A 57,671-nucleotide genomic window follows, 5' to 3' on the forward strand; every position below is an offset into this window, starting at 1 on the left:
GGGGGGGGGGGGGGGGGGGGGGGGGGGGGGGGGTGGGGGGGGGGGGGGGTGTGGGGGGGGGGGGGGGGGGCTGTCGGAGGCGCCGCCATCGGCCCCGTCCCCGGGACCGTCCGGTTCCTCCGGCTCGTACAGCCGCAGTCGCGCCCGCGCCCGCGCCGTCGTGCGCCCCGGCAGGTCCACGATCTCGATCGCGTCCTCCCCGTCCGCGTCCGTCACGAACGCGATCCGCCCGGTCCCGCCCAGCATCACCGGCAGCCGTACCCGCGCCCCCGGCTGGTCGGCGATGGTCCGCGCGGGCCCGTCCCGGTGCGTCAGCCAGTACAGGCTTCCGCGCACGCACACCGCGCTGGCCCGCCCGGTCGTGTCGCACGCCAGCCCCGTCACGTTCGACGCTGCGGGCACCTGGTACGGCCGCCTGCCGTTGCGCGGCCCGCCCAGCCGCACGTCCAGCCGCCTGGGCACCGCCGCCGGGTCCGCCAGGTCCTGCGCGAGCCACAGCTCGCCCGCGCACTGGTAGACCACCCTGCGCCCGTCCGTGGCGGCCGCCCGCGCGTAGAACGCGTCGTGATCCGTGTGCCGCCGCAGGTCGGAGCCGTCCGGCAGGCACGAGTACAGGTTGCCGATGCCCTCGTGGTCGGACAGGAACGCGATCCGGCCCGCCACGAACATCGGGCACTCCAGATGCCCGCGCACCTCCGCCAGCAGCCGCTTCCCGTGCAGCCACAGCCGCCCGGTCGCGCCGCCCCGGTACCGCTTCCAGCTCGCCGGCTCGTGCGGCGGCGTCCCGTTGAGGATCAGCGTGCGGTGCTCGCCGTCCTCGTCGGCGACCGCGATGTCGGAGACCCGCCCCCACGGCAGCATGCTCCCCGGCGAACCGTCCGGCGTGACCGCGTACGCCATCGAGTAGTGCGCGAACGGCTGCCCGTGCGAGGAGACCGCCAGGATCCGCCCGTCCGGCGTCCACGAGCACACCCGCGCGTCCGGGCTGCCCCAGTACGTCAGCCGCCGCGCCGGACCGCCCTCCACCGGCACGACGTGCACCTCCGGGTCGAGGCTGCGCCAGTTCGTGAACGCGATGACCGTGCCGTCCGGCGAGAAGCGCGGCGGCCCCAGCCGCGTGCGGTCGGCGGTCACCCGCCAGGCCCGGCCCGGCTCGGCCCCGGGGACGGGCAGCGGCGCGAGCCACAGGTCGTCCTCGGCGACGAAGCACAGCAGGTCTCCGTGCAGGTGCGGGAACCTCAGATACGCGCCCTCTGTCACGGTTCCCATGGTTTAGTCCGGGATGGCGCCGGGCAACTTTTCCGCCCCCGCCGCCGGGTCCGCACCGGCCGCCGTGCACCATGGACAGGACTTTTCGGCAGTGGTGGCATCGGGCGGGAGCGAGCGGAAACAGTGGTGGACGTCCAGGACGCGGCGCCGGTGAGCGTCCACGGAACCGTGGCGGACGGCTTCGAGCCGGTGCGCGACGCCTTCGCGGCCAACCTCGCCCAGCGCGGCGAACGCGGCGCGGCGGTCGCCGTCCACCGCCACGGGCGCCTCGTCGTCGACCTGTGGGCGGGCGAGGCCCACGCCGACCGCCCCGGCACCCCGTGGCGTTCCGACACCGCCCAGGTCATCCGCTCCGCGGGTAAGGGCCCGGCCGCCGCCGTCCTGCTCCTGCTGCACCAGCGCGGCCTGCTCGACCTGGACGCCCCGGTCTCCGCGTACTGGCCGCGGTTCAAGGCGGCGGGCAAGGAGGCCGCCCGGGTGCGCCAGCTGCTCACCCACCGCGTCGGCGTGCCCGCGCTGGAGGTGCCGCTGACCGTCGCCCAGGCCCTGGACGGCGTCAGCGGCCCGCGCGCGGTCGCCGCGCAGGCGCCCGCCTGGGAGCCCGGCACCGACCACGGCTACCACGCGCAGACCTACAGCTGGCTGCTGGGCGAACTCGTGCTGCGCGTCACCGGACGCACCCTCGGCCAGTGGTTCGCGCGAGAGATCGCCCGTCCGCTCGGCCTCGACCTGTGGTTCGGCGTCCCCGAGGCCGAGGCGCACCGGGTCGGCCGGGTCGCCCTCGCGCAGGAGCCCCCCGTCGTCGCCTCCGCGGGCCTGCGCACCCGCCCCAAGCAGTCCGTGGTCGACGCCTATGCCGACCCCGCCTCGCTCACCAACCGGGCTTTCGGCGCCATCGAGTTGCCGTACGACGAGAACGACGCGGCGTACCTGCGCGGCGAGTTGCCCGCCTCCAACGCGGTCGCCACCGCGCGTTCCCTCTCGCGCTGCTACGCCGCCCTGACCACCGGCGTGGACGACCGCGCGCCGCTGTTCGCCCCCGCGACGCTGGCGGTGGCCCGCAGCGCGGAGTCCGAGGGCCCGGACCGCGTGCTGGTCGTCAACACCCGCTTCGGGCACGGCTTCATGCTGCACGGCCCGTCCTGCCCGCTGCTCGCCCCCGGCTCCTTCGGCCACCCGGGCCGCGGCGGATCGCTGGGCTTCGCCGACCCCGAATCGGGTGTCGCCTTCGGCTACGTCACCAACACCCTCTACAAGTCCGTCACCGCGGACGCGCGCGCCCAGGCTCTTCTGCGCGCGGTACGGACCTGCCTACGCTGACCCGCATGAGGCGATTCGAGGGCCACGCGGTCCTGATCACGGGGGCGGGCCGGGGCATCGGCGCGGCGACGGCGGCCCGCTTCGCGTCGGAGGGCGCGAAGGTCCTGGTCACGGACGCCGTACGGGAACGCGCCGAGCGGGTCGCCCAGGAGATCGGCGCGCACGCCCACGCGTGCGACGTCACGGACACCGCGTCCGTGGAGGCGGCCGTGGCACACGCCGTGGCGTCCTTCGGCCACCTCACCGTCCTGGTCAACAACGCCTACGCCTGCCACCCCGACCCGCCCCGCTTCGAGGACCACGCCGACGAGCCGTGGTACGCGGACTTCGAGGCCACGCTGCACGGCGTCTACCGCTGCTGCCGGGCGGCGCTGCCGCACCTGGCGCGGGCGGACGGCGCCGGCGCGATCGTCACGGTCGGCTCGGTCAACGCGGAGTCCGCCTTCGGCAACCACGCCTACAGCGCGGCGAAGGCGGCCCTGGTCGGCCTGACCAGAACGCTGGCGGCCGAATCGGCCCCCCGAGGCGTCCGCGTCAACCTCGTGGAACCCGGCACGATCCGCACCCCCGCCTGGTCCGACCGCCCGGAGACTCTGGCCCGGTTGGCGTCCTGCTACCCCTTGGGCCGCGTGGGCGAGCCGGACGACATCGCCGCGGCGATCGCGTTCCTGGCCTCCCGGGACGCCGCGTGGATCACGGGGGTGACCTTGCCGGTGGACGGAGGCATCTTGACGACGAACGCGGCGACGGCGGTCCTGCCTTCGCGGGCGGGGGAGTGGGCCTGAGGCCTCAGACGGGCAGCGGCCACGAGGCGGGGCCGTCGGGGTTCCCGAGCCACACCCGCTGCACGTTGTCGGCGCTGATGCTCACCCCGAACGCGTCCAACCCGGGCGCCCCCGCCGCTCGCCACCTCCGGATCGCGTCCTCCACCTGATCCCACAGCCGCAGCGGCCCGTGCTGGTGAACGACCCAGCCTTCGTCGGCCCGTTCGGTCCACGCCTGCGACCCGGTACCGAAGTCGCGCAGAAGTGGTGCGCCGTCCGCATACGCCAACTCCGCCGACGGAGCCGCTAGTTGGGCCACGAGCGCCGCACCCGGGTGGTCCAGCTCATCCGGCGGTACGCGGCACTCCCGCACGTCGCCCGCGTACCGGAAGAAGTCGGGCCTCGGCCCGGGCGCGTGCGGGCGGGCCGGCATGAAAGCCCCGGGCTCGCCGCTGAACCGCCCCTGCGCGCCCCCGTCCGCGTTCACCGTCGCCCTTACGATCCCCGAGGCGCCCATCCAGCCCCCGAGGCAGGCGACGACGGTCCCGCCCTCGCGAATTTGCGCCAACCAGGAGTACGGGAGGGAACGCACCGCGCAGGTGGCCACCAGGGCGTCATAGGGGGCCCGCTCTGCGTGGCCGCGCAGCCCGTCGCCGACCACGAGGTGGGGAGCGGGTCCGAAGGCTCGCAGCGCGTCGGCGGCCCGGCGGGCGATCGCCGGGTCGCATTCGACGGAGGTCACGCGGTCGGCGCCGAGCCGATGACGCAGGAGCGCGGTGGAGTACCCGGTCCCGGTGCCGACTTCGAGCACCTGGTCGCCTTCCGCGATCCCGGCGAGGTCCAGCATCCGCACGACGAGCGAGGGCCGCGTGGACGAGCAGGTGGGCCCACCGGCAAGGTCTTCGGGCGCGTCGTCGTCGGCATGGACGCCGTCGACCTGGGTGACCCAGGTCCGATCGAGGCAGGCCATCCGCAGCCACGCCTCGTCCCCCACATCCGGTCGCCGTACGACGGCCCACCGCCCTCCCTCATCCCGGAAGACGGCGTCCCCGAGGCACACCTCCCGGGGAACGGTGGCAACGGCCTCCCGCCACGGCGACCCTTCCGCGCAGGCCTGTTCCGCCAGACCCCAACGAGTCTGCTGCTTCTGGCCGTTGTTCATGTACTCAGCCTCCCTGCTGAAGCCGGTCGGCCAGCGCGACGGCGACGGGCCGGCTGATGTCGTCGGGGAACCAGGCCCACTGGCCGTTGGGGTTGCACTCGTACATCCACCACCTCCCGTCCAGGCCGATCCCGAAGTCGAACGCGCCGAAGACGAGCCCGAACCGGTCGAGGTACGCGCGCACTCCTCGTACGACGTCCGGCGGCGCGGCGACCACACGGTAGGTCAGGCTGTCGTAGTGGCGGCGCCAGTCGATCCCGGGCGATCCGTCGATCCGCACGGGGAACAGCCGGTCCGCGACAGCGGTCAGCCTGACGTCCGCCGCCTTGTCCAGCCGCTTCTGGAACAGGTGAGCCGTGCGCGACACCCCCGCGTCGGCGGAGTCCTCGGGCACGTCCTCGATCCACACCGTCATGGCTCGCCCGTCGTCGTCGGCGAAGTCGCCGTTCCACAGTGGTTTGTAGACCACCGGTCCTTGTTCGGCCACGAAGCGGCGGGCCTGCTCGGGCTCGTTGGTGATGAGCGTGGGCGGTACGCGTAGGCCGCAGCGTGTGGCGACTGCCAGTTGTGCGGGTTTGTGTTCGGCGTCGTGGTTGCGCCACGGGTGGTTGACGTAGTGCGCTCCGGGAAGCGCGGCCAGGATGCCGCCGAGACCGTGGCGTGCCTGGTCGGCGCACCATCGTGCGGTCCGCCCGGTGCCCGAAGCGTAAGGCCGGGGCCGCCGCCAGTAGACGGAACGGACCGTGGCCGGGTCCAGCGTGCGTGTGCGCGTCCCGATCCGGCCGTGCGGCCCGGACGCGTCGAAGGCGACGGTGAGAGTCACTTCGTCGGGGAAGTCCCCGGGATCGAGCCGCATGACCGGGACTCCGCGCCGGTGCAGCTCACCGATGACCAGGTCGGCCGTGGCGTCGTCGAGGCGGGTCACGACCAGCACCGGAGCGGTATCGCGCATCAGTCCGTGTCGCCTTCCTGGTCCGATCCGGAATCTGTGGTGCCGTCCAGGCTGGTGCGGGTGCTGGTCTCCTTGCATGTCTCGGACCGCTTGTGCCGATCGAGTGCGGGCAGCGCCGAACCGTCCTCGGCGAGCCACCGGCCGGTCTGGGTCGTGGCATCCAGTACGACGCGGCACGCGGGCAGTGTTTCTCCCGGAGGAAAGGGCCTCATCCGGCGAAGCCCCCAAGGGACGCTGACGGAAACGCTCATCGGTCGAACTCCTTTCGGCAGCAGGGTGATTGGTTTCACGTCCCGCACCCCCACCCGATCCGTGCCCACACGGTCTTCCCGCCGTCCGGCTCGGGCCGGTGGCCCGTCGCGTGGGACAGCGCGGCGACGAGGAGCAGCCCGCGACCCCGTTCGGCGTCCGCGCGGGCCGTCTCGCCGAAGCGAGGCGGAGCCGGATCGGCGTCGGACACCTCCACGAGGCATCCCGCGTCGTCGGCGGTCACGCGCACACGGAACGGCCGCTGCGCGTGCTCGACGGCGTTGGTGGCCAGTTCGCTGCACACGAGCACGACGACGCCGATGTCGTCCTCATCCCCGAGCCCCCACCGCACGAGCGCTCGCTCGACCCGCCTGCGCACGAGGAAGACACAACGTGCGTGGGGCGCGAACTCCATCTCCCATACATATGGGGCCAGTTGTTTCTGCCCGGTCTTCATGACTCCACCCTGTGGGGGATGAACACCGGCAACCATGCTGAGACCCGCATATCCGGTATGTATCTCGCGTATGGCGGGAAGGAAGCGACCGTGCCCATCGTTGAGGAAGACTTCGAATTCAGCAGCCTTGACGGACTCTGCCTGCGTGGCACGCTCACGGCGCCGCAGACGGCTCAGGGCGTAGCCGTGCTGACGCACGGAGGCGGAGTCACACGTGACGAGGGTGGGTTCTTCACAAGGTTGTCGGCGGCCCTCAGCCGGGCTGGCATCGCGGCGCTGCGCTTCGACATGCGGGGCCACGGCGCGAGTGAAGGCCGACAGGAAGACCTCACCCTCGCCTCCGTCGCGAACGACATCCGCGCCGCGACCGGTGCGCTGCTCGGCCGCTTTCCGAACGTCGACCGCGCACATCTGGTCGGAGCCAGCTTCGGCGGCGGAATCACCGCCATCGCGGCGGGGCGGGCCCCGGAACTCGTGAGCAGCATCGTTCTGTTCAACCCGCTGCTCGACTACAAGGCGCGATTCATCGACCAGAAACCGTACTGGCGTGACAACCGCATCGCGGCTGCCGAGGCCACCGATCTGACCCGGGACGGGTTCCTCCCGCATTCGCCGACGTTCAAGCTGGGCAGACCGCTGCTCAACGAGGTCTTCCAGGTCTGCCCCGCCGAGTACCTGGCCCGCGTCGTGCAGCCCACACTGATCGTCCACGGAACGGGCGACACCTTCATCCCGGTGGACAGCTCGCGGACCCACCTGCGCCGGATCGCGGCTCCGGTGAAGAGACTGCTGGAGATCGAGGGCGCCCAGCACGGCATCGCCGTCCACGACGACCCCCAGTACGCCCACCCGCAGACCCAAGCGTGGCAGCGGGAAGCCATCGGGGCCGTGACGGCGTGGATGGCGGAACACGGCGAAGGTACCGCCGACGCCAAGCCTCAGCCCTGAGCCGGACGGCTCGCTTCGGTCGCACCTCGCCGACGGGAAGCCGGGCCGGAAGTCCCCGAGTACACGGCGTCCCGCAGCTCCCGTACCGCCGCCAACCCGGCCCACGGAGTAAGCCGTACGGAGAGCCGGACCAACTCCCGCACAGTACGGCCGGACGCCGTGGCCTCGGCCACCCGCAAGGCGGTGGCCCCTGCCGTCGCAGCTTCTGCTGGTTCTCCGGCCTCAGCCAGCGAGGCCGCCATCAAGGACGTGAAATAGCCGGAATCCCGGTACGACAAAGTGTTCTGGGCGAGGCACCGTTCGTACAACTCGACCGCTCTCATCGGCTGACCCGCCTCGGCCAGACAGATGGCGGTCTGGAGATCCAGGGTGGCCATGCTGTAGCCGGACCGCGGCTCGCTCTCCGCCGCACCGTCATCCGTGGCCGTCACGTCAGCCAACACCTCTCGTGCGGCGTCGAGCTTGCCCTCGACCGAGCGCAGTGGCTCGCCAAGCATCGCCATGCTCTGGGCCTCCTGCTGGAGGGCCTCGGCTCTGACCCGGTCCGGGAGCCGCCAGGCGCGGTGCTGCGCGGCGCGGGCCAACTCGCCCATGCGCCGGGCATCGCGGTTGTCCCAGCATCCTTGGCTCTTGCGCAGCATGGCGTATCCCTGCAGCGGCGCTGCGCATGCCTCCCGTGCCCAGTCGACCGCCCGGTCACGCCAGTGCTCCGAGGTCTCGGTCATCCCGGCGTCCCGGTAGAGCCACCCGGCGAACTCGGCCGCGGTCGATCCCACCGCGAGGATCTCCTGCCGTGCCGGACCCTTGGCGCTGCGGGACATCGACTCGATGGCCGTGAGAATTCCGAGAACCGGCGGCAGGGCCTTCTTCGCGCCACGCGAGCCGTCGTCCAGGGCGAGGCTCGTCAGCTGATTCCGAAGCACTTGCGTCAGGTGGGCGTCGGCGTAGCGGTGGGCGTTCTCCAGGGCCGCAGCGAGATGCCGTAAGTCGTCGACGGTCAGGGCGGGGAGGACGGTGACGGCGATCCCCCTGGCCAGGAAAGCCCGTCGTTCCATCGCTTCCATGTCGGGCGGTTCTTCCTTCCGGGCGGCCCGTCGATCCGTGTTCTCGTACCGGTGCGCGGGCAGCTTGAACCACAGTAGGTCTCCCGGAACACCCAGGACATGCGCCCACCGCATGAGCTTGTCCAACTCCTGGGGTGCTGGGCCGTTCTCGATCCGGCTCAACTGGGCCTGCGTCAGCCCGATCCAGTGCCCTACCGTCTCCTGCGGGACCGGCTTGGCGTGCCAGGGGTGAGTGCGGTACGCCTTCAACACACGTCCCATGTGCCAGGAGCCCAGCGCCTCACGCATCGCGCCGGTACGCCAGAAGGCATCGTCGACCTGAGGAGGGCCGAAGCGGAGTTCCCGCCGACCCGCTACGCAAGGCCCGCACAGACCGCCGCCGTTGTCCCCGGCCAGCCGCCCTCCGCAGCGTTCGCACCACCGGTGCGCTTGCCCGTCACGCATACGGCAACGCTACGCGTTCGCGCGGCCCCGCAAGGTGAGATCCCGACAGTCGACTGAACCCGGATCCGGCAGGCCCCGCGCCCCGGGACATATGTCATCGGCAGCCCCCCACAAACCGTTCTGTTGAGCGCCGTCGCCCCCATGACAGCTTGAGTGCGTTGATCGTTCGGCGGCGGGGGAGCGTGCGATGGGTGGCATTCTGTTCGACCTCACGACGGCCTGGCTGCTCATGCTGATGGCCAAGTGCGGGGTGAACCTGTTGGGTTCGGGGCCCCTCACGCGTCGGCCCGTGCCCTGGGTCGCGGTCGGGCTGACCGGGGTCGCCGTGGCGGGAGTGGGCGTCCAGCTGTGCTGGGCCGGGGCGATGGCCGCGTTGGACGACGACCCGCGTCGGCACGGGTGGTGGCGCGTGCTGACCTCCGTCTTCCTGCAGAACGGCGGTGTCTTCGGAGCCGTCTGGAACCTCGTCACCCTCGCCGTCGTCGCCGCGCTCGCCCAGTGGTTCTGGGGCGGTCCGCTGACGCTCGGGCTGTTTGCGGCGGGCGTGCTCCTCCCGCAGCACCTCGACGCCCTCCTCGGACTGCGTGGTCACGGCACCGACCCGCGGGACTTCGCCGGGAGTTCCGGGGCGACGTACTTCCTGGCCGCGACCCTGGCCGCCGGCCTCCTGCTGCGCGCCGCCACGCGGACGCACCGGCTCCTCGCCCTCGCCGTCCCGGCGGTCGGCCTCGCCCTGTGGGCGATCCAGGGCAACGAACACGGGCTCGTGGCCGTCTACGGCTTCCTCCTCGGCCTCGCCGTCCTGCCCCTGTTCGGCGGCGGCCCGGCCCTCACCCCCCGCGCAGCATCAGTCCGATCCCCGCGACCATGAACGCCGCGCCGATCAGTCTCGGGCGGCCGAAACGTTCCTTGAAGAAGACCGTGCCGATCACCGCGCCGACGATGATGGACGACTCCCGCAGCGCCGAGATGGGTGCCAGGTCGGCCCGCGTCTGGGCCCACAGGACCAGGCCGTACGCGGTCACCGACAGCACCCCGCCGAACAGTCCGCGCCCTGCCGCCGGGCGCACCCATGCCACGAAGTCGTGGCCGCGCCGCACGAGGGCGTACGCGGGGATGAAGACGCCCTGGATCAGCAGCAGCCACCCGGTGTAGCCCAGGGCCGTGCCGGAGGCGCGTACGCCCACGCCGTCGATGACGGTGTACGTGGCGATGGTCAGGCCCGTGCCGATCGCGGCGGCCAGCGCGAGACGGCGTGAGCCGGACGGCCCGGAGGCCTCACCCCGCATGCCCCACAGCGCGATCCCTGCCAGCCCGCCCGACGCCACGACGACCCCGGCCGTCTGCCACGCGTCCGGCCGCTCGCCCACGAAGACCGCCGCCAGCACGGTCACCACCAGCGGCGCCGTGCCTCGCGCGATCGGGTACATCTGGCTGAAGTCGCCCAGCCGGAACGACTGCATCAGCAACGTCATGTACCCCAGGTGCACGACCACCGACGCCAGCAGGTACGGCCACGCCGCCGACGCGGGCAGCGGCGCGCAGCACGCCAGCACCGCCCCGCAGACCGCGCCCCCTCCGCCGACCAGCGTGAACGCCAGCAACTGGTCCTTGATCCCGTGCGCCAGCGCGTTCCACGACGCGTGGGTGACGGCCGCGAACAGCACCGCCACGACGACGTACGGCGTCACGGATCCCCCCTCGGCTCGCTGACCTCAGCTCACCGACAGTACCGCCGTCACGATCTTGCCCGCGTACTTGTATCCCTCACCGGTGTTGGGCACGACCGCGGCCGCGGCGACGTCGCCACGGTAGGCGACGAACCAGCTGTTGGGCTTGGTCTGGCCGTCCACCTCCGCGGTGCCGGTCTTCGCGCCCACGTCACCGCTGAGCGAGCCGATGGTGGGCTCCGCGGTGCCCTCGCGGGCGGTCAACACCATCATCGAGCGGATCTCGGCGGACACCGTCGACCCCAACTGCCGCGGTGCCTGTGCCAGTTGACGGTGGTCGACGGAGTCGGGAACGATCACCGGCTGGCGGAAGACGCCGGACTTCGCGGTCGCCGCGACCGACGCCATGTTGAGCGGGTTGACCTGCACCTCGCCCTGCCCGATGTACGTGGACGCCTTCAGCGAACCGCTGCCCGCCGGCACCTTGCCGTCCCAGCTGGACACCCCGGTGTTCCAGGTCAGCCCGAGACCGAACACGTCCTTCGCCTCGCTCTCCACCGCGCCGTCGGGCAGCACGTTCGCCGTCGAGATGAACGCGGTGTTGCAGGAGGCGGCGAAGTCGGTCGCCACGGTCGTCGCGTTGGCGAAGTTCTCGCCCTCCACGTTGTGGAAGCTGCGCCCGCCGTACGTGATGGTCTTCGGGCACGCCAGCTTCGACGTCGGGGTGTACTTGCCGGTCGACAGCAGCGTCGAGGCGGTGATCACCTTGAACGTGGAGCCCGACGCGTACTGCCCCAGCATCGCCTTGTCGTAGCCGTACGCCGGGTTGTCGGCGACCGCCAGGATGTCGCCCGTGCTCGGCTGCACGGCGACGAACGACGCGTCCGGCCCCTCCGTCTTGATCGCCTTCTCCGCCTCCGCCTGGAGGCGCGAGTCGATGGTGGTCGGCAGCGGGCTGCCCGCCTTGCCCTGCGACAACGTGTGCAGCACCGGCCCGGCCGTGCCGTTGGCCTCGCGGACCCGCACCGCCATGCCCGGCGTGCCGTGCACCTTCGTGCCGTAACGGGCGGCGAGCTGCTGGAGGATCCCGGACAGCGACGGGAACGCGGTGGCCGACAGCGGCTTGCCGGTGCGGTCGACCGCGGTCATCGGCGCCGCCCCGGTCGGCGCGGCCTCCAGCGACTGTCCCGCGGCCAGCCGCGGATTCACCACGGAAGGCGCCCACTTGACGACGGGCTTGCCGGTGGTGGTGTCCCGCACGACGGTCAGCGCCGAGTCGTAGGCCCAACTCGACTGCTGGCCCGCGTAGGCGAACGTCGCCTTCGCGGAGAACGGCACGCTGTCCGAGACGGCACCGGTGCCGGTGCCCGTGCTCGCGCCGGTGCCCGCGCCCGACTGCGGTGCCGTCGAGGCCCCCTGCGCCTGCTTCGGTGTCAACGTCAACGCGGTGGCGTGCAGATTCGTCCGGAAGGAGCTCAGCGCGGCGGACGCCTGCGACGGGTCGTCGGTCAGCGCCGCGGCCTTCGCGGTGTCGCCCGCGGCCCAGGCGGTCAGGAACCCGTTCGCCGCCGAGCCGACCTCCGTCGCCGACAACGGGCCGGTCGCCACCTTGTTGTCGGACCCGTCGTGCCCGGTCAGACCACCGTGGTACAGGTCGTAGCCGCCGTAGGCGACCCCGCCGACCACCACCGCGATCAGCCCGCCGATGACGGCACTCCTGGTCCCTCGTTGCATTGCGCCCCTCCTGGACTCCGACGGCTCCGGCGCCGCACGACCACCGCCGAACGCGTGACGGGCAGGCACTCTAGGCCACCGGTGAGGACGCGGCGACGGAAGGGGCGGTTCCCCAGCGTTGCCGGATCGTCACATGAACGATCAGATCCGGAGCGTGGAGAAGAACCTCGGCGCGTTGTCGATCCGGACCTGTCCTGTTCGACATGCTGGTGTGGGGCGCACCGCCGCACGAGGAGGCGACAGGACCTGATGAGGAACGACATGGATCAGCTGCTGCGCGTACAGAACTTCACGGTCTCCAGCGACGGCGTCGCCGCGCGCGAGGACCAGAGCCTGGAGCGGCCCTTCGGCCACGGCATCGACCCGGGAGAACTCTTCGCCTGGGCCGGCGCCACGGCGAGCTGGCCCGGCCGCACCGAGCCCGGGGGAAGCCGGGGCCTGGACGACTACTTCACCCGGGACTTCAGCCACCACATCGGCGCCGAGATCATGGGCCGCAACAAGTTCGGCCCTCAACGCGGCCCGTGGCGCGACCACGAGTGGCGCGGCTGGTGGGGCGACGAGCCGCCCTTCCACACGCCGGTGTTCGTCCTGACCCACCACGAGCGCCCGTCGATCACGCTCTCCGACACCACGTTCCACTTCGTGGACGGCGACCCCGCCACCGTTCTCGCGCGGGCGCGGGAAGCCGCGCGGGGCAAGGACGTCCGGCTCGGCGGCGGCGTGACCACCATCAGGGAGTTCCTCGACGCCGACCTCGTCGACACCCTGCACATCGCCGTCTCCCCGGTGAAGCTCGGTCCCGGCCTGCGCCTGTGGGACTCGCCCGACGACCTGCGGGACCGCTTCCACCTGGACACGGTCCCCAGCCCGAGCGGCGTGACCCACCACCTCTTCTGGCGCAAGTGACGCCTGACCTGCCTAGATCCAGGTCTCCAGCCACATCCGGTTCAGCCAGTCGTGGTACGGGATCGTCATGCCGGTGTAGATCGGGAAGAAGCAGATGGAGTTTCGCCCTGGCTGGCCCGCAGGCTGCTGACCAGGGCTTTCAAGCGACTACGGTGGGCCGCCGATCGCCCTGGGCCGCCAAGGGGCCGTGATCATGGTCCGGAGACGCTTGATGGACGCCGTCCACAGCTTGCCAGCAGTGCCCGGGTGACGCTGTCATCGATGGCCGCGTTCACCACAAGGGGCACGGCGTAAGTGATGAGCCTAGGAAGGCGTGTTGGGCGGTGCAGCCGTGGCCGGCTTCCACGGCTTGGCTGTGGCGGGCCGCAGTTCTGCCCGCCAGCAGGTCGTGTGCTGGCCGGTGCTGGGAAGGCCCAAGGCCCGGTCGATGTGTCGGCTCGACGGCAGCGCAGGGCACGGCCATCGTTGGTGAAGACAAGGTGCTTGGCGGGCGAAGGGCTGCGAGCAGATCACCACTCGGGCAAATAAGCACCGGTCATTGTTTCGGACATGTTGGCTGTATTTCATTCCTCTAGACAGGGAGAGGCTGAGGGCTGTGTTCGACGTGCCTTGGTGCGGTGATTGTTCGTTGAGCCACCACTGGCGCAGCGGCTCACAATGGCACGGTTCCTGAGCGGCTGCTTAGTCTGATTCGAGTAGCCGAAAATCACTTGCTCCCAACATAGGGGGTTCATAGAGTGTTCTTCGACCTCGGGCGGCAGCGCGCCGTCGGAAAAGAGTTTTGGGGGAAGGGAAGTCGTGCGAAACCTGTCTCGTCGAGCCTTAGCGACCCTAGCCGTACTCGCTGCGGCGACTACATCGCTCACGACGCTGTCCGCTGGGTCAGCGAGCGCTGCACCTGCCGCTGACCCGTGCGCGGGCAAGTCGTCCACCTACATCGTGAAGAACTACTACAGGGGTCCTGCCGTCCTTCCGCTCCGGTGCGGGACCTCAAGCTGGGGCTATCGCCATATGGCCCCGAAGCACGGATTCAACGACAGCATGATCGCGCAGACCATTTCGCGAGGACAAACAGCGTTCGGGTACTACTACTTGAACCTTTACCAGTGCCCTCCGATGACCTTCAAGGTGGTGTACAACGCTCTCGCTCTAGGGGGGACGGGAGTCAGCCCGCAGGGTGTCATTACGGCGTACTACCAGCCGGGAAACCTGAAGGCGAACGCCTCGACCTGCTAGGTTTGAGAAATGTCGATGGATATGTCGCCCAAGCTTCGAGTGCTCCTTCGAGAACCATTCGGTGGAGGTCCTGGAGATCCGGAGTTCCAGTTCCGGGAGGTAAGCCTTAATCTCCAGGATGAAAGACTGCTCCTGCAGGGAGATGTTGAGATTTCTCCGGGCGGTCGCGTCGAGGTGTGGAGAGTGTCGCTCTCTTTTGAGGAAGAGGACTACCAGGCGGCTCTACTTGGGGCTCCGGCTTCCGCACTGTCATGGTTTGTGCTCATGGTGAGGGAAAATATCATCGAATGGTGGCATACAAGGAAATTGGAGCCCAATATGCCGTTTGCGGCTAGGCGGATCGAGTAGCCGTCCCGGGTGACATGGAAGTCGGAACTGTGGGCGAGGGGAACATAAGTTCCCCTCGCCCATCTGCACATCACCAGGTGCAGGACTGCAATCCGAAGTTGGCTGCGGGTGGGCCGGCAACGCTCAGGTGGGGCCCGGGCCGATCACGGCCGGGAGGCATGAATAAAGGTCGTCTACTGCCTGGCGGGTACGCTTCTCGCTGCTCGGCATCAGGTGCGTATACGTCCGCAGGGTGAACCCTGCGTCCTGGTGACCCAGGTAGCCGCTCAGGGCTTTGACGCTCTCACCCGCGTCCAGCAGAACCGAGGCGTAGAAGTGCCGCAGCGCGTGCATGCCGTGCTCGCGCGCCGATGGGTAGCGTTCGCCCTCGTCCGGCATGCCGATGACGCCAGCGGCTGCCAGAGCGGGCTTCCAGGCATGATCGTTGAAGTGGCTAGACTAGACTCAGGTGGCCAGCCAGATTCGCGCCTGTCACCGGTCCATCGGAGCTGTTGTGGCGCGGCCTTCCGTGCTGTTTCAGGAGGGGCCCGACTGCTGATATTGCCGCCGCAGGGCCTTTAGGTGGGCCCGTGCGTCCCGGCGAACGGTACTTCGAGTCTGCGAGCCCTCGAGGAGCTGCTGGCGACGTCGGCCGTCGGGGAGCTTTTCCCGGAGCCAGTCCATGCACTCAGACATGGCTTCGGGGATCTTGACTCCGTCTTCCTCGCGATCGAGGCACCACTCCTCGATGAGGTCTGCCTCCTCGTAGGGACTCTCGTTGGCCTCCTGGAACTTGGACGTCTCGACCGTCAAGCGGGTGGAGTGCTTCACCATGCGCTGGAGGAAGAGGTTGATCCCGGAGGGGGCGAGGCAGACGATCCTGGTCCCGGCTTGAAGCTGCTCCGGAGAGACGTAGTACCCCTGATCGAAGAATGCCGCGCAAGCCTTCACACCATTGGTCGCCTGCGGAAACGGCGGGGGGAGGAACATGCGGTTGAAACAGCCGTTCCACTGAGCGCCGGGAACGGGCACCACCTCGCCCACGTTCAGACGCGGCGCAAGGTTCAACCCGTCCACGCGCAGCGAGCACGGGTGATCGAGGACCATGGCCGTGATCTCGCGCCTGGAACCGTCGGTTTCTATAACGGTGACGCCCTCGTAGACGTCGCCCGTCAGGACAGGACGTGCGGCGACGATATCGTCGCCGCACGCGTGGTACAGATCGCGCGGGTCTTGCGGGCGTTCCATCTCAGCGGGCACTCGTCACGCTTCCTTCTGACGGATCGACATGGCCCCATCCGCATCGCGATAGACCTCGAAGTCGGATTGATAGCGATCGCGCCAGTCCGGCGCGTAGGCCGTGAGAATCTCCTCAACATCGTTCGGCCCGAGTGCGTGCTCCAGCACAAGGTCTGGTCTCCGCTCCGCGAAGAGGTCGATCGGAGTCATGGGTACACCCGGGGTGAGGGGCATCTCGAACCAGGAAGCGACGTCGTGGATGACGGGCTGCTGGACCATGTCACACAGAGCGAGGAGGCTCGCCAACTGCATGCGATTGTCCCCGCTTACCCCGCCGGAGCGTCGCCACTTCTGTATGGCGGGAACGCTCACGCCGAGCATGCGAGCGATGTGCCGCCACGAGAAACCGAGGTCTGCGAGCTCCTCGAGTAGCGCGGCCGGCGACTGCTTCCCGCGCTCGGCGGTGCGCTTGCGCCATTCGCGGGACAGGAGCTCAACGTGGAACTCGGCCACGTCCTGGAACACGAACTTGGCTTGGTACCGGAGTGATCCAGCGGCCTGGGTGAGGTCTGACAGCTGGGTCGACGTGGTCGCCGTGGGCTCCTGGTGCTCGATCACAAGGCTGCTGCCAGTAGGAGCCGTGGCCAAGTCCATCGGCCGCCGTGTCTCACTGTTCACGCTTGAGCACCTCCGTGCGGTAGTGGTCCGTGATCAGCTGCTGGAACAGCTCGTACGCGGACAAGCCAACGGCGTCGAATCGCTCTTCGACGCTGGCCCACTCGAGTTGTGGAACCTCGCCCTCGGGCAGCCAGTAGGAGTCCAGGTCGAGAAGGTAGAAGGGGCCTGGCGGAGGGGTTTGGCGGCGCAGGTCGCCAGCTGGTTCGACGGCGTAGCCCTCGAAGTTGCCGTGCCGAAGCACGACTCCCACGGACGGGGTGCCGAAGACTGTTACGCCCTGCCAGGTCTGGGCCGCCATATCCTCTGTACGTAGGCTGGCGATGCTGGTCAGAGGCGGGGAGATCCAGTGCCCCCAGTCGGACGGGTGCTCGAGGTTGGGAACGCGGACTTCGTTTACGTACCGGATCCCCAAGCGCTCGATACCGTCAACCGGAGAGACCTTCTGGCGAGCATCCACCGCCTGATGCAGGAGTTCTCGCAGGGCGCTCCGCCGCTTGTACCGAGTCGTCTCGACGACGACTGCATTGTCGCGGAAGCTGATCGACTCGGTGAAGTCCCGCGTCATGTAGCGGGGGAACAGGGCCCGGTCTTCCGCGGCGCCTGCGTGCGTGACGGTGATGCTCACTTGCTGGGCTGGCTTGTAGATCGGGAAGGTGCTCGCGAGGAGTGACTTCAGCCCTGCCTTGTCGGCTTCAGACAGCGGCGTACTGGCCGTGTGGCGGAGCTCAACGACTGTGAGCGCCAACGGCGCATTCGAATAGATCTCACGGTGCCCCATGTCCACCAAACTACCCGAGTAGAAACCAGAACGACAACCGTTGGTGTAACCGGCTGCTACCTGTGTTGCGCTTGTAACGAAGCGGAGCTTGCCTTCCCGTCGTGGCGGCCGACTCATGTCGAGGAGCGCCACTCCAGAGCGCGTGCACGCAAGCGGCGGGCAGTCCCTGTGGGGAGGCGGGAGACGTCGAAAGGTGCCATGACGGACACCGTCGATGAGGCCACTGACACGGCTGATCTTCGCTCCACGTGCCACATCCACGCCCGGGGCGGCGCGTCCTCCCCGGGCGCAGCTGGCCAAGATCAGGACGAGACATGGACGGGATGGTCTACCCGGCGCGCGGACGCGACTAAGCCGCAGGTCAGAGAGTGCGAAGAGTGGCAGTCTCGGGGGCTGTAAATCTTCCACATGGAGGTCCCCCGGGCATGGCGGGGCCGTCCCTGGGCCGTCCGACGACGGCCCAGGCCCACCGTCAACGACCGACAACGACCAGGGAGCCCCGCGTCGACCGAACGGCGCGGGGCTCCTTCTCAGGCTCCTGACCTGCCTAGATCCAGGTCTCCAGCCACATGCGGTTCAGCCAGTCGTGGTACGGGATCGTCATGCCGGTGTAGATCGGGAAGAAGTAGATGAAGTTCCAGACGATCAGCAGCACCAGCGTGCCCGCGCCCACCGCGCCCCACATTCTGCGGCGTTCCGTCGCGCCGGACGGCCCCAGCGCCGCGCCCAGCATCTGGGCCACCGCCAGGCACAGGAACGGCACGAACACCACCGCGTAGAACAGGAAGATCGTGCGCTGCTGGTAGTTGAACCACGGCAGGTAGCCCGCCGCCACCCCGCACAGGACCGCGCCGGAGCGCCAGTCGCGGCGGAACGCCCAGCGGTAGAGCAGGTACAGCAGCGCGAAGCACGCCGCCCACCACAGCAGCGGCGTGCCCAGCGCCAGCACCTCGCGCGAACAGCCGCCGACCGCCGTGCACCCGTCCTGGCCGTACTTGGGCGACTCGTAGAAGTACGACACGGGCCGGCCCAGCACCAGCCAGCTCCACGGGTTGGACTGGTAGGTGTGCGGCTGCGTCAGGTGGATGTTGAACTCGTAGACCTGGTACTCGTAGTGCCACAGGCTGCGCAGCGGCGCCGGGATCCACGACCAGGTGCCACCCCGGCCGTCCGCCCAGTGCCGGAAGTAGCCGTTGCCGGTGACGAACCAGCCGGTCCACGAGACCAGGTAGGTCACCACCGCCACCGGCACGATCGAGACGAACGCAGGCAGCGCGTCGCGGCGCAGCATCGCCCGGTACGGGCGCGGCGCACCCGCCACCCGGCGCGCGGCGACGTCCCACAGCACCGCCATCACCCCGAACGCGGCGACGTACGGAAAACCGTTCCACTTCGTGGCGCAGGCCAGGCCCAGCAGCACACCGGCCGCCAGCCGCCACGGCCGCAGGCCCAGCTTCACCGCCGCCCCGGTCAGCGCGTCGGGCCGCGTCCCGTCGCCGGGCAGCGCGGCGGCCAGCCGGGCGCGTGCCTTGTCCCGGTCGATCAGCAACGCGCCGAACGCGGCCAGCACCCAGAACATCACGATGAGGTCCAGCAACGAGGTGCGGCTCATCACGAACTCCAGGCCGTCCACCGCCATCAGCCCGCCGGCCAGGCACCCCAGCGCGGTCGAACGCAGCAGCCGCCGCCCGATCCGGCAGAGCATCAGCACCGCCAGCGTGCCGAGCAGCGCGGTCATGAACCGCCAGCCGAACGGGTTGAGCCCGAACAGCCACTCGCCGAACCCGATGACCCACTTGCCCATCGGCGGATGCACCACGTACGACGGGTCCGCGCTGAGCGGGATCTTCTGCGGGTGCTGGAGGATCAGGGAGTTGGCGTTGTCCGGCCAGGTGCCCTCGTAGCCCAGGTGCCACAGCGCCCAAGCGTCCTTGGCGTAGTAGGTCTCGTCGAATATCACCGCGCGCGGGCTGCCCAGGTGCCAGAAGCGCAGCCCCCCGGCGAGCAGCGCGACGAGCAGCGGGCCGCCCCACCCGGACCAGCGGGCCAGCCGGGCGGCCGCGGCCGGGCCGAGGCCCAGCGTGCGCCACAGCTTCGTACCGGGCTCGGGGAAGGGCGCCACCAGACGCTCACGGGTCGAGGCGTGCGGCCGCTCGACGTACCCGAAGCGGCTCAGCCGCCGTCCCCAGGCCGTCCGCGGCGCCACCTCATCCGGCGCGCCGGAAGCGGTCGAACCGTGCGCGGCGTCGGTCGCGGTCTCACTCGTCACCGGGCCATCGTAAGGAAGGGCCCGCGCGGACGACCGAGGTGCGTCGGCTTCACAGGGCATTTTCAGGGGACGGCACCCATTTGTCCCGCCCTGGTCCGAGGGGACGTCCCGGGTCGGGGAGACTGGGCGGGTGACTGGAGTACTCGTACTGGCCGGAACCCCCATCGGCGACCCCGCCGACGCCCCGCCCCGCCTGTCCGCCGAACTGGCGGCGGCCGACATCGTCGCCGCCGAGGACACCCGGAGGCTGCGGCGCCTCGCGGCGACCCTGGAGGTGACGCCCACCGGCCGGATCGTCTCGTACTTCGAGGGCAACGAGACCGCCCGCACCCCGGAACTCGTCGAGGCGCTGGCGGGCGGCGCGCGGGTGCTGCTGGTCACCGACGCGGGCATGCCGTCGGTCTCCGACCCGGGCTACCGGCTGGTGGCCGCCTGCGTGGAACGCGACATCACGGTCACCGCCGTGCCGGGCCCCTCGGCGGTGCTGACGGCGCTGGCGCTGTCCGGGCTGCCGGTGGACCGCTTCTGCTTCGAGGGCTTCCTGCCGCGCAAGCAGGGCGAACGCCTCTCCCGGTTGCGCGAGGTCGCCACCGACCGCCGCACCCTCGTCTACTTCGAGTCCACCCACCGCATCGCCGAGGCGCTCGCCGCGATGGCCGAGGTCTTCGGACCGGAGCGCAGGGCGGCGGTGTGCCGGGAGCTGACCAAGACGTACGAGGAGGTCAGGCGCGGCCCGCTCGCCGAACTGGCGGAGTGGTCACGCGACGGCGTACGCGGCGAGATCACGGTCGTCGTCGAGGGAGCGGGCGAGCCGGCCCCGGAGGAACTGGACGACGCGGAGCTGGCCCGCAGGGTCGCCGTCAGGGAGTCCGCGGGCGAGGCCCGCAAGGCGGCCATCGCGAGCGTGGCGGGGGAGGCGGGGGTCCCGAAGCGGCGGGTCTTCGACGCGGTGGTGGCGGCGAAGCGGGCTTGATCTGTTTGTCGTGGCGTTGGGCCTTGTTTGCGGAGTGTTACGTCTGCGCCGCTGCGCGGCGGCCTGCTGGGCGGAGTGTTACGTCTGCGCCGCTTCGCGGCTTGAGGGGGCGGAAGGGCGGGGGGCTAGCGCGCTGCGCGCTGCGCGCTGCGCTGAGGGCCGTCCGCTGCGCGACCGGCAGGTAGTCCTGGGAAACGTTTGTCACCCCGTTGCCGGTGACAAGCTTTTCCGGCATGCCTGGTTGACGAAAACCCTTGTCACCGACAACGGGGTGACAACCAATCCGCAGACCAGGAACCCGCGACCCCAGTCAGACCGAGCCGGGCGCGAAGCGAACGGCCATCGAGCGGGGGCGCGCAGCGCTGGAGCCCCTCCCCTCCTGCCCCTCAAGCTGCGAAGCAGCGCAGACGTAACACTCCGCCCCAACGGGCCGCCGCGCAGCGGCGCAGACGTAACACTCCGCAAATAGACCCCGCTACGACACCTCCACGCCCCTGACCTGCATCGACCCCCGTTCCACAAAGACCGGTAAAGGCATACGGTGGAACTTCGGGGAGAAATAAAGACCCAGACCACAAAACCCCCAAATCTGGCTCAAGACGAGACCACCCCTGCTGCGTCGCGCCGGAATGAGGCGTTCGCTGGTAGGTGGGAAGTCCCGCTCCGGACACCCGTCCGGAGGGCACCAGGAGCTGCGATGAGCGAGACCGTCGGCACCCCGTACCAGTCCACCACCGGCCCGGACAGCGAGACCGTCCACGAGGCGTACTCGTTCGCCTGCATGAACTGCGGCGCCGGCTGGGAGGAGTCGTACGACATAGCGCACCACACCGATGAGCACGGCCACCTCTCCGTCGTCTACTACACCGCCGGGCACCAGCGCGTCCCCTCGCCGCTGACCCGGCCGAACTGCACGAACTGCGGTGGCCACCTCGTACGGATCATGCGCTCCGGCCGCGTCTCCAGCGCCCGGTGGGAGCACAGCGCCCACTCCTCGCCCCCGCCGCGCGGCCACAGCTCGGCGGCCGTGCCGATCCTGATGGCCGACCGTGACGAGGGCGACGAGGACGGCTCCTCGTCGACGACGGCCAGGGAACCGAAGGCCCGGCACGAGCACCACTGGCTCGCCGACCTGCTGGCCTTCCTCCACCTCGGGCACCGTGAGGGCGACGAGCACCACCGCGCCGCCTGACCCGGGCGCCCACCCCGGCAGGGCCGGCCTCGGGTTCGTAGACTGACCGACCATGGCGGCAACTCGATCCTCCGTACCGGACAAGAACGCGGCACCGCCGCTCCCCGAGCCGTTGGCCGTGCCGGTGGCGGACTCGCACACCCACCTCGACATGCAGGCCGGAACGGTCGACGAGGCGCTGGCCAAGGCCGCCTCCGTCGGGGTGACGGCCGTCGTGCAGGTGGGGTGCGACCTCGGCGGATCGCGCTGGGCCGCCGAGACCGCGGAGCGGTACGAGAACGTCCACGCCGCCGTCGCCCTGCACCCCAACGAGGCTCCCCGGATCGTCCATGGGGACCCTGACGGCTGGTCGCGGCAGGGCGCGCGGCAGGCCGGAGGGATGGCGGCGCTGGACGCCGCGCTGGAGCAGATCGCCGCACTCGCCGCATTGCCGCAGGTCAGGGGCGTGGGCGAGACCGGGCTCGACTACTTCCGCACCGGCGAGGAAGGCGTCGAGGCGCAGACGTACTCCTTCCGTCGGCACATCGAGATCGCCAAGCGGTACGACAAGGCGCTGGTCATCCACGACCGTGACGCGCACGACGACGTGCTGCGGGTCCTGGCCGAGGAGGGCTCGCCGCGCACCGTGGTCTTCCACTGCTACTCGGGGGACGCGGCGATGGCCAAGGTGTGCGCGGACGCCGGGTACCACATGTCGTTCGCGGGCAACGTCACGTTCAAGAACGCCCAGCCGCTGCGGGACGCCCTCGCCGTCGCACCGGCCGAGTTGCTGCTGGTCGAGACCGACGCGCCGTTCCTGACGCCCGCGCCGTACCGGGGGCGGCCCAACGCGCCGTACCTGATCCCGCTCACCCTGCGGGCGATGGCGCAGGTCAAGGGCGTGGACGAGGACACCCTCGCGGCGGCGGTCGCGGCCAACACCGCTCGCGTCTTCGGGTACTGAGGCGCGGCGGGCGGCACGTAGGCTTGAGCGCGTGAGCAGCACCTCCTCCACCGCATCCGGCGCCACCGAATCGGGACCGCTCCTGGGCCCCGCCGACATCCGCGAACTCGCGGCGGCGCTCGGCGTACGCCCGACCAAGCAGTTCGGCCAGAACTTCGTGATCGACGCCAACACCGTGCGGCGCATCGTGCGCACCGCCGAGGTGCGGCCCGACGACGTGGTGGTGGAGGTCGGGCCGGGGCTCGGGTCGCTGACGCTGGCGCTGCTGGAGACCGCCGACCGGATGGTCGCCGTGGAGATCGACCCGGTCCTCGCCGGCGCGCTGCCCACCACCGTGCGCGCCAGGATGCCGGAGCGCGCCGACCGCTTCTCGCTGGTGCACTCCGACGCGATGAAGGTCACCGAGCTGCCGGGCCCGGCCCCCACCGCGATGGTCGCCAACCTCCCGTACAACGTGGCCGTGCCGGTGCTGCTGCACATGCTGGCGACGTTCCCCAGCATCGAACGCACTCTGGTCATGGTGCAGTCGGAGGTCGCGGACCGGCTGGCGGCGGCGCCCGGCTCCAAGGTCTACGGCGTGCCGTCGGTCAAGGCCGCCTGGTACGCGCAGGTCAAGCGGGCGGGCGCGATCGGCCGCAACGTCTTCTGGCCCGCGCCCAACGTGGACTCCGGCCTGGTCTCCCTGGTGCGCCGGGCCGAGCCGCCGCAGACCACCGCGAGCCGCGAGGAGGTCTTCGCGGTCGTCGACGCCGCCTTCGCCCAGCGCCGCAAGACGCTGCGGGCGGCACTGGCCGGGTGGGCCGGGTCGGCGGCGGCCGCCGAGACCGCCCTGGTCGCGGCGGGCGTCTCGCCGCAGGCCCGGGGGGAGGCGCTGACCGTCACCGAGTTCGCCCGCATCGCCGAGAACCGCCCGGCCCGCTGAGCCGCACCCCCGCCCGGGGAGCCACACCCCCGTACCGTCCGAGGAGCCACCCGCCGTGACCGCCGCCCCCGTCACCGTCCGCGTGCCCGCCAAGGTCAACGTGCAGCTCGCCGTGGGCGGACTGCGCCCGGACGGGTTCCACGACCTGGCCAACGTGTTCCTCGCCGTCGGCCTGTACGACGAGATCACCGCGACCCCGTCCGACCGGCTGCGCATCACCGTCTCCGGTCCCGACGCCCACCAGGTGCCGCTGGACGAGAGCAACCTCGCCGCCCGCGCCGCGCTCGCGCTGGCCGCCCGGCACGGCGTCGAACCCCGCGTCCACCTGCACATCGCCAAGGACATCCCCGTCGCGGGCGGCATGGCGGGCGGCAGCGCGGACGGCGCGGGCGCGCTGCTGGCCTGCGACACGCTGTGGGAGACCGGGGCGACGCGCGACGAATTGCTCGCGATCTGCGCCGAGTTGGGCAGCGACGTGCCGTTCAGCCTGGTCGGCGGCGCCGCACTCGGCCGCGGAAGGGGCGAGCTGCTGGAGCCGCTGGAGACCGGCGGCGTCCTCCACTGGGTCTTCGCCGTCGCCGACGGCGGACTGTCCACCCCGGCCGTCTACCGCGAGTGCGACCGGCTGCGGGAAGCCGCCGGCACCGGTTCGTCGGCGGCCGACGTGCCCGAGCCCGCGCCCTCCGGCGACCTGCTGCGCGCGCTGCGCACCGGTGACCCCGGCGCGCTCGCCGCCGTCCTCGCCAACGATCTGCAGCCCGCCGCCGTCTCGCTGCGGCCCTCGCTGACGGAGACCCTGCGGGCCGGGAGCGAGGGCGGCGCGCTGGCCGCGCTGGTCTCCGGCTCCGGGCCCACCTGCGCGTTCCTCGCCAAGGACCCCGAGGCCGCGGAAGGCGTCGCCGAAGCCCTGCTGCGGTCCGCCACCTGCCGCGCGGTACGGGTGACCTCCGGCCCGGTGCCGGGGGCGACCGTGCTGCGCTAGCGGGCGCGGACCGGGGCCCGTCGCGCGGCGACTACGCTGGGAGTTCGCCCCGGCCCGCGCCGCGTGGCCCCTCGATCACCACGTCGATCACGTCGATCACATCGATCATGGAGTGAAATGGCCGTCAACCTCGTCAACGCCGAGTCCATCGGCAAGGTCTACGGCACCCGTACCCTGCTCGACGGCATCTCCCTCGGTGTCTCGGAAGGCGACCGCATCGGCGTCGTCGGCCGCAACGGCGACGGCAAGACCACCCTCATCCGCGTCCTCGCCAAGCTGGAGGCCCCGGACACCGGACGCGTCACCCACGTCGGCGACCTGCGGTACGGCGTGCTGGCGCAGGGCGACTCGCTCGACCCGGCCGCCACCATCCGGCACGAGGTGGTCGGCGACCGCGCCGACCACGAGTGGGCGGGCGACGCCAAGGTCCGCGACGTGCTGACCGGCCTGTTCGGCGGGCTCGACCTGCCCGGCTTCGACCAGGGCCTGGACACCGTCATCGGCCCGCTGTCCGGCGGCGAACGACGCCGCATCGCGCTCGCCAAGCTGCTCATCGCCGAACAGGACCTGCTGGTCCTGGACGAGCCCACCAACCACCTCGACGTCGAGGGCATCGCCTGGCTCGCCGCGCACCTGAAGGCCCGGCGTTCCGCGCTGGTCTGCGTCACCCACGACCGCTGGTTCCTCGACCAGGTCTGCACCCGCATGTGGGACGTGCAGCGCGCCGAGGTCTACGAGTACGAAGGCGGCTACTCCGACTACGTCTTCGCCCGGGCCGAACGCGAACGCCGCGCCGCCACCGAGGAGACCAAGCGGCAGAACCTCGCCCGCAAGGAACTCGCCTGGCTGCGCCGCGGCGCCCCGGCCCGTACCTCCAAGCCCCGCTTCCGCATCGAGGCCGCCAACGAGCTGATCGCCGACGTGCCGCCGCCGCGCGACACCGCCGAGCTGATGAAGTTCGCCAACTCCCGCCTGGGCAAGACCGTCTTCGACCTGGAGGACGTGACGATCACCGCCGGGCCGAAGGTGCTGCTGCGCCACCTGAGCTGGCAGTTGGGCCCCGGCGAGCGCGTCGGCGTGCTCGGCGTCAACGGCGCGGGCAAGACCTCGTTGCTGCGGGCGCTCGCGGAGGCCGCTCGCACCGGAGGCGAACAGCAGCCGGAGGCGGGCCGCGTCGTCGTCGGCAAGACCGTCAAGCTCGCCTACCTCTCCCAGGAGGTCGCCGAACTCGACCCCACCTGGCGGGTGCTGGAGTCGGTGGAACAGGTACGGCAGCGCGTCGACCTGGGCAAGGGGCGCGAGATGACCGCCTCGCAGCTGTGCGAACGGTTCGGCTTCGCCAAGGAGAAGCAGTGGACGCCGGTCGGCGACCTGTCCGGCGGTGAGCGCAGGCGACTGCAGATCCTGCGGCTGCTGATGGACGAGCCCAACGTGCTCTTCCTCGACGAGCCCACCAACGACCTCGACATCGAGACCCTGACCCAGCTGGAGGACCTGCTCGACGGCTGGCCCGGCTCGATGGTCGTCATCAGCCACGACCGCTACTTCATCGAGCGCACCACCGACCGCGTCTTCGCCCTCCTCGGCGACCAGACGCTGCGGATGCTGCCGCGCGGTGTGGACGAGTACCTGGAGCGCCGCCAGGCCGCGATCGAGGCGGCGCCCAAGCCGCAGGCGGTGGCCGCGGCGACCGAGCGGCCCAAGTCGTCGGCGGCCGACCAGCGCGCCGCGCAGAAGGAACTCCAGCGCATCGAAAGGCAGTTGGACCGCATCGGTGAGAAGGAGGCGAAGCTGCACGCCCGCATCGCCGACAACCCCACCGACTTCGAGGCGGTCGCGGGGCTCGACGCCGAGCTGCGCGGGCTGCGTGACGAGCGCGAGGACCTGGAGACGCGGTGGCTGGAGCTGGCCGAGGACTGACCCGCGGCGGCCCGCGCCGACGGCGTACGCGGACGGCGGTAGCGCTCGCGTAACGGTCGGGTCGCGGGCCGGTCTCACCCCCCGGAGCGGGGCGGACCGGCCCCTTCCGCCGTACGGGGGCGGTGATACAAAGAGTTCCGTTTGGCGCCGGAGGTTCCCGGCGCGCCACGGAATTCTAGGATCACACGGGGGATCGCAGATGTCGCAACCACCGCCGCCGCAGCCACCGGACGGCCCGAACGAAGCGGCCGACCCGCAGCAGCCTTCGGCGGGACCGGAGCAGCAGCCGCCGGCGGCCGGTCCCGGGCAACCGCCCGCCGGGCGGCACGAGATGCCGACCCAGCTCGCCCACGGCAACCCGCCGCCCCCGCCCGGAGGCTCCCCGCAGGGCCCGCCGCCTCCGCCGCCCCCGCCCGGAGGCGCGCCGCAGAGCCCGTTCGGCCCGCCCGCGCAGGCCCCGCAGCCCGGTTACGGCTATCCGCAGCAGCCGCCGCAGCCCGGTTACGGCTACCCGCAGCAGCCCCCGGCCGCGCCCAACCCGTACGAGCAGGGCGGCGGTTACGGCCAGCCCGCCCCGTACGGCCAGAACCCGTACGCCGCCCAGCAGCCGGGCTACGGCTACCCGCAGCAGCAGCCCACGACCCAGCCGATGCAGCAGGGCGGTTGGGACGGCGGCGGGCAGAACCCGTACGGTTACGGCTACCCGCAGCAGCCCCAGCCGCCGCAGCCCGGCGGTGGCAAGCGGCTGTCCGGCGGCAAGCTGTACGGCCTGATCGCCGCGATCGTGGCCGGAGTCCTGGTGATCGGCGGCGGCGCGTACGCGCTGACCTCCGGCGGCGGCTCCAAGCCGCACCCGAACGTCTCGGCCTCCGGCGGCACGCAGGACGACAAGCCGCACAACTCCGAGGGTAAGGTGGCCTGGACGGTCGCCGCGCCCAAGGTGTCCAAGGCGCAGCTGGTCGCGCCGACCGCCGGGCAGTGGTTCGACGGCGGCGACGTCATCAAGCAGTCGACGACCGCGGTGACCGCGTACGACCTCGCCTCCGGGCAGCAGCGCTGGAGCGTGCCGTCCCCGGAGGGCGACACCTGCGCCGACGCGACCGACCTCGTCAGCCACCGGATCGCCGTGCAGTACGGCACCGACTGCGAGAACGTCATGGTCATCGACACCAGCGCGGGCAAGATGACCTGGCACAAGCCGCTGACCTCCTCCTCCGGTTCGTCGGGCGAGTCCGGCAAGTACGAGTTCATGTACACCGACATGGCGATCAGCGGGGACACCCTCGCGGTGACCTGGGACTCCAACACGGTGTCGTTCCAGGTGTCCACGGCCAAGCCGCTGTGGCACTCCAACGCGGGCGACAACTGCAGTGACGCCGGGTTCGCCGGGGGCGCGCGGATGGTCGAGGTCTACAAGTGCGGCCTCGACAGCGACCCGCCGTACCACGTCTCGCTGATCAACCCGGCCACCGGCAAGCCCACCTGGACCTGGGACGCCCCGGCCGGCACGTCGGTCACCAACGTCATCTCCGTCAACCCGGTCGTCGTCGGCATCAGCGCGGGCAACGACCTGATCACCGACGTGTGGGACGTGGACGGAGGCCGGTTGCAGGGCAAGATCTCGCTGGGCAAGGGCGGCGACGGGCAGAGCAAGTACGCCATCCAGTGCCCGTCGAACAACATGACCCCGTGCCGGAACGTCGCGGTCGACGGCAACACCCTCTACATGGCCACCGGCATCCAGAGCGGCGGCTCGGCCACGGACGGCGAGACCAACCAGGTCGCCGCCTTCGACCTGACCACCGGCAACCCCAAGTGGCTGTCGAAGAACCCCGGTACGCCGCTGGACGTGGTGGGCATCCAGGGGCACGCGGTCGTCGCGTACCAGGAGGTCGCCTACGAGCACGGCGGCGCGATCGTCACGCTCGCCCCGTCCACCGGCGCGATCAGCCCGTACCTGAAGTTCTCCGACGACACCCGCGAGCAGGAGTACGACGCTTACATGCCCGGCATCAACGACCTGGACGAGGGCTGGTACGACAACACGTTCGTGCTGTCGCTCACCGAGGTCACCGACAACGGCGACTACAAGTACCTGATGGCGGGCCTGCACTGAGCGACCCCGCCCGCGACGCGGTCCCACGACGGCCGCCCGGCCACCCCGCCTCTGAACGGGGGCGGAACCGGGCGGCCGTCGCCGTTTCCCGGTCGGTACTCGGACGAATCCGGACGGATTGCGGCCTGAACCCGCCGGGAAGGTAGGGATTTTCGGTATTGGGGCACGCTTCTCCCCGGTAAGGGGGGCGGGACGTCGAACAAGCGTGTAGCTTCCGGGACTGGACCCGGGTCCCCAGGGGGTGGGGGCCGTGGCGGGACGCCGGGTGAGCCGCGCTACGTCGGGAGAGGGGCACGCGTGGACCAGGTGAGGCCGGGGGTCACACCGCTGAGGGGGGAATGGGGGGCTGACCGGATGGGCGTACGGCTCGTGGTGGTCGACGACCACAGACTGCTCGCGGAGGCGCTGGCCTCGGCGCTGAAACTGCGCGGACACCGGGTGCTGGCGGCGGGCGCGCCGAGCGCGGGGGCGGCCGACCTGGTGATCGCCCGCGCCCCCGAGGTGTGCCTGCTGGGCACCGCCTCCCCGGCCGAGCCGGGCGCCTTCGACCCGGTGGCCCGCATCAAGCGCGAACGGCCCGCTGTCGCCGTCGTGGTGCTCGGTCCCGTGCCCAACCCGCGTGGCATCGCGGCGGCGTTCGCGTCCGGGGCGTCCGGCTACGTACGGCACGACGAGCGCATCGAGGGCGTGGAACGGGCGATGGCCAAGGCCCGAGCGGGCGAGGTCGCGGTCGCACCGCCGCTGTTGCAGGGCGCGTTCGCGGAACTGCTGCACCCGGCGGCCGAACCGGACGACGAGGGCAGCCGACTGCTCCAGATACTCACGCCGCGCGAGCTGGAGGTGCTGGTGCGGGTCGCCGAGGGCGAGGACACGCGGCTGATCGCGGCCGGGATGCGCATCGCGCCGAGCACCGCCCGCACCCACGTCCAGCGCGTCCTGATGAAGCTGGGCGTCGGCTCCCGCCTGGAGGCCGCAGCGCTCGCCGCCCGAACGGGCCTCCTGGACCGAGCAGCAGCGGAAGGCATCCCCTCGGGCCCGCACCGGGGGGAGTAGCGCGGGGGCGGGCACCGCCTGACGCGAACGTGGCGAACGGGGTCGTCGGGCGTGCCGTCTTCGGTGGCGAGGCAGAGGCGATCGTGCCGGCCGAAGTAGCCGTGCCCGCCGAAGCAGCCGTGGCGAACGCGGTCGCCGGGCGTGCCGTCTTCCGTGGCGAGGCAGAGGCGGTCGCGCCCCCGAAGCAGCCGTGGCGCACGCACTCGTCGGCGTGCCCTCTCCCGGGGCGAGGGCGGCGCGCCCTCCCTTCCCACCTCCGTGATCCGCACGATTCCTGATGCTATTTGTTGGATTGCGCCGCAAGCCCGCCCCCCCCACCCCGCGCGAACACCCCGCGCCGCCCCCGCAAGCCCACGAGCGTGGCGCCCAGCCACGCTCGTGATCGCGGCATTGACGCCACTGTTGGCTTGTGGTTCATTGTGTTCGGTTATGTTTGGGGCTGAACGCTGTGAGGAGCCTCCTGGGTGAAGAAGACGACGACCCGCCTCGCCGACGGCCGGGAACTGGTCCACTACGACTCCCGCGACGACGCGGTCCGCGACACCGTCGACCACCGCCCGCTCGACGCCACCTCGACCGCCTCGGAGATCCGCCGCGACCCCCTGCGGGGCGACTGGGTCGCCATCGCCTCGCACCGGCAGGGCCGCACCTACCACCCGCCCGCCGACGAGTGCCCGCTGTGCCCCTCGCGTGACGGCCGGCTCAGCGAGATCCCCTCCGACGACTACGACGTCGTCGTCTTCGAGAACCGCTTCCCCTCCCTCATCGGCCCCCCGGGACCGCAGTCGGCCGAGGACGAGCGAGGACTGTTCGCGCGCCGCCCCGCCGCCGGGCGCTGCGAGGTGGTCTGCTTCACCTCCGACCACGACGCCTCGTTCGCCGACCTCACCCCCGAACAGGCCGCGCTCGTCCTGGAAGTGTGGACCGACCGCACCGCGGAACTGTCCGAACTCCCAGGCGTGGAACAGGTCTTCTGCTTCGAGAACCGCGGCCGCGAGATCGGCGTCACCCTCAGCCACTCCCACGGCCAGATCTACGCCTACCCCTTCGTCACCCCGCGCACCGAGAGCACCCTGCGCGAACTCGCCGCCCACCGCGACAGGACGGGAGGCCGCAACCTCTTCGACGACGTCCTCGCCGCCGAACGCGCCGACGCCGCCCGGGTGGTCATCGACGGCGACCACTGGACCGCCTTCGTCCCGCACGCCGCCCACTGGCCGTACGAGGTCCACCTCTACCCCCGCCGCCGCGTCCCCGACCTGCCCGCGCTCGACGACGCCGCGCGCGCCGAGTTCCCGCACGTCTACCTGGAAGTGCTGCGTCGCTTCGACCGCGTCTTCGGCCCCGACGAGCCGCCCACGCCGTACATCTCCGCCTGGCACCAGGCCCCCGTGCACCACCCGGACCGCCGGGAGTTCGGGCTGCACCTGGAGCTGTTCACCGTCCGCCGCTCCAAGGGCAAGCTGAAGTTCCTCGCCGGTTCGGAATCCGGCATGAACGTCTTCGTCAACGACGTGCCGCCCGAGACCGCCGCCGCCCGGCTGCGCGAGGTCGCCACCCCCGGCTTCCGCCTCACAGCGCACCGATAGCGACGACGGCTAGGTTGCGGCACGGGGCGGCTCGCAGGCCCCAGCACCCCCAGGAAGGCGACACCCACGTGAGCAGCAGCACCAAGAGGTACCTCGTCACCGGCGGCGCCGGCTACGTCGGCAGCGTCGTGGCCGCCCACCTGCTGGAGGCCGGACACCGGGTCACCGTGCTGGACGACCTGTCCACCGGCCACCGCGCGGGCGTGCCCGCGGCGGCGGACTTCGTGGAGGGCCGCATCCAGGACGCCGCGAGCGTCCTGGACCCCTCCTACGACGCCGTGCTCCACTTCGCCGCCTGCTCACAGGTCGGCGAATCCGTCGCGCGGCCCGAGAAGTACTGGCGCAACAACGTCGGCGGCACCATCGAACTGCTCACCGCCATGCGCGACGCCGACGTGCGCAGCCTCGTCTTCTCCTCCACCGCCGCCACCTACGGCGAACCGGCCACCGTCCCCATCACCGAGGACCTGCCGACGCTGCCCACCAACCCGTACGGCGCGACCAAACTCGCCGTCGACCAGATGATCAGCGGTGAATGCGCCGCCCACGGACTGGCCGCGGTGTCACTGCGCTACTTCAACGTCGCCGGTGCGTATACCGCGCAGGACGGCACCACCTACGGCGAGCGCCACGAACCCGAGTCGCATCTCATCCCCCTCGTCCTCCAAGTCGCCCGCGGCGAACGCGAGTCGATCTCCGTCTACGGCGACGACTACCCCACCCCGGACGGCACCTGCGTCCGGGACTACATCCACGTCGCCGACCTCGCCGACGCGCACCTCCTCTCCCTCGCCCACGCACGCGCGGGCGAGCACTTGATCTGCAACCTCGGCAACGGCAACGGCTTCTCCGTGCGCGAGGTCGTCGACACCGTCCGGCGGGTCACCGGTCACCCGATCCCGGAGACCCCCGCGTCCCGGCGGGCAGGGGACCCCGCGGTCCTGGTGGCCTCCGCCGAGCGCGCCCGCACCCGCCTCGGCTGGAAGCCGACCCGTACCGACCTGGCGTCGATCGTCCGCGACGCGTGGGAGTTCGAGCCGAACGGGGACCGCCGCGACCCCTCGCCCGCCGCGCCCTCCAGCGCGTCACACAAGGAGAACGAGGCGTGACCGCCGAGGCGTTCCAACGCACGTTCGGATTCACCCCAGAGGGTGAATGGGCGGCTCCGGGGCGGGTCAACCTCATCGGGGAGCACACCGACTACAACGACGGCTTCGTCATGCCGTTCGCCCTGCCCCACACCACCCGCGCCACCGTCGCCCGCCGCGACGACGGCCTGCTGCGCCTGCACTCCAGCGACGACCCCACCGGCGCCGTCACCGCACTGCGCCTCGCCGACCTCGCCCCCGGCCGCGTCACCGGCTGGACCGCCTACCCCGCCGGAGTCCTGTGGGCCCTGCGCGAAGCCGGCCACCACGTCGGCGGCGCGGACATCCACTACGACTCCACCGTTCCCACCGGCGCCGGGCTGTCCTCCTCCGCCGCCCTAGAGGTCGTCACCGCGCTCGCGCTCTCCGACCTGTACGAACTCGGCCTGGAACGCGGCCCGTTGGCCCGACTGTGCCAGCGCGCCGAGAACGACTTCGTCGGCGCGCCCACCGGGATCATGGACCAGACCGCCTCCGCCTGCTGCGCCGAGGGCCACGCCCTGCACCTCGACACCCGCGACCTGACGCAGCGGCAGATCCCGTTCGACCTCGCCGCAGCCGGCCTGCGGCTGCTGGTCGTCGACACCCGCGTCAAGCACGCCCACAGCGACGGCGCCTACGGGGACCGCCGCCGCGGCTGCGAGGCCGGCGCCGCCGCCCTCGGGGTACCCGCGCTGCGGGACATCCCGTACGACGAACTCGACGCGGCACTGAGGCGGTTGGAGGCGGGCGGCACCGGCGAGGAGGTGCGGCGGCTGGTACGGCACATCGTCACCGAGAACCGCCGCGTCACCCGCGTCGCCGCGCTCCTCGAAGCGGGCGACCCCCGCGCCGTCGGCCCCCTCCTGACCGAGGGGCACGCCTCGCTGCGCGACGACTTCCGGGTCTCCTGCGCGGAGTTGGACCTCGTGGTCGACACCGCCCTCGACGCCGGAGCGCTCGGGGCCCGCATGACCGGCGGCGGCTTCGGCGGCTCCGCGATCGTCCTGGCGGAGAACGCGAGCACGGACAAGGTCACCGAGGCGATCACCGCGGCGTTCACCACGAAGGGCTGGGCCGCGCCGCGGGTCTTCACCGCCACGCCGGGCGCGGGGGCCAGGCGGATCGGGTGAGCCGTGTCATGGCGTGAGGCGGGGGCCTGCTTGACGGCGTGAGGCGGTCCGGCGTCGCGGTTCCGCGCGATGAAGGCGTGAGGCGATCCGGCGTCGCGGTTCCGCGTGAAGGCGTGAAGGCGTGAAGGGGCGGACGGGCGGGTGGGATCGCGTGGCGGGCGGTCCGCGCCGACCGCGCGCCGGGGCGTGTGCGGTGTGACTGGCGTTGCGTACGGGGCCTCCGTGCGCCGCGTGCGGAGTGGTCGACCAGCGCGCACCGACGTTCCGCGCAACCGTTCCGCCCGCGCCGCACACCCTGCCGTATGCCGACGGAACGGACACCCTCGCCCTGGGCCCGTACCGCCCCTGCCTGGGGCGTCGCCCCGCCGTCACCTCCCGTACGACCCCCGTGCGTGCCACAGCCGCGATCCCGCCCCCGGCCGTTCCTTTCGCGCCGAACACCCGCCCCCTGCACCCGAGTTCGCCGTTCCGCCTCCCGGTGTCAGTGCTCCGGCCTACGCTTTCGGCATGGGTTCCGGTGCGTACGGGACCGGTCGCAGGGAGTGGTGCGCCGGGGGCGAGGCCCGGTCCGCCCCGCCCCGCGTGCCAAGCAGCAGCCGTCCGTCATCCGCGGCGAGGGGGAGTGTGATCGCGTGGCCCGGATTCGCGTACTGGTGGTCGACGACCACCGCATATTCGCCGAGTCGCTGGCCGCCGCCCTCGCGGCGGAGCCGGACGTCGAGGTCCTGGCGGCCGGGAGCGGCCCCGCGGCCCAGCGCGCCCTGGACCGCGCCGCGGGCGAAGGCAGGCGCTTCGACGTGCTGCTGGTCGACGCCGACCTGGGCGCCGTCGCCCACCTGCCCGCACCCCGCACGCCGGAGCAGCTCCGCCCGCCCGAACCCCGCGCCGCCGAGCCCCGCAACGTCGAGCCTCGTGCCGCCGAGCCGGTCCCGTCCGCCGTGCCGCCGCGCGTACCCGGCCAACCTGGGGCCGACGCGCCGCTGGACGGCATAGCCCTGGTGGAACGGGTCCGCGCCGGCCATCCCGCCACCCGTACCGTCGTGCTGGCCGAACGCGACGACCCGCGCCGCGCCGCGCGCGCCCTGCAGGCCGGGGCGGCCGGCTGGGTCGCCAAGGACAGCTCCCTGTCCCGGCTGCTCGCCGTCATCCGCGGAGTGCTGCGCGACGAGACGCACCTGCCGCCCGCGCTGCTCACCGGGGTGCTGCGCGAGCTGACCGCCGCCCGCAGGCACCGCACCGAGAGCGAACGGCTGGTGGAGTCGCTGACGCCGCGCGAGCAGGAAGTGCTGCGCTGCATGGTCGCGGGCCTCGGCCGCAAGGCGGTCGCGGAACGGCTCTACCTCTCCCCGCACACCGTCCGCACCCACATGCAGAACGTGCTGGGCAAGCTCGGCGTGCACTCCACCCTGGCCGCCGTCGCACTGGCCCGGCGCGCGGGCGTCGGCCCCGCCGACCTCGCGATACCGGCGGGCAGCGGCACGACCGCGTGACGTTCGGGCCGTACGGAGTAAGCCGGGCGCGCCATCGAACGCTCGGCTCCGCACGTCGTCGAACGCTCAGCCCGGCACGTTGTCGAACGGCGCCGTCAACTGGCGCAGCAACGAGGCGAGTTCGGTGCGCTGGCGGGAGGACAGCTCACCCAGGATCGCCCGCTCCTGGTCCAGCAGCCCGGCCAGTGACTCATCCGCGCGGTGCTGGCCCTCGACGGTGAGGCGCACCAGCACGCCGCGCCGGTCGTTGGGGTCGGGCAGCCGCTCGACCAGGCCGCGCTTGGCCAGCCGGTCGATGCGGTTGGTCATCGTGCCCGACGTCACGAGCGTCTGGGTGAGCAGCTGCCCCGGTGACAGCTGATAGGGGGCGCCGGCCCGCCGCAGCGACGTCAGCACGTCGAACTCCCACGGTTCGAGGCTGTGCTCGGCGAACGCGAGCCGCCGCGCCCGGTCCAGGTGCCGGGCGAGCCTGCTGACGCGGCTCAGCACCTCCAGCGGCTCCACGTCGAGGTCCGGGCGCTCACGGCGCCACGCAGCCACCAGCCTGTCGACCTCGTCCTCCATGCGATCAGTGTAGTGGTTCTGTCGACATGAAGTCTCTTGACATCAAGAGATTGGAAAGAGGATTGTATGGGCAATGTCGGCGTCGGGAGACAGTCGAAAGCCGGCCACGCCTCCCACTCAAGGACACGCACCTCATGAGGGGGCCCCGCCCATGCACCAGGCGACCTGGGATCCGCAGCAGTACCTCCGCCACGCCGGACACCGCACCCGGCCCTTCCACGACCTTCTCCACCGCATCCCCGCCATTCCCGGCAACCCCCCGCGCATCGCCGACCTCGGCTGCGGCCCCGGCAACGTCACCACCCTGCTCGCCGACCGCTGGCCCGACGCCCGCGTCACCGGCCTCGACAGCTCCGCCGAGATGCTCGCCACCGCCGAGCAGTACGCCGGACTCACCCCCGGCGGCGGCAGGCTCTCCTTCCGCCGGGCCGACGCCGCCACCTGGATCCCCGACCGCCCCTACGACCTCATCGTCTCCAGCGCCGCCCTCCAGTGGGTCCCCAACCACCCCGACATGATCCCCACCTGGATCGGCAGCCTCGCCCCCGGCGGCACCTTCGCCCTCCAGGTCCCCGGCAACTTCACCTCACCCAGCCACGCCCTCCTCGACGACCTGTGCGACGCACCGCAGTGGCGCGAACGCCTCGGCGGCCACGGACGCCGCTACACCCACATCCTCGACACCGCCGGATACCTCGAACTCCTCAGCGGCCTCGACTGCGTCGTCGACGCCTGGGAGACCACCTACGTCCAACTCCTCACCGGAGAGGACCCGGTGCTCGACTGGACCAAGGGCACCGCCCTGCGCCCCGTCCTCACCGCCCTCGCCGGCGACGAGGAGGCCCAGCACGAGTTCGTCGCCCAGTACCGCGACCTGCTCCGCAAGGCCTACCCGCCGGGCCCGCGTGGCACGGTCTTCCCGTTCCGCCGCATCTTCGCGATCGCGACCCGGCGGGACTGACCCCGCAGCCCGGCCGGAGGGCCGTCCCGGAAGGGGCGGCGCCGCCGGTCGTACGGGGGAGAAGCAGCCGGTGCGGACCGTCGGGGGGCGGCCCGCACCGGCCGCGCCGCCCGCGCCACGCCCGCCCCGCGAACCCGACGAACCCGTAAGCCCTACGAACCCGTAAGCCCTACGAACTCAGGAAACCGACACCGTGATCACCGCACTGGACCACGTCCAACTCGCCGCCCCACCCGGCAGCGAAGACACCCTGCGCGGCTACTACCGCGACGTCCTCGGCATGACCGAGATCCCCAAACCACCCGCACTCGCCGCCCGCGGCGGATGCTGGTTCACGGCCGGAACCGTCCACCTCCACATCGGCGTCGAGCAGGACTTCACACCCGCCAGGAAAGCCCACCCAGGACTGCGCGTCACCGCCATCCACGCCTACGCGCGACGCCTCACCGAACGCGGAGCGACCGTCACCTGGGACGACAACCTCCCCGGCCACCACCGCTTCTACGCGCACGACCCGTACGGCAACCGCATCGAGTTCCTCGAACCGATCGACGCGTGAACGAGCCGACGCCTCACGTGCCAACAGGCGGCCCACGCGTCAGCCGGCGCACCCGCCACGCGTCAGGAAAGCGGGCCGCCGCCCCCGCTCACGCCTTGCGGTGCCCTATCAGGCGCGGCTTCGGCTCAAGACCCGACAACCCGTTCCACGCCAGATTCACCAGATGCGCCGCCACGTCCGCCTTCTTCGGGCGCCGCACGTCGAGCCACCACTGACCCGTCAACGCCACCATGCCGACCAGCGCCTGCGCGTACATCGGCGCCAGCTTCGGCTCGAAACCCCGCTGCTTGAACTCCTCGCCGAGGATGTCCTCCACCCGCGTCGCGATGTCACTGATCAACGACGCGAACGTCCCCGTCGACTGCGCCACCGGCGAATCCCGCACCAGGATGCGGAAACCGTCCGTCGACTGCTCGATGTAGTCCAGCAACGCGAACGCCGCCTGCTCCAGCAACTCCCGGGGATGACCCCCGGTCAGCGCACTCGTCACCATGTCCAGCAGCAGCCGCATCTCACGGTCCACCACGACCGCGTACAAGCCCTCCTTGCCACCGAAGTGCTCGTACACCACCGGCTTGGAGACCCCCGCCTTGTGCGCGATCTCCTCCACCGACGTGCCCTCGAAACCGCGCTCCGCGAACAACTGCCGCCCGACATCGAGCAGTTGCTCACGCCGCTGCGCACCCGTCATCCGCACCCGGCGCGTCCTGCGACCACCCGGCGACGAACCCCCCGGCGACCCGACCGGCACCCCCGCACCGGCCGACGACGCCCCCGACGACGCACCGCGACCTGCGGAACCCCTCGCCCCGGAGGAACCCCGCGACGACGCCGCCCTGCGCGTACCGCCGCCCGCCGCCCTGCCCGCCATCCCGTCCGTCGCCACGGGCACCATCATGCCGCCTCGGCGACGTCTTCCTTACGCCGGGAGGCGATCCGCTCCGCGCTCGGCCAGCGCACGTCCGACGCCCAGCCCAGCTTCTCGAACCAGCGGATGATCCGCGCGCTGGAGTCGATCTGGCCGCGCATCACACCGTGCCGCGCGCACGTCGGGTCGGCGTGGTGCAGGTTGTGCCACGACTCACCGCACGACAGCACCGCCAGCCACCACACGTTCCCCGAACGGTCCCGCGACTTGAACGGACGCTTGCCCACCGCGTGACAGATCGAGTTGATCGACCACGTCACGTGGTGCAGCAACGCCACCCGTACCAGCGAACCCCAGAAGAACGCCGACGCCGCGCCCCACCACGACATCGTCACCAGGCCACCCACCAGCGGCGGGATCAGCAACGACACCGTCGTCCACAGCACGAACTGCCGCGACACCATCCGGATCGCCGAGTCCTTGATCAGATCCGGCGCGTACTTGTGCTGCGGCGTCTGCTCCTCGTCGAACATCCAGCCCATGTGCGCCCACCACAACCCCTTGAGCAGGGCCGGAACGGTCTCGCCGTAACGCCACGGCGAGTGCGGGTCGCCCTCCGCGTCGGAGAACTTGTGGTGCCTGCGGTGGTCCGCCACCCAGCGCACGACCGGGCCCTCCACCGCCATCGACCCGGCGATCGCCAGCGCCACGCGCAGCGGGCGGTTCGCCTTGAACGAGCCGTGGGTGAAGTAACGGTGGAAGCCCACGGTGATGCCGTGGCAGCCCAGGAAGTACATGAACACCATCAGGCCCAGGTCGAGCCAGCTCATGCCCCAGCCCCAGGCGATCGGGATCGCCGCGACGAGCGCGACGAACGGGACGCCGATGAACAGCGCCAAGGTGATCTGCTCGACCGACCCCTTGCTGTCGGCGCCCAGGGTCGCGCTCGGCAGCGCCTGCTCGGCTGCGGGCCCGGGATCCCGGGGCTCGGTGATCACGTCCGGCTGTGTGGTCATGAATGTCCCTCGGGGGTGCGGGAATGTCTTACGGACCTACGGGACCGTAACCTACGTCGCCGTAAGTATGGCAGGGCCCGGCCCACCCGGCCCAGCACCGCGCACGCGGCGCCTCGGGCATACGTGCCCGCTCTTCAAGGTCATCAAGGCTGCGGCCCCGGACTTCCGCACGACTTCCATCCGCCCAGGTCACGCCCGGACGGGTGAAGCCACTCGATCGTGTGGTCGACCGCCGAACGTCTGGCGTGTCGGCGGGGGCGGGGTGAACGCTTGTTCCATGACCGCCGCGAAGACCGAACTGCGCACGAGGGCGCGGGAGTTACGAGGAGAGGGGAAGACGTATGACGAGATCGTGGAGGTGTTGGGCGTTTCGAAGAGCTCGGTGTCGCTGTGGGTGAGGGACCTGCCGAGGCCGCCCCGGCGAACCCCGGTCGCCGAGCACGTGCGGATGATGGCGGAGGCGAGGTGGGGCCCGCGCCGGGAGGAGGCGCGCCTCCTGCGCGAGCGCACCAAGACCGCTGCCGCAGCCGAGATCGGGAGTCTGGAAGGTCGAGAGCTGTTCCTGCTGGGCGTCGGGCTCTACTGGGCTGAGGGCTCGAAGAGCAAGTCCTACCGGCTGAAGGAGCGCGCGATATTCGTCAACAGCGATCCGGGCATGATTAGCGTCTACCTGGCCTGGCTCGCGCTGCTCGGGGTCGCACCGGAGCGGCTGGGCTTCCGGGTGATGATCCACGAGTCCGCTGACGTCGCCGGGGCGGAGCGGTACTGGGCGGGGCTGGTCGGCGTCGACGTGTCCGCGCTCTCCAAGACGACGCTCAAACGGCACAACCCGAGAACGGTGCGTAAGAACGTGGGTGAGGGTTACCGGGGATGCCTGGTCGTGGACGTGCGTGGAAGTGCTGACCTATACCGTCGCATCGAAGGCTGGTGGTACGGCATAGTAGGGGCTGCGCGCGAGATCGAATTGCCAATTCGGACATAGCGCGCGATCCATCCCGGATCGTCTAAAGGTAGGACAAACGGTTTTGGTCCGTTGAATGGGGGTTCGAGTCCTCCTCCGGGAGCATCAGGTTCGAGTGAGGGCCCCGGTCGGCTGACCGGGGCCCTTCGCGTGGCCGGTCGCCCCCCTCCCGTATGGGCGCCCACGTAACCCCTCGGTATCCTGCGGGTATCCACCCCCCGAACGCCGAGGAGCCTCCCCGTGAGCCCCATCCGACCGGCTGCCGTCGTCGTCCTTGCCGCGGGTGAGGGCACCCGCATGAAGTCGGCGACCCCCAAGGTGCTGCACGAGATCTGCGGCCGCTCCCTGGTGGGCCACGTGGCCGCCGCGGCCCGCGAGCTGGACCCCGAGCACCTGGTCGTCGTCGTCGGCCACGCCCGCGAGCAGGTCGTCGCGCACCTGACCGAGATCGACCCCGCCGCCCGTACCGCCGTCCAGGCGGAACAGAACGGCACCGGTCACGCCGTCCGCACCGCCCTGGACGCGCTGGCCGCCGACGGCGTGGCGCTCGACGGCACCGTGGTGATCACCTGCGGCGACACCCCGCTGCTGACCTCCGCCACGTTGCGCGAGCTGGCCGGTGCCCACGAGCGCGACGGCAACGCGGTGACCGTGCTGACCGCCGAGGTGCCGGACGCCACCGGTTACGGCCGCATCGTGCGCGAGGCGGACGGCTCGGTCGCCGGCATCGTCGAGCAGAAGGACGCCGACGCCGCGCAGCGCGCGATCCGGGAGATCAACTCGGGTGTGTTCGCGTTCGACGCGAAGCTGCTGGCGGAGGCACTGTCGAAGATCACCACCGACAACGCGCAGGGCGAGGAGTACCTGACCGACACGCTGGCGATCCTGCGGGCGGCCGGGCACCGGGTGGGCGCCTCGCTCGCCGCGGACCACCGCGAGGTCGCCGGCATCAACAACCGCGTGCAGCTGGCCGAGGCGCGCCGGATGCTCAACGACCGGCTGCTGCGGGACGCGATGCTGGCCGGGACGACGGTCGTGGACCCGGCGACGACGTGGGTGGACGTGACGGTGGAGTTCGAACCGGACACGGTGGTGCACCCGGGGACCCAGCTGAGGGGTGCGACGCGGCTGGCGGCCGGTGCGCAGGTGGGCCCGAACTCGACGCTGACGGACACCGAGGTGGGCGAGGGCGCGAAGGTGAGTTTCACGGTGGCGGAGGGCGCGTTGATCGGCCCGGAGGCCAGCGTGGGCCCGTACGCGTACCTGCGGCCGGGGACGCGGATGGCGCGTGGCTCGAAGGCGGGCACGTACGTGGAGATGAAGAACGCCTCGATCGGTGAGGGCACGAAGGTGCCGCACCTGTCGTACGTGGGGGACGCGACGATCGGTGAGCACACCAACATCGGTGCGGCGAGCGTGTTCGTGAACTACGACGGTGAGCACAAGCACCACACGACGGTGGGCAGCTACTGCAAGACGGGTGCGGACAACATGTTCGTGGCGCCTGTCACAGTCGGGGACGGTGTCTACACGGCGGCCGGTTCTGTGATCATCAAGGACGTGCCGTCGGGTGCGCTGGCGGTCGCCCGTGGCCAGCAGCGCAATATCGAGGGCTGGGTGGTCCGTAAGCGGCCCGGGAGCGGTGCCGCGAAGGCGGCGGAGAGGGCCGAACGGGGCGAGTGACCTGGGCATGATCCGTTTCGCCCGGGTATCCGAGCGCGTCGCGCGGGGCGTACCGTGTGGGGTGCACATATTTCCGCCAGCTCGCCCATCCGCGGGTGAAGCTGCGTCGAACACCAGTCGAATCACCTAGGAGACTGTGCAGTGACCGGGATCAAGACGACCGGTGAGAAGAAGCTGATGCTCTTCTCCGGCCGCGCCCACCCCGAGCTGGCGGAGGAGGTGGCGCACAAGCTGGGTGTTCAGCTGGTGCCGTCCAAGGCCTTCGACTTCGCGAACGGCGAGATCTACGTGCGGTTCGAGGAGTCGGCGCGAGGCTGCGACGCCTTCGTGATCCAGAGCCACACGGCCCCCATCAACAAGTGGATCATGGAGCAGTTGATCATGATCGACGCGTTGAAGCGTGCGTCGGCGAAGCGGATCACCGTGATCGTGCCGTTCTACGGCTACGCGCGGCAGGACAAGAAGCACCGCGGCCGGGAGCCGATCTCGGCGCGGCTGATGGCGGACCTGTTCAAGACGGCGGGTGCGGACCGGATTCTGACGGTGGACCTGCACACCGACCAGATCCAGGGTTTCTTCGACGGCCCGGTGGACCACTTGTTCGCGCTGCCGCTGCTGGCGGACTACGTGGGCACGAAGGTGGACCGCGAGAAGCTGACGATCGTGTCGCCGGACGCGGGCCGGGTGCGGGTCGCGGACCGCTGGTGCGACCGGCTGGGCGCGCCGCTGGCGATCGTGCACAAGCGGCGTGACCCGGATGTGGCGAACCAGGTCACCGTGCACGAGGTGGTCGGTGACGTGAGGGGCCGCATCTGTGTGCTGGTGGACGACATGATCGACACCGGTGGCACGATCTGCGCCGCGGCGGACGCGTTGTTCGCCAACGGTGCGGAGGACGTGATCGTGACGGCGACGCACGGTGTGCTGTCGGGTCCGGCGGCTGACCGGCTGAAGAACTCCAAGGTGAGCGAGTTCGTGTTCACCGACACCCTGCCGACGCCGGGTGAGCTGGAGTTGGACAAGATCACGGTGCTGTCGATCGCGCCGATGATCGCGAGTGCGATCCGTGAGGTGTTCGAGGACGGTTCGGTGACGAGCCTGTTCGACGACGCGCACTGACACACGCGGGACATGGTCTGCCCGAGGGGGCGGAGGCGCCGGTCGCCTCCGCCCCCTCGGCCGTGGTAACGGGCACCCCGCCGCTGCGGGTAGAATCGCGGGGTTGCTCGGCGAGGGAGACCGTGCGCGGTCTCCGTTATCGACGCGCTTTCGAGAGTGCGAGTTGCGGGTTCGGAGCAGGTCCGTCGTGGACCGAGCGGCAGATCGTTGTACATATCCGTCGTCATCCACGAGGAGTGCTGACATGGCTGAGGTCAAGATCACCGCTGGTGTGCGGTCCGAGTTCGGCAAGGGCGCCGCGCGTCGCATCCGTCGCGCGGGTCAGGTCCCGGGCGTCATCTACGGTCACGGCGCCGAGCCGGTCCACGTCAACCTGCCGGGTCACGAGCTGATGCTCGCGCTGAAGACCCCGAACGTCCTGATCAGCCTCGACGTGGACGGCAAGTCCGAGCTGGTCATCCCGAAGGCCGTGCAGAAGGACCCGATCAAGGGCTTCCTGGAGCACGTCGACCTGCTGCAGGTCAAGCGGGGCGAGAAGGTCTCCGTCGAGATCCCGGTGCACGTCGAGGGCGAGCTGGCCCCGGGCGGCAACCTGATCGAGCACGTGCTGAACGCGCTGCCGGTCGAGGCCGAGGCCACCCACATCCCGGAGTCCGTCACCGTCTCGGTGGAGGGCCTGGAGGCCGGCGCGTCGATCCTGGCGAAGGACATCGAGCTGCCGAAGGGCACCTCGCTGGCCGTCGAGGACGACGCGGTCGTGCTGCAGATCGTGGCGGCGCAGGCCGAGGCTCCGGCCGAGGAGGAGGCCGAGGCCGAGGAGGGTGCCGAGGCGGCGGCTCCCGCCGAGGGCGACGAGGCCTGAGTGACGCGCGGCGCGGCGGCCTGAGGGTCCTGCCGCGCGGGGCGTGTCGCCTGTTTTCCGCGAACCGCCGTCCGGTGTTGTCCGGGCGGCGGTTCGTCGTGTCGTACGGTCCTGCGGGGCGTCAGGAGCCGGGAGGAGAAGGTGGGCGTGAGCATGCGTGGTACCGCGGAGGCCGAGGGGCCGTGGCTGGTGGCGGGGCTGGGCAATCCCGGTCCCGAGTACGCGGGCAACCGGCACAACATCGGGTTCATGGTGGCGGACCTGCTGGCGGAGCGGATCGGTGGCCGGTTCAAGGCGCACAAGAGCCGGGCGCAGGTCGTGGAGGGCCGGATCGGCGGGCAGCGGGTGGTGCTGGCGAAGCCGATGTCGTTCATGAACGTCTCGGGTGGTCCGGTGACGGCGTTGCGGGACTTCTACAAGGTGGCGACGGAGCGGATCATCGCGGTCCACGACGAGCTGGACATCGACTACGCGACGCTGCGGCTGAAGAAGGGCGGCGGTGACAACGGTCACAACGGCCTGAAGTCGATCACGAAGTCGCTGGGTCCGGAGTATCTGCGGGTGCGGTGCGGGATTGGGCGGCCACCGGGGCGGATGGAGGTGGCGTCGTTCGTGCTGAAGGACTTCTCCTCGGTGGAGCGCAAGGAGCTGGAGTGGTTCGTGGACCGCGCGGCGGACGCGGTCGAGTCGTTGATCGAGGACGGCTTGGAACGGGCGCAGAGCACGTACAACAACTGAGCGGTCAATGGCGGGGCGGTCGACGGCGGAGCGGTCGACAACCGAGCGGTCGACGGCGGAGCGGCCGGCGGACGGGCGTGGGCGGCTCGTTGTGCGGTGTAGTTGTGCGGGGTATGAGGCTGTATGCGTCAACCGTTGTTGACCCCCGCGGCCTCGATCCCCAAGGATCGCGCGCATGCGGAAACGGAGCCTGATCCGGCGGCTGGGTGAGAGTGCCTGGGGTCTGCTGCTGCTGACGAGGGTGGTCGTGGTGGCGGCCCTGGCGGTGCTGGTGCTGGCGGCGGGGGCCTGGGTGTCGTGGAGTTCGGGCCGGGACGCGGTGGCGTCGGGTCTGGAACGCGGCACGATGACGGTGACCGCGTGCGGGGCGTCGTCGTGTTCGGGGCCGTTCGCACCGAGCGGGCCGCAGCCGCCGCTGGCGAGGGTGTCGGTGGACCGGCTGGTGACCCGGGGCACAGGGCAGCGCTTCCCGGTGGTGGTCGAGCCGGGCACCGCCAAGGTGGTGCGGACCGGTCCTGCCGGTGTGCTGTTCGCGTTGCGGCCGTTGGCCGGGGCGCTGTTGCTGGCGGCGCTGGTGGTGGGGTTCGGCCTGCGGATGCGGCGTACGGCGTGGTTGTCGGGGCTCGCGGGGGTGTTGCTGGTGGCGGTGCCGTTCGCGCTGGGGTGAGGTCCTGGCGCGTACGGCACCGCCACCGGCGGTTTCGGCGTCAGCCGGTGTTGCGCAGACCTGCGGCGACACCGTTGACGGTGAGCAGCAGGGCGCGGGCCAGCGTGGGGTCGGGCTCGGCGCCTTCGGCCGCGTCCTTGCGCTGGCGGTCGAGCAGGGCGACCTGGAGGTAGGAGATCGGGTCGAGGTAGGCGTCGCGGACGTGGAAGGTCTGCTTGAGCACCGGGTTGGAGTCGAGCAGGTCGTCCTCGCCGGTGATGCGCAGCACCTCGCTGACGGTCAGGGCGTGTTCGGCCTCGATGTCGGCGAAGACGTGCTTGAGGTCGTCGGGCACGAGGGTGTCGACGTAGTGCCGGGCGATGCGCAGGTCGGTCTTGGCGAGGGTCATCTCCACGTTGGACAGGAAGTTGCGGAAGAAGTGCCAGCGTTCGTGCATCTCGTCGATGACCGCGTCGAGTCCCGCCTCGCGGGCGGCCTTCAGGCCGGAGCCGACGCCGAACCAGCCGGGCACGATCTGCCGGGACTGGGTCCAGCCGAACACCCAGGGGATCGCCCGCAGTCCGTCGAGTCCGGCGCCGGAGTCGGGCCGCCGGGAGGGGCGGGAGCCGAGGTGGAGTTCGGCGAGCTGGTCGACGGGGGTGGAGGCGAAGAAGTAGGCGGGCAGGTCGGGGTCCTCCACCAGGCGCCGGTAGGCGCCGTGCGCGGCTTCGGAGACCTGTTCCATCGCGGCGTCCCAGCGGGCCAGCGCCTCGTCGGACTGGCGGGGCGCGGTGTGCAGGGCGGAGGCCTGGAGGGTGGCGGCGACGGTCAGTTCGAGGTTCTCGCGGGCGAGTGACGGGATGAGGTACTTGTCGGAGATGACCTCGCCCTGCTCGGTGACCTTGATCTCGCCTTCGAGGGTGCCCCAGGGCTGGGAGAGGATCGCCTCGTGGGAGGGGCCGCCGCCGCGGCCGACGGTGCCGCCGCGGCCGTGGAAGAGGCGCAGCCGCACCCCGTAGCGGTGGGCGACGTCGCGCAGGCGGCGCTGGGCGCGGTGGATCTCCCACTGGCTGGTGGTGATGCCGCCGAACTTGGAGGAGTCGGAGTAGCCGAGCATGACCTCCTGGACGTCGCCGCGCAGCGAGACGAGCTTGCGGTAGGAGGGGTCGGAGAGCATCTCCTCCAGCAGCTTGTCGGCGATCCTCAGCTCGTCGGTGGTCTCCAGCAGCGGCACGATGCCGATCCTGGCGACGCCGGCGTGCAGGTCGATCAGTCCGGCCTCGCGGGCGAGGACGGCGGCGGCGAAGACGTCGTCGGAGCCGAGGCACATCGAGATGATGTACGACTCGATGACCTCGGGCCCGAAGCGGTCGAAGGCCTCGCGGACGGTGTGGAAGACGCCGAGGGTCTTGGTGCCGTCGGCGTCGAGCGGGGCGGGGGTGCCGGACAGCGGGCGGCGGGAGCGCAGTTCCTTGGCGAGGAGCCTGCGCCGGTAGTCGCGGGGCATGTCGGCGTAGCGCCAGGACTCCTCGCCGAGGCGGTCGAAGAGCTGGCCGAGGGCGCGGTGGTGGGCCTCGGCGTGTTCGCGCACGTCGAGGGTGGCGAGCTGGAGGCCGAAGGCGGACAGGGTGCGGATGGTCCGCTCCAGGCGGCCGTCGGCGATCAGTCCGCCGCGGTGGGCGCGCAGCGAGTCCTGGATCAGGGTGAGGTCGCGCAGCAGTTCGGTGGTGCCCAGGTAGTCGCGGCCCTCGGCGTGCGGGGTGCCCTTCGCGAGCCGTTCGCGGGTGTTGACCAGCTTCTGGCGTACGCAGGTGGCCTTGAGGCGGTAGGGCTCCTCGGCGTTGAGGCGCTTGTAGCGGGGGCTGATCTCGGGGAGGGCGGCGAGGTCGTTCTCCAGGGAGGAGAGGAGCTCGTCGGTCGCGCCGCAGTTGCGGATGGAGTTCGACAGGGCCCCGCGCAGGAAGTCGACGAGTTCCAGGGCGTCGGTGATGCCGTGCTCGTGCTGGAGGATCAGCACGTCCCAGGTGACCTGCGGGGTGACGTTGGGGTTGCCGTCGCGGTCGCCGCCGATCCAGGTGCCGAAGGTCAGCGGGCGGCTGCCGGGCGGCAGGGGCGCGCCGATGCGTTCGAGTTCGGCGCCGAGGTCCTCCAGGACGTCGCCTGCCGCGCCCTGGTGGAGCTCGTCGAGGTAGTAGACGGCGTTGCGGGCCTCGTCGGCGGGCTCGGGGCGGGCGACGCGCAGTTCGTCGGTCTGCCACAGCAGGTCGATGTTCTCCGCGAGCCGCAGGTCGTGGCGGCGGCGGTCGCCGTCGGCGCCGGGTTCGGTGTCGAGGAGCTCGGCGATGCGGCGCAGCTTGTTCAGGACGCTGCGGCGGGCGGCCTCGGTGGGGTGGGCGGTGAAGACGGGACGGACGCCGAGGTGCTTGACGGTCTCGCGCAGGTGCTCGGGGTCGGCGTCCTTGAGCCGGTCGGCGGTGCGGGCCAGCAGGCCGCCCTCGACGGCGCGGCGGGCGCGCAGCTCACGGCCGCGGTGCACCTGTTCGGTGACGTTGGCGAGGTGGAAGTAGGTGGAGAACGCCCGCACGAGCTTGGTGGCGGTCGGCAGGTCGGTCTCCCGCAGCAGCGCGGCGGCGGCCTCCCCGTCGCTGCGGGTGAGCGCCCTGACCTCTTCGACCAGCTCCAGCAGTTCCCGGCCCTCCTGGCGCACCAGGGTCTCGCCGAGCAGTTCGCCCAGTCGCCGGATGTCGGCGCGCAGGGCGGCGTTGTCGGCGGTCTCGGGGGCGGCGGCTCCGGTGGGGGAACCGGTCCGGTCGTGGGTGTTGTCGGCTGTGCTCACAGGTGCGGCTCCTTGCGAGTCCTTGTGATGGACGGCTGACGTTGCGGACCGCGCTGTCCGACGGGGACAGGATATGTGCTGGACAGCGCGGCGGCCGGAGCCCGGGCTGAGGGGGCCGGCCGGGGGGCCGCTTACGCTGGCAGGTATGACGACGACGGGGGAAACGGTGTCGCGGGTGCCCGGGCGCACCGCCGGCACGGGGCCGTGGTGGTGGCCCAGGTGGCGGAGCCTGGTGCTGGACGCGGTCCTGGCAACGGTGTCGGCGCTGGAGTGCGGGGCCGAGGGCGCCACGTTCGCGCACGGCAACGGGCTGCCGGTGCCGCTGGGCGTGGTGCTCGGGCTGGTGGTCGGGGCGACGCTGCTGTTGCGGCGGCGCTGGCCGATAGCGGTGGTGCTGATCGCGCTGGCGGTCACGCCCGCGCAGATGGGCGTGGTGCTGGGGCTGGTGTCGCTGTACACGCTGGCGGCGTCCGACGTGCCGCGGCGGATCATCGTGTCGCTGGTGGCGATGACGGTGGGCGGCACGCTGATCGTCTCGTTCGTCGACATGAACCGGAACCTGGTGCACCGGGGCTACACCTCGCCGCTGTGGGCGTTCGCGATCGCCGTGCTGGTGGCGGTGGGCCTGACCGCCCCGCCGGTGCTGCTGGGGCTGTACGTGGGGGCGCGCCGCCGCCTGGTGGAGACGCTGCGGGAGCGGGCGGACGACCTGGAGCGGGAGCTGTCGCTGCTGGCGGAGAAGGCGGGGGAGCGGGCGGAGCGGGCGCGCATCGAGGAGCGGACCCGCATCGCCCGGGAGATGCACGACGTGGTGGCGCACCGGGTGAGCCTGATGGTGGTGCACGCCTCCGCGCTGCGCACCGTCGTACGGGAGGACCCGGACCGGGCGATCGGCAGCGCGGAGCTGCTCGGCGACATGGGCAGGCAGGCGCTGAACGAGCTGCGGCAGATGCTGGGCGTGCTGCGCACCGGCGCGGTGGCCCCGGCGGCGGCGCCCGCGGCGGTGCCGCCCGCTCCAGCTCCAGCCCCCGCTCCCGAGGCGGCCCCGGCGGCCGGGCTGGTCCCGCTGGGCGACGACGCCGGGCCGGAGGCGGCGCGGGAGGAGGGCGCCGGGCCGTGCCTGGCGCAGCTCGGGGTGCTGGTGGAGCAGTCGCGGGCGGCCGGGATGGTGGTGTCGCTGTCCGAGGAGGGCGACCGGCGTCCGCTGGCGGCGCCCGTGGAGCGGACGGCGTACCGGGTGGTGCAGGAGGCGCTGACCAACGTCCACAAGCACGCCGTGGGCGCGAAGACGCTGGTGCGGGTGGCCTACCGCTCGCAGGAGGTCGCGGTGCTGGTGGAGAACGGACCGCCGGACGGGCAGCCGTCGGCGGGCCTGCCCAGCGGCGGCAACGGGCTGGTCGGCATGAAGGAGCGCGTCGCGGCGCTGGGCGGCGGCTTCGTCGCGGGCCCGAACCGCGCGGGCGGCTTCCGGGTCTCCGCGGTCATCCCGGCGGGCGGCACGCGCTGAGCCCCGCCGGGCGGCCCGCGCTGAGCCTCCCGGGGTGCGCCGTGCCCGTGCCGAGCCTCCCGGGGTGCGCCGTGCCCGCGCTGAGCCTCCCGGGGTCCGCCGTGCTCGCGCCACCCGCCCTCATCCCGTCGTCAGCCGCACCGGCCGTGTTCCGGTCAGCAGCGTCGTGAGGGCCTGGTCGATCGTGTCGCCCAGGTACCAGTCGCCGGTGTGGTCGAGGGCGTAGACGCGGCCCTCGACGTCCACGGCGACGTGCGCGCCGCCGTCCGGCTCGGCGCCCAGCGGGCACACCTCCGTGTCCAGGGCTCGGCCGAGGTCGCCGAAGGTGCGGGCCAGGTGCAGGCCGCGCAACGGGTCGACCAGCAGGCCGCCGGGCGCGATCTCCACGCCCTTGGCACCGTTCGCGTCGATGGACAGCGCGCCGAACTCCGCCCACGCCTCGACGGCGGCGGGGAAGACGGCGTGCCGGTGGCCGCCGGGGGAGACGTGGGCGCGCAGGTGGTCGGCCCAGATCTCGGCCTGTTTGATGTCCCAGCGCCCGGGCCGCCACCCGGCCGTGCGCAACGCGGTGTCCACCGGGGCGGGGAAGCGGGTGGCGGTCCGGCTCGTGGCCGGCAGGACGGGGCTCACGTACCGCTCCCTTCCGCCGACGGGTCCACGGCCCGTACTCCGAAGTGGGCGAGGAGCGGGCCGCACGAGCGGCACGGCGGGGCGTAGGCGCCGTGCTCGGGGTCGCCGTCCTCGCGGATGCGGCGGGCGGTGAGCTTGCCGTGCTTGAGGGCGCGCCGCGCGTCGCCCTGGCTGAGCGGCTTGCGGGCGGCGCGTCCGGTGCGCGCGGCGTCGGTGGCGGTCAGGAACCGGGACAGCAGCACCTGCTCGGGGCAGCGCCCGGTGGAGCGTGTGCGGTCGGCGACCGGCAGCTTGTGCAGGAACTCGGCGATCAGCGGATGCAGTCGTGGCGCGGCGTCGGCCTTGCTGCCGGTGCAGGTCAGGGTCTCGCCGCGGACCGACAGGGCGGCGGCGACGGCGGGAAGGATGCCGTCGCGGCGGTGCCGCAGGACAGGTGGGACGCCGGGCGGGCGGACCGCCGGGGCGCTGCCGCCGCTCCAGCCGATCCGGGGATCGGCCGACGTGGCGTCACGGTTCGTCGCCGCGGGCCCGTGACCGGACCTCGGGTCCCGGCCGGAACCGGCCGGGTCGCCGGATATCCCGGCATTGTGTGCTTTTTGTGTGGTGCGCAAGGTTGTGCTTCCCTCCCGTGCAACCCCCGTTGCGTAGCCAGACTGCCAAACGTGCTCCGTGGTACGGAAGCTGACGCGTTTTACGGGAGATTCGTGACGGGACGGTGAGGTGTTCACTCGTTCGGCGCAATGACGGGTCCGGGGCACGGCCGCCGTCCCACCCCATAGGCTGTGCCGAAACGCCAGATCCAGCAGGGGGCATCCGCCATGACGACAGGTCGGCCAGGGGCAACGGCCGCCGCCCCGCCGAACGCGGCCTACGCCGGGCAGGTCGTGCACTTTCCGGACCCGGTCCGGGCAGCGCGGTATCCGAACGGCGTGTGGGTGGACGAGGACGGCTACCCCGACTTCTCGCCCTACGCCCGCGCCGCCGCCGAGATCGCCGAGCCGCCCGAGGGCTTCGGCGTGGACGAACTGCGGCTGACCGACTACGTGTCGGCGAACGCGGTGCACTTCCACGCGGGCCACGAGCTGTTCACCGGCCCGTCCCCGGTCGCCACCCCGCACGGCTGGACCTGGCACCACGCCGTCGGCGGCCGCCGCATGGAGCTGGTCCCGGTCGAGGTCAAGGCGTTGCTGCGGCACCACGGCGGTCTGGCGACGGCCGCGGCCGACCACGACAAGCGCGGCACCCGCCCGTTGCAGGAGACCCGTCCCGCGCACTTCGACGCGGGCGCGGCCGGCGAGGAGCCGCTCGGGGTGGACGAGCGGCGCCTTCGCGACCTGGAGGAGGACCTCGGCTACCGGCTGCCGGGCCCCTACCGCGCCTTCCTGAAGGCGTCGGGCGGCCGGGCGCCGGTCGGCGCCGCGCTCGACCCGCAGTTGGGCCTCCTGGTCGACCAGCCGTTCTTCGGCGTGCGCGACGAGGCCGCCAGCGACGACGTGCGCTACGCCAACAAGTGCCTGCGCGACCACCTCACCAAGGACTACCTCGGCGTCGGCTACCTGCAGGGCGGGTTGCTGGCCGTGAAGGTCAAGGGCGAGGCGACCGGCACCGTGTGGTTCTGCGCGTACGACGACGCGCGGGACACCGAGGAGGCCTGGGCGTCGCCCGCCGAGCGGGTGGAGTCGCTGCTGCTGCCGTGCGGCGAGGACTTCGACGACTTCCTCCTGCGGCTGGCGGGCAACCCGCCGGAGCTGGAGACCGTGGCGAACCTGATGGTGGACGGCGGCTTCGCGCACGCCGTCCCGGTGGAGGAGTGAGTGGGCCAGTGGTGACTTCGGAGCAGGCGCGCGAGCGCGCCGAGACCTGGGTCAACGGCGGCGTGCCCGCGTACGAGCGCCGCAGCGTCCAGGTCCGCGAGTTCGGCCTGGGCTACGTGGCATGGGCCGAGGACCGCGAGGACGGGCCGACCTCGGACGGCGGCCGGTCGGTGCTGGTCATCGACCGGGCGGACGGCCGCGCCACGCTGTGGCCCGCGCTGGGCGTCGACGAGGTGATCCGGCGGTACGAGGAGGAGTACGGCGAGCCCGCTGCGGCGGACGAGCCGGAGCCGGAACCGGAGCGCCCCCGGCGGCTGGACCTGGAGGCGACGTCGTTCCTGCTGAGCCCGCCGCAGTGGCTTCAGGACGCGGCGGACAAGATCGGTATCCCGGACCGCAGGCAGCCTCAGGACGACACGGACGACGCGGACGAGCGGCCCGCGCCGCAGGCCCAGGCCCCCACGACTCCGGCTCCGGCTCCGCAGGGCCCCGCCACGGACGGTGCCGGGGCCGGGGTGACCTGGTCCGACGCCGGTGAGGGCGACGGTTCCGGTGCCGGATCCGTTCCGGCGCCCGCGACCGTCTTCGCGCCCCCGCTCGCCGGGGCCGACGAGGCCGACGCGCCGCGCACCAGCCCGGACGCGAAGACCGAACTGCTCCCGCAGAGCGGCGGACTGCCCCCGACCCGGGTCGCGCCCGCGGTCGACGGCGGGGAGCGGGAGCGGGAGGGGGACGCGGGGCACGGCGACGAGGACGGCCCGCTGCCCGACTGGGCGACCCCGCCCAGCCCGCCCGCTCCGGGCACGTCGGCTCAGAGCACGCCCGCTTCGCACCCGCCCGCTCCCAGCACGCCCGCCCCGGGTGCACCGGCTTCCGGCGCGCCCGCCTCCGCCGGTGCCCCACTGCCGCCGCCCTCCGGGCTTCCGGTGGACGCCACCCCGCCGCCGGGCTGGCCCGGGCCGCGTCCCGGTGACGACGCCAGGACCGCCGAGGCGTCCGGCGGACCGGCCGGTCCCGTGGGCTACGTGCCGACCCAGCTCGTACGGTCGCTGGACGGCCCCGGCACGCCCGAGCCCCCCGCACCGGCCCAGGCCACCCCGCCCCCCGCGCCGCCCGCGCCGGGCCAGGGCACCCCGCCGCCCCCGCCGGCCCCGCCCGCGGGCAACGACCCGCACGCCGCCGCCACGATGCTGGCGTCCCCGTCCGGTCCGCCGCCCTCCGGCCCCGGCATGCCTCCACCGCCCCCCGCGCCGCCCGCCGCCCCCGGGCGCGCTCCCGTGCCGCCGCCCCCGCCCGCCGCGGGCGCCCCCGGCACGCCTCCGCCCCCGCCCCCGCCGGGCCGGGGCGACCCGCACGCCGCCGCCACGATGCTGGCCTCGCCGTCCGGTCCGCCGCCGTCCGGTCCGGGCGCGCCCCCGCCGCCCCCGGCCCCGCCGGGCGGCGGTGGCTACGGCTATCCGCAGCCGCCGCAGGGCGTCCCGGTGGTCGGCCCCGGCTACATGGCCGTCCTGCGCTACCGCGCGAACGACGGCTCCGAGCAGCAGATCATCCGCCGCTCGGCGCCGGGCACCCCGCACCCGGAGTGGCAGATCCTGCGCGAGCTGGGCTCCCTGGGCGTGCCCGCCCAGCAGGTCCTGGAACTCCACACCGAGCTGGAGTCCTGCGACCTGCCAGGCGGTTACTGCGCGCGGATGGTCCGCGAGACCTGGCCGCAGGTGCGGGTCAGCCACACCGCGCCGTACGGCCGTGACCACGCCTCGCGCCAGCAGGGTGTGCAGCACCTGCTGACCCATCAGGGCGAGCTGGCGCAGGTCGCCGACGGCCCGGCCCGCCCGCGCCCGCAGCGCGTACCGCTGCCGCACCCGCAGCAGGTACAGCCCGCCGCTCCGATCCCGCTGGACGCCATCGGCCACGAACTCGCCCAGTCCTTCGGCCCGCAGAACGTGTTCCGCTTCGACCAGCGCGCCGTGGCCCGTCAGGGCGTGCCCGACATCGTGGCGCAGACGCTGGTGTGGTCGGGGCTGCCGGCCGACTTCGGGCCGTTCTTCTGGGCGCAGGCGCAGCCCGGCCGCCCGGTGCCGACGCTCGCCGAGGTCGCGGCGGAACGCGGCGTGCAGGCCGCGCCGGACGCCGCGTCGTACCTGGTCATGGGCAACGACTTCGGGCGTCAGCTGTGCGTGCAGTACGGCACGGCCTCCATCATGGCGGTGCCGCTGGAGGCCGTGCCGGGTGCGCAGGCGAGCCCGGCGCAGTTCGTCAACACCTCGCTGCCGCAGTTCGCCCGCTGCCTGGCGCTGCTGGGCCGGATGTGGCGGCTGCGGCTGGGCCTGACGCCGGACCAGGCGGGCCGCTGGACGGTGGACTTCCAGACCCAGCTGGCCACCCTCGACCCGGAGGCGCTGGCCTCACCGGACCACTGGTGGGCGGTGCTGCTGGAGCAGATGTGGGACGGCCTGTTGTAGGACGCCGCACGCGAGCCGCGTGACGCCGCCACGAGGACGCCGGGTGCGTCCGGTCGCATGCCGACCGGGCGCACCCGGCGTCACGTATGTCCGCCGAATACCGGGTAGGCACCCGAGGCGGAGTGTGGCGTCGTGAACCCGTGCCCCAAATCAGCTAAAAAGGGGCAGCGGTCGCATCCGAGACGGCGAAGGGGCAGAGCATGGCGCAGTCGGTGACCCCCGAGGAGTTCAGCGCGGCACGCGGTCGTGGCTACGATCCCGACCAGGTCGAGGCGTTCCTCGCCACCCTGTCCGCGGAACGCGACGCCGCCTGGGAACGCGCCGCCCGCCTCACCGTGCTCGCCAACGACATGGACGCCGAGGCCGCCGCTCTGCGCACGGCCGTCGACGCGCTCGGCACCGCCGACTACGCGGCGCTCGGCGAGGGCGCGCAGCGGCTGCTGACGACGGTCGAGGAGGAGGCCGCCGACGTGCGCGCCCGCGCCGAGGCCGCGGCCCGGGCCGACTACGAGGCCGCCGACCGGGCCGCCAGAGCGCTGCGCGACCAGGCCAGGGCCGAGATGGACGAACACCTCGCCGCGCTCGACGAGGCCGCCCGGCGCGACCGCGAGGCCGCCGAACAGCAGGCCGCCGAGATCCGCGGCGCCGCCCAGGCCGAGGCCGACCAGGTCCGCGGCGAGGCCGAACGCGCCCTGGACGGTGTGCGCCAGGACGTCGCCCGCACCCTCGCCGAGCAGGAGAACGAGCAGCGTGAACGGCTCGAATCCCTCGAACACGAGCTGGGGGAACGCGAGGCGGGCGTCGACAGCCGTCTCGCCGACCTGACCGCCCACGCCGAACGCCTGCTCGCCGACGCCCATCGCGAGCACGACGCGGCCCATGAGGACGCCCGCCGGATGCAGGGCGAGGCGGAGTCCACCGCGTCCGGACTGCTGTTGAAGGCCCGGGCGACGCAGGAGCGTCTCGACCGTGACACCGAACGCGAGCTGCGCGCCCACGAGACCCGCCGCGACGAGATCCGCGCCCACCTGGCCAACGTCCGTACCAGCCTGGCCGCGTTGACCGGCCGCCCCAGCGTGCCGGACCCGGCGGAACCGCCGGCCGAAGAGGCCTGAGGCGGTCCGCCGGGCCCGCTCACCGGGCCGCCGCCCGGGTCAGACGCGGCGCAGGAACCATTCCTGGTCGCGGTCGCCGCACGGCAGCAGCAGCGCGCCGTCGCGCGGGCCGGTCAGACAGCTGTCGGTCCGGTCGAGCCGCAGCCGGAGCACGCCGTCGTCCCGCCGCTCCAGCTGCCAGGCGCTCTGGCGGAAGTCGCACGGCTCGGTGGCGACGCGCGGCGGGTAGATCCGCAGGAGCGACTGGTCCAGACACGCGCCGGTCTCGGCGTGCCTGACCTCGTAGCCGTCGGGGGTGTCGCGCAGGAACCACCGGGCGCCGCGCTCGTCGCACGCGCCGGTCCTGACGAGCTGGTGGGCGCCTCCTTCCCCGGTCAGGCACTGGCCGGTGCTTGCGTTGACGAGCTGGTAGGCGCCGGGCTCGACGGCGGAGGCGGGCGAGGACATCGACAGGACTGCGGACGCGGCGAGCGCGAGGGCGGGCAGAACGGCACGCAGACGCATGGAAGTGATCCCCTTCCGGATCAACGGCTCAAGGACACGCTCAGCATGGCCTGACACAGCCTGGTAAATGGCACTAAAGGCGCTCAAACCATCAGTACGCGTGATCGTGCGGCACAGGGCGCGCGGGGAGTGAACCCTGAGCCGGTACGAGCCGGGGTCCGCCAACCCCTAAGGGGCCGCTGGGGTTTCCTCATACCCCCGGTTCGTTCCGCAGCAGGAGGAGTGGGCCACCCGCCGCTGCCTAGCCTGATGGCACGTGATGAAGCCGGCCGACGACGGCGGACGCGCCGAAGGTGGGGACAACCCCCGCCCCGATACGCCACTCCACCCCATCGCCCCGGCAACCCCCCGTCCAGCACGCTGAACACCCGATCCACTCCCACCACATACCAGGAGAATCCACGTGACCACGGCTGTAACAGTTCCCCGGGCGGGCGGCAGTGGAGGGCGTACGGCCGTCGCCGCGAGGGCACGCCAGGTGACCAAGTCCTACGGCACCGGGGAGACCCGGGTCGTGGCGCTGGACGCCGTCGACGTCGACATCGCGCGCGGGCAGTTCACCGCGATCATGGGCCCGTCGGGCTCCGGCAAGTCCACCCTGATGCACTGCCTGGCCGGGCTCGACTCGCTCACCTCGGGCCGCATCTGGATAGGCGAGACCGAGATCACCAAGCTCAAGGACAAGCAGCTGACCCGGCTGCGCAGGGACCAGATCGGCTTCATCTTCCAGGCGTTCAACCTGCTGCCCACGCTCAACGCGATGGAGAACATCACGTTGCCCATGGACATCGCGGGCCGCAAGGCCGACAAGGAGTGGCTGGCCCGGGTCGTCGAGACCGTCGGCCTCGCCGGTCGCCTCAAGCACCGGCCCACCCAGCTGTCCGGCGGCCAGCAGCAGCGGGTCGCCGTGGCCCGCGCGCTCGCCGCCCGGCCGGAGATCATCTTCGGCGACGAGCCCACCGGCAACCTCGACAGCCGCGCGGGCGCCGAGATCCTGGGCTTCCTGCGGGCGTCGGTGGACGAACTCGGGCAGACCATCGTCATGGTCACCCACGACCCGGTCGCCGCCTCCTACGCGGACCGCGTCCTGTACCTGGCGGACGGCCGCATCGTCGACGACATGGCCTCCCCGACCGCCGAGCAGGTCCTGGAGCGCATGAAGACCTTCGACGCGCGCGGGAGGACGTCGTGACCGTCCTGAAGACCTCACTGCGCAACTTCTTCGCGCACAAGGGCCGGATGGCGCTGTCCGCCGTGGCGGTCCTGCTCTCCGTCGGCTTCGTCTGCGGCACGCTGGTGTTCACCGACACCGTCGACACCACCTTCGACAAGCTCTTCGCCGTCACCGCCGCCGACGTCACCGTGCAGCCGCACGGCGCCGACAAGGACGGCAGCTCCCCGCAGGACGGCGCCGCGCCGCTGACCGTGCCGGCCTCCGCGGTGCGCACCCTGGCCGCCCAGCCGGGCTTCAAGTCGGCCTTCGGGGAGGCCTCTTCGACCTCCGTCACCCTGGTCGACCCCAGGACCGACAAGAACATCGGCCCGACCTCCGGCGCCCCGACCATCGCGGGCAACTGGACCGTCGAGCCCACCGCCGCCGTGAAGATCACCTCGGGGCACGCCCCCGACGCCGCGGACCAGGCCGTCCTGGACTCCGACACCGCCGCCAACGCCCACCTGCGCATCGGCGACCAGGTGAAGGTGATGACCGGCTTCGGCACCTTCACCCACACCATCACCGGCATCGCCACCTTCCAGACCACCAACCCGGGCGCCGCCCTGGTCTTCCTCGACACCGCCACCGCCCAGCACGAACTGCTCGGCACGGCGGGCGCGTTCACCTCGATCAACGCCTACGGGGACGGCACCCGCACCGACGACCGGCTCAAGGCGGAGGCGCTGACCGCGCTCGGCCAC

General features: G+C 71.9%; 50 protein-coding genes, 1 tRNA gene and 2 pseudogenes (1 of these 53 running past the window's edge). 33 read left to right on the forward strand and 20 right to left on the reverse strand.

The features are described from left to right. A pseudogene (locus K7472_RS22915) lies at positions 1-1,260 on the reverse strand (peptidase S41); the annotation flags it as partial. A gap of 159 nt (positions 1,261-1,419) precedes the next feature. Between K7472_RS22915 and K7472_RS22920 the strand changes: the two are divergent. Next, positions 1,420-2,589, forward strand: a complete 1,170-nt coding sequence (locus tag K7472_RS22920; protein WP_222980420.1) for a serine hydrolase domain-containing protein — start codon at positions 1,420-1,422, stop codon at positions 2,587-2,589. A gap of 5 nt (positions 2,590-2,594) precedes the next feature. Continuing rightward, entirely contained in the window at positions 2,595-3,374 is a 780-nt protein-coding gene (locus K7472_RS22925) for an SDR family NAD(P)-dependent oxidoreductase (protein ID WP_222980421.1), read from the forward strand. A gap of 4 nt (positions 3,375-3,378) precedes the next feature. On the opposite strand, the gene tgmC is transcribed toward K7472_RS22925, so the two are convergent. From tgmC to K7472_RS22945, 4 genes are read right to left on the reverse strand one after another with little or no spacing between them, the layout of a single operon-like run. After that, positions 3,379-4,515: an ATP-grasp peptide maturase system methyltransferase gene (gene tgmC, locus K7472_RS22930; RefSeq protein ID WP_222980422.1), complete on the reverse strand. Its 1,137-nt coding sequence runs from the start codon at positions 4,513-4,515 to the stop codon at positions 3,379-3,381. A 4-nt stretch (positions 4,516-4,519) separates the two neighbouring features. Beyond that, positions 4,520-5,467, reverse strand: coding sequence for an ATP-grasp ribosomal peptide maturase (tgmB, locus tag K7472_RS22935; protein WP_222980423.1), 948 nt, complete (start codon positions 5,465-5,467; stop codon positions 4,520-4,522). Further along, a complete protein-coding gene (gene tgmA, locus K7472_RS22940) occupies positions 5,467-5,718 on the reverse strand; it encodes a putative ATP-grasp-modified RiPP (RefSeq protein ID WP_222980424.1) in 252 nt (83 codons plus the stop codon). Before tgmA ends, tgmB begins: the two co-directional genes overlap by 1 nt. A 35-nt stretch (positions 5,719-5,753) precedes the next feature. Further along, positions 5,754-6,173 (reverse strand): ATP-binding protein, encoded by a 420-nt coding sequence (locus K7472_RS22945; RefSeq protein WP_252396088.1) that lies wholly within the window; start codon positions 6,171-6,173, stop codon positions 5,754-5,756. Positions 6,174-6,191: 18 nt separating this feature from the next. Here K7472_RS22945 and K7472_RS22950 point away from each other — a divergent pair, with 18 nt between their 5' ends. Beyond that, entirely contained in the window at positions 6,192-7,121 is a 930-nt protein-coding gene (locus K7472_RS22950; protein ID WP_252396089.1) for an alpha/beta hydrolase family protein, read from the forward strand. Here the strand turns inward: K7472_RS22950 and K7472_RS22955 are convergent. Then, positions 7,112-8,629, reverse strand: coding sequence for a helix-turn-helix domain-containing protein (locus K7472_RS22955; protein ID WP_222980425.1), 1,518 nt, complete (start codon positions 8,627-8,629; stop codon positions 7,112-7,114). The two genes, K7472_RS22950 and K7472_RS22955, sit on opposite strands and share 10 nt — an antisense overlap. A 187-nt stretch (positions 8,630-8,816) precedes the next feature. Between K7472_RS22955 and K7472_RS22960 the strand changes: the two genes are divergently transcribed. After that, on the forward strand, positions 8,817-9,500 hold the full coding sequence (locus K7472_RS22960; protein ID WP_222980426.1) for a hypothetical protein: 684 nt from the start codon (positions 8,817-8,819) through the stop codon (positions 9,498-9,500). On the opposite strand, the gene K7472_RS22965 is transcribed toward K7472_RS22960, so the two are convergent. Beyond that, a complete protein-coding gene (locus K7472_RS22965) occupies positions 9,460-10,320 on the reverse strand; it encodes an EamA family transporter (RefSeq protein WP_222980427.1) in 861 nt (286 codons plus the stop codon). The two genes, K7472_RS22960 and K7472_RS22965, sit on opposite strands and share 41 nt — an antisense overlap. 24 nt (positions 10,321-10,344) lie before the next feature. Then, positions 10,345-12,033, reverse strand: coding sequence for a penicillin-binding transpeptidase domain-containing protein (locus K7472_RS22970; protein WP_222980428.1), 1,689 nt, complete (start codon positions 12,031-12,033; stop codon positions 10,345-10,347). A 261-nt stretch (positions 12,034-12,294) separates the two neighbouring features. Here K7472_RS22970 and K7472_RS22975 point away from each other — a divergent pair, with 261 nt between their 5' ends. Both K7472_RS22975 and K7472_RS22980 read left to right on the forward strand, forming a co-directional pair. Beyond that, a complete protein-coding gene (locus K7472_RS22975) occupies positions 12,295-12,942 on the forward strand; it encodes a dihydrofolate reductase family protein (RefSeq protein WP_222980533.1) in 648 nt (215 codons plus the stop codon). Positions 12,943-14,187: 1,245 nt separating this feature from the next. Beyond that, positions 14,188-14,526, forward strand: a complete 339-nt coding sequence (locus K7472_RS22980) for a hypothetical protein (RefSeq protein WP_222980429.1) — start codon at positions 14,188-14,190, stop codon at positions 14,524-14,526. 123 nt (positions 14,527-14,649) lie between these two features. On the opposite strand, the pseudogene K7472_RS22985 reads toward K7472_RS22980, so the two are convergent. From K7472_RS22985 to K7472_RS23005, 5 genes and pseudogenes are all read right to left on the reverse strand, one after another. Beyond that, positions 14,650-14,961: pseudogene (locus tag K7472_RS22985) on the reverse strand (site-specific integrase); the annotation flags it as partial. 81 nt (positions 14,962-15,042) lie between these two features. Beyond that, positions 15,043-15,765 (reverse strand): hypothetical protein, encoded by a 723-nt coding sequence (locus K7472_RS22990; protein ID WP_222980430.1) that lies wholly within the window; start codon positions 15,763-15,765, stop codon positions 15,043-15,045. A 3-nt stretch (positions 15,766-15,768) separates the two neighbouring features. Further along, positions 15,769-16,422 carry a hypothetical protein gene (locus tag K7472_RS22995; protein WP_308014045.1) on the reverse strand — a complete coding sequence of 218 codons (654 nt, stop codon included), beginning with the start codon at positions 16,420-16,422 and terminating at the stop codon, positions 15,769-15,771. Then, positions 16,412-17,200, reverse strand: coding sequence for a TIGR04255 family protein (locus tag K7472_RS23000; RefSeq protein WP_222980431.1), 789 nt, complete (start codon positions 17,198-17,200; stop codon positions 16,412-16,414). The genes K7472_RS22995 and K7472_RS23000 overlap by 11 nt, the downstream gene beginning before the upstream one ends. Before the next feature lie 547 nt (positions 17,201-17,747). Continuing rightward, a complete protein-coding gene (locus K7472_RS23005; RefSeq protein ID WP_372458025.1) occupies positions 17,748-19,469 on the reverse strand; it encodes a dolichyl-phosphate-mannose--protein mannosyltransferase in 1,722 nt (573 codons plus the stop codon). 130 nt (positions 19,470-19,599) lie between these two features. Here K7472_RS23005 and rsmI point away from each other — a divergent pair, with 130 nt between their 5' ends. From rsmI to K7472_RS23065, 12 genes are all read left to right on the forward strand, one after another. After that, positions 19,600-20,442: a 16S rRNA (cytidine(1402)-2'-O)-methyltransferase gene (rsmI, locus tag K7472_RS23010; protein ID WP_222980433.1), complete on the forward strand. Its 843-nt coding sequence runs from the start codon at positions 19,600-19,602 to the stop codon at positions 20,440-20,442. Between the two features lie 697 nt (positions 20,443-21,139). Continuing rightward, entirely contained in the window at positions 21,140-21,634 is a 495-nt protein-coding gene (locus tag K7472_RS23015) for a hypothetical protein (RefSeq protein WP_222980434.1), read from the forward strand. A gap of 52 nt (positions 21,635-21,686) precedes the next feature. Continuing rightward, positions 21,687-22,577, forward strand: coding sequence for a TatD family hydrolase (locus K7472_RS23020; RefSeq protein ID WP_222980435.1), 891 nt, complete (start codon positions 21,687-21,689; stop codon positions 22,575-22,577). Positions 22,578-22,608: 31 nt separating this feature from the next. Further along, positions 22,609-23,499 (forward strand): 16S rRNA (adenine(1518)-N(6)/adenine(1519)-N(6))-dimethyltransferase RsmA, encoded by an 891-nt coding sequence (gene rsmA / locus K7472_RS23025; protein WP_222980436.1) that lies wholly within the window; start codon positions 22,609-22,611, stop codon positions 23,497-23,499. A gap of 55 nt (positions 23,500-23,554) precedes the next feature. Beyond that, positions 23,555-24,481: a 4-(cytidine 5'-diphospho)-2-C-methyl-D-erythritol kinase gene (locus K7472_RS23030; protein WP_222980437.1), complete on the forward strand. Its 927-nt coding sequence runs from the start codon at positions 23,555-23,557 to the stop codon at positions 24,479-24,481. A gap of 117 nt (positions 24,482-24,598) precedes the next feature. Further along, complete coding sequence (locus K7472_RS23035; RefSeq protein WP_222980438.1) at positions 24,599-26,401, forward strand: ABC-F family ATP-binding cassette domain-containing protein; 1,803 nt, start codon at positions 24,599-24,601, stop codon at positions 26,399-26,401. Between the two features lie 199 nt (positions 26,402-26,600). Then, complete coding sequence (locus K7472_RS23040; protein ID WP_289679215.1) at positions 26,601-28,517, forward strand: outer membrane protein assembly factor BamB family protein; 1,917 nt, start codon at positions 26,601-26,603, stop codon at positions 28,515-28,517. 354 nt (positions 28,518-28,871) lie between these two features. After that, the gene (locus K7472_RS23045; protein ID WP_222980439.1) at positions 28,872-29,570 is read left to right on the forward strand and encodes a response regulator transcription factor; all 699 of its coding nucleotides are present in this window, start codon (positions 28,872-28,874) and stop codon (positions 29,568-29,570) included. Between the two features lie 464 nt (positions 29,571-30,034). Then, positions 30,035-31,159: a galactose-1-phosphate uridylyltransferase gene (gene galT / locus K7472_RS23050; protein ID WP_222980440.1), complete on the forward strand. Its 1,125-nt coding sequence runs from the start codon at positions 30,035-30,037 to the stop codon at positions 31,157-31,159. Positions 31,160-31,227: 68 nt separating this feature from the next. After that, the gene (gene galE / locus K7472_RS23055; RefSeq protein WP_222980441.1) at positions 31,228-32,268 is read left to right on the forward strand and encodes a UDP-glucose 4-epimerase GalE; all 1,041 of its coding nucleotides are present in this window, start codon (positions 31,228-31,230) and stop codon (positions 32,266-32,268) included. Then, positions 32,265-33,419 (forward strand): galactokinase, encoded by a 1,155-nt coding sequence (galK, locus tag K7472_RS23060; RefSeq protein WP_222980442.1) that lies wholly within the window; start codon positions 32,265-32,267, stop codon positions 33,417-33,419. The genes galE and galK overlap by 4 nt, the downstream gene beginning before the upstream one ends. A gap of 632 nt (positions 33,420-34,051) precedes the next feature. Continuing rightward, positions 34,052-34,909, forward strand: coding sequence for a response regulator transcription factor (locus K7472_RS23065; RefSeq protein ID WP_222980443.1), 858 nt, complete (start codon positions 34,052-34,054; stop codon positions 34,907-34,909). Between the two features lie 66 nt (positions 34,910-34,975). On the opposite strand, the gene K7472_RS23070 is transcribed toward K7472_RS23065, so the two are convergent. After that, the gene (locus K7472_RS23070) at positions 34,976-35,473 is read right to left on the reverse strand and encodes a MarR family winged helix-turn-helix transcriptional regulator (protein ID WP_222980444.1); all 498 of its coding nucleotides are present in this window, start codon (positions 35,471-35,473) and stop codon (positions 34,976-34,978) included. A 151-nt stretch (positions 35,474-35,624) separates the two neighbouring features. Here K7472_RS23070 and K7472_RS23075 point away from each other — a divergent pair, with 151 nt between their 5' ends. Together K7472_RS23075 and K7472_RS23080 are read left to right on the forward strand one after the other, a co-directional pair. After that, positions 35,625-36,434: a trans-aconitate 2-methyltransferase gene (locus K7472_RS23075; RefSeq protein WP_222980445.1), complete on the forward strand. Its 810-nt coding sequence runs from the start codon at positions 35,625-35,627 to the stop codon at positions 36,432-36,434. A gap of 193 nt (positions 36,435-36,627) precedes the next feature. After that, on the forward strand, positions 36,628-36,993 hold the full coding sequence (locus tag K7472_RS23080) for a VOC family protein (RefSeq protein WP_222980446.1): 366 nt from the start codon (positions 36,628-36,630) through the stop codon (positions 36,991-36,993). 88 nt (positions 36,994-37,081) lie between these two features. On the opposite strand, the gene K7472_RS23085 is transcribed toward K7472_RS23080, so the two are convergent. Next, positions 37,082-37,864 carry a TetR family transcriptional regulator gene (locus tag K7472_RS23085; RefSeq protein WP_372458029.1) on the reverse strand — a complete coding sequence of 261 codons (783 nt, stop codon included), beginning with the start codon at positions 37,862-37,864 and terminating at the stop codon, positions 37,082-37,084. Between the two features lie 23 nt (positions 37,865-37,887). Then, the gene (locus K7472_RS23090; protein WP_222980447.1) at positions 37,888-38,877 is read right to left on the reverse strand and encodes an acyl-CoA desaturase; all 990 of its coding nucleotides are present in this window, start codon (positions 38,875-38,877) and stop codon (positions 37,888-37,890) included. Between the two features lie 178 nt (positions 38,878-39,055). Between K7472_RS23090 and K7472_RS23095 the strand changes: the two genes are divergently transcribed. The 7 genes from K7472_RS23095 to K7472_RS23125 all read left to right on the forward strand — a co-directional run bounded on the left by K7472_RS23095 (position 39,056) and on the right by K7472_RS23125 (position 44,907). Continuing rightward, the gene (locus tag K7472_RS23095) at positions 39,056-39,859 is read left to right on the forward strand and encodes a hypothetical protein (protein ID WP_372458030.1); all 804 of its coding nucleotides are present in this window, start codon (positions 39,056-39,058) and stop codon (positions 39,857-39,859) included. An 11-nt stretch (positions 39,860-39,870) separates the two neighbouring features. Continuing rightward, a tRNA-Gln gene (locus K7472_RS23100) sits at positions 39,871-39,941 on the forward strand. 137 nt (positions 39,942-40,078) lie between these two features. Beyond that, positions 40,079-41,521, forward strand: coding sequence for a bifunctional UDP-N-acetylglucosamine diphosphorylase/glucosamine-1-phosphate N-acetyltransferase GlmU (gene glmU / locus K7472_RS23105; RefSeq protein WP_222980449.1), 1,443 nt, complete (start codon positions 40,079-40,081; stop codon positions 41,519-41,521). 141 nt (positions 41,522-41,662) lie between these two features. Continuing rightward, positions 41,663-42,640, forward strand: coding sequence for a ribose-phosphate diphosphokinase (locus tag K7472_RS23110; protein WP_222980450.1), 978 nt, complete (start codon positions 41,663-41,665; stop codon positions 42,638-42,640). Between the two features lie 244 nt (positions 42,641-42,884). Next, positions 42,885-43,502: a 50S ribosomal protein L25/general stress protein Ctc gene (locus K7472_RS23115; RefSeq protein WP_222980451.1), complete on the forward strand. Its 618-nt coding sequence runs from the start codon at positions 42,885-42,887 to the stop codon at positions 43,500-43,502. Positions 43,503-43,655: 153 nt separating this feature from the next. Further along, positions 43,656-44,240, forward strand: coding sequence for an aminoacyl-tRNA hydrolase (gene pth, locus K7472_RS23120; RefSeq protein ID WP_222980452.1), 585 nt, complete (start codon positions 43,656-43,658; stop codon positions 44,238-44,240). Positions 44,241-44,415: 175 nt separating this feature from the next. Beyond that, complete coding sequence (locus K7472_RS23125; protein WP_222980453.1) at positions 44,416-44,907, forward strand: hypothetical protein; 492 nt, start codon at positions 44,416-44,418, stop codon at positions 44,905-44,907. A gap of 40 nt (positions 44,908-44,947) precedes the next feature. On the opposite strand, the gene ppc is transcribed toward K7472_RS23125, so the two are convergent. Continuing rightward, positions 44,948-47,722, reverse strand: a complete 2,775-nt coding sequence (gene ppc / locus K7472_RS23130) for a phosphoenolpyruvate carboxylase (RefSeq protein ID WP_222980454.1) — start codon at positions 47,720-47,722, stop codon at positions 44,948-44,950. Between the two features lie 145 nt (positions 47,723-47,867). Here ppc and K7472_RS23135 point away from each other — a divergent pair, with 145 nt between their 5' ends. Beyond that, complete coding sequence (locus K7472_RS23135; RefSeq protein WP_222980455.1) at positions 47,868-49,229, forward strand: sensor histidine kinase; 1,362 nt, start codon at positions 47,868-47,870, stop codon at positions 49,227-49,229. A gap of 120 nt (positions 49,230-49,349) precedes the next feature. Here the strand turns inward: K7472_RS23135 and K7472_RS23140 are convergent, their stop codons facing one another. Beyond that, the gene (locus K7472_RS23140) at positions 49,350-49,847 is read right to left on the reverse strand and encodes an SUKH-3 domain-containing protein (RefSeq protein ID WP_222980539.1); all 498 of its coding nucleotides are present in this window, start codon (positions 49,845-49,847) and stop codon (positions 49,350-49,352) included. An 8-nt stretch (positions 49,848-49,855) separates the two neighbouring features. Then, complete coding sequence (locus K7472_RS23145) at positions 49,856-50,344, reverse strand: YwqJ-related putative deaminase (RefSeq protein ID WP_222980538.1); 489 nt, start codon at positions 50,342-50,344, stop codon at positions 49,856-49,858. A gap of 333 nt (positions 50,345-50,677) precedes the next feature. On the opposite strand from K7472_RS23145, the gene K7472_RS23150 reads away from it, so the two are divergent. The 3 genes from K7472_RS23150 to K7472_RS23160 all read left to right on the forward strand — a co-directional run bounded on the left by K7472_RS23150 (position 50,678) and on the right by K7472_RS23160 (position 55,250). Further along, a complete protein-coding gene (locus K7472_RS23150; protein WP_222980456.1) occupies positions 50,678-51,673 on the forward strand; it encodes an SMI1/KNR4 family protein in 996 nt (331 codons plus the stop codon). 8 nt (positions 51,674-51,681) lie between these two features. After that, complete coding sequence (locus tag K7472_RS23155; RefSeq protein WP_222980457.1) at positions 51,682-54,135, forward strand: SUKH-4 family immunity protein; 2,454 nt, start codon at positions 51,682-51,684, stop codon at positions 54,133-54,135. Between the two features lie 200 nt (positions 54,136-54,335). Further along, positions 54,336-55,250 carry a coiled-coil domain-containing protein gene (locus tag K7472_RS23160; RefSeq protein WP_222980458.1) on the forward strand — a complete coding sequence of 305 codons (915 nt, stop codon included), beginning with the start codon at positions 54,336-54,338 and terminating at the stop codon, positions 55,248-55,250. 39 nt (positions 55,251-55,289) lie between these two features. Here the strand turns inward: K7472_RS23160 and K7472_RS23165 are convergent, their stop codons facing one another. Beyond that, a complete protein-coding gene (locus K7472_RS23165) occupies positions 55,290-55,754 on the reverse strand; it encodes an RICIN domain-containing protein (RefSeq protein ID WP_222980459.1) in 465 nt (154 codons plus the stop codon). A gap of 403 nt (positions 55,755-56,157) precedes the next feature. Here K7472_RS23165 and K7472_RS23170 point away from each other — a divergent pair, with 403 nt between their 5' ends. Beyond that, complete coding sequence (locus tag K7472_RS23170; RefSeq protein ID WP_222980460.1) at positions 56,158-56,946, forward strand: ABC transporter ATP-binding protein; 789 nt, start codon at positions 56,158-56,160, stop codon at positions 56,944-56,946. Continuing rightward, positions 56,943-57,671 carry the start of an ABC transporter permease gene (locus tag K7472_RS23175; RefSeq protein WP_222980461.1) on the forward strand. It continues 1,854 nt past the right edge of the window, so only the first 729 of its 2,583 coding nucleotides appear in the window; it begins with the start codon at positions 56,943-56,945; its stop codon lies beyond the right edge, outside the window. The genes K7472_RS23170 and K7472_RS23175 overlap by 4 nt, the downstream gene beginning before the upstream one ends.

This window comes from Streptantibioticus parmotrematis (genome assembly GCF_019890615.1).
Taxonomy (GTDB): domain Bacteria; phylum Actinomycetota; class Actinomycetes; order Streptomycetales; family Streptomycetaceae; genus Streptantibioticus_D; species Streptantibioticus_D parmotrematis.

What these genes read in the sequence shown, in the direction of transcription:
- K7472_RS22925 (WP_222980421.1), top strand. Translation starts at nt 2,595, where the DNA reads ATGAGGCGATTCGAGGGCCACGCGGTCCTGATCACGGGGGCGGGCCGG.
- tgmC (WP_222980422.1), bottom strand. Translation starts at nt 4,515, where the DNA reads ATGAACAACGGCCAGAAGCAGCAGACTCGTTGGGGTCTGGCGGAACAG.
- tgmB (WP_222980423.1), bottom strand. Translation starts at nt 5,467, where the DNA reads ATGCGCGATACCGCTCCGGTGCTGGTCGTGACCCGCCTCGACGACGCC.
- tgmA (WP_222980424.1), bottom strand. Translation starts at nt 5,718, where the DNA reads ATGAGCGTTTCCGTCAGCGTCCCTTGGGGGCTTCGCCGGATGAGGCCC.
- K7472_RS22945 (WP_252396088.1), bottom strand. Translation starts at nt 6,173, where the DNA reads ATGAAGACCGGGCAGAAACAACTGGCCCCATATGTATGGGAGATGGAG.
- K7472_RS22950 (WP_252396089.1), top strand. Translation starts at nt 6,192, where the DNA reads ATGAACACCGGCAACCATGCTGAGACCCGCATATCCGGTATGTATCTC.
- K7472_RS22955 (WP_222980425.1), bottom strand. Translation starts at nt 8,629, where the DNA reads ATGCGTGACGGGCAAGCGCACCGGTGGTGCGAACGCTGCGGAGGGCGG.
- K7472_RS22960 (WP_222980426.1), top strand. Translation starts at nt 8,817, where the DNA reads ATGGGTGGCATTCTGTTCGACCTCACGACGGCCTGGCTGCTCATGCTG.
- K7472_RS22970 (WP_222980428.1), bottom strand. Translation starts at nt 12,033, where the DNA reads ATGCAACGAGGGACCAGGAGTGCCGTCATCGGCGGGCTGATCGCGGTG.
- K7472_RS22975 (WP_222980533.1), top strand. Translation starts at nt 12,295, where the DNA reads ATGGATCAGCTGCTGCGCGTACAGAACTTCACGGTCTCCAGCGACGGC.
- K7472_RS22980 (WP_222980429.1), top strand. Translation starts at nt 14,188, where the DNA reads ATGTCGATGGATATGTCGCCCAAGCTTCGAGTGCTCCTTCGAGAACCA.
- K7472_RS23000 (WP_222980431.1), bottom strand. Translation starts at nt 17,200, where the DNA reads ATGGGGCACCGTGAGATCTATTCGAATGCGCCGTTGGCGCTCACAGTC.
- K7472_RS23015 (WP_222980434.1), top strand. Translation starts at nt 21,140, where the DNA reads ATGAGCGAGACCGTCGGCACCCCGTACCAGTCCACCACCGGCCCGGAC.
- K7472_RS23020 (WP_222980435.1), top strand. Translation starts at nt 21,687, where the DNA reads ATGGCGGCAACTCGATCCTCCGTACCGGACAAGAACGCGGCACCGCCG.
- K7472_RS23035 (WP_222980438.1), top strand. Translation starts at nt 24,599, where the DNA reads ATGGCCGTCAACCTCGTCAACGCCGAGTCCATCGGCAAGGTCTACGGC.
- K7472_RS23040 (WP_289679215.1), top strand. Translation starts at nt 26,601, where the DNA reads ATGTCGCAACCACCGCCGCCGCAGCCACCGGACGGCCCGAACGAAGCG.
- K7472_RS23045 (WP_222980439.1), top strand. Translation starts at nt 28,872, where the DNA reads ATGGGCGTACGGCTCGTGGTGGTCGACGACCACAGACTGCTCGCGGAG.
- K7472_RS23070 (WP_222980444.1), bottom strand. Translation starts at nt 35,473, where the DNA reads ATGGAGGACGAGGTCGACAGGCTGGTGGCTGCGTGGCGCCGTGAGCGC.
- K7472_RS23075 (WP_222980445.1), top strand. Translation starts at nt 35,625, where the DNA reads ATGCACCAGGCGACCTGGGATCCGCAGCAGTACCTCCGCCACGCCGGA.
- K7472_RS23085 (WP_372458029.1), bottom strand. Translation starts at nt 37,864, where the DNA reads ATGGCGGGCAGGGCGGCGGGCGGCGGTACGCGCAGGGCGGCGTCGTCG.
- K7472_RS23090 (WP_222980447.1), bottom strand. Translation starts at nt 38,877, where the DNA reads ATGACCACACAGCCGGACGTGATCACCGAGCCCCGGGATCCCGGGCCC.
- K7472_RS23115 (WP_222980451.1), top strand. Translation starts at nt 42,885, where the DNA reads ATGGCTGAGGTCAAGATCACCGCTGGTGTGCGGTCCGAGTTCGGCAAG.
- pth (WP_222980452.1), top strand. Translation starts at nt 43,656, where the DNA reads ATGCGTGGTACCGCGGAGGCCGAGGGGCCGTGGCTGGTGGCGGGGCTG.
- K7472_RS23125 (WP_222980453.1), top strand. Translation starts at nt 44,416, where the DNA reads ATGCGGAAACGGAGCCTGATCCGGCGGCTGGGTGAGAGTGCCTGGGGT.
- K7472_RS23135 (WP_222980455.1), top strand. Translation starts at nt 47,868, where the DNA reads ATGACGACGACGGGGGAAACGGTGTCGCGGGTGCCCGGGCGCACCGCC.
- K7472_RS23150 (WP_222980456.1), top strand. Translation starts at nt 50,678, where the DNA reads ATGACGACAGGTCGGCCAGGGGCAACGGCCGCCGCCCCGCCGAACGCG.
- K7472_RS23160 (WP_222980458.1), top strand. Translation starts at nt 54,336, where the DNA reads ATGGCGCAGTCGGTGACCCCCGAGGAGTTCAGCGCGGCACGCGGTCGT.
- K7472_RS23165 (WP_222980459.1), bottom strand. Translation starts at nt 55,754, where the DNA reads ATGCGTCTGCGTGCCGTTCTGCCCGCCCTCGCGCTCGCCGCGTCCGCA.